Below are 54,836 nucleotides of genomic sequence, written 5' to 3' on the forward strand. Positions count from 1 at the left end.
CGGCTCACCTTCCGGGGCGGCCGGCGAAGCGCCGCTCTGCGGACAGGGCTCGAACATCTGGCGGTGATGTCGGCCCGTCGGGCCAGCGGGCCCTACTGCCCCAGCCCTGACGGCCGGTGGCAGTAGGGCAACGCCACTGTGACGACAACGGTGATCCTCTGTGGCCCTGGCACTGGTATTGATCCAGACCTCTTTCGGAGACCACCGACAACAGGGCGGGGCGGGACCGAAACCGAAGCGTCAGCCACCGTGTCGCTTCCCGACTCCACTCAGGTCAGGTCGGCCCAGAAGTTCTTGTTGCTGCTCTCGGACGGCACCGTGAAGTCGCGGGAGACGAGGTATCCGAATGTGCAGTCCGGGCTGGAGAAGGTGATCAGCTTCACCTTTGCGCCCAGGATGAGATCCTGACGTCCGTCCTTCCAGCCTGAGCCCGCGCTCAGCGGCCGGCAGATCGTGAGGGGCTCGCCGAACCGTGTCGAGGTGCTGACGTAGACCGAGCGGCCGTCAGTCTTCACCATGAGGTGGGCGAGGCCGTTGGTGGCGGCTGAGGCGGGAACCACGGTCGTGCTCAGAGCCAGCCCCGCCGCGGCAAGGGCGGTGCCGGCGGAGAGGCCGTAGCGGATCTTCATCGGGGAACCTTTCGGCAGGTCTCGAAACATCAGGATGTCCTTACTTTAAGTATGCGAAACCGGGCGTAAGTGCGGAGGAGAGGGTGATCATCCTCATGCCGATCACGCCATCGGTAGCTGCCGGGAGGCCGCCCACTCCGCGTCCGCCACGTCTGTCGTACGGCGGCGCCGCAGCTCGGGCCGGTCAGGCGGGTTGCCTCGCGTGGGAGTTAGCGACAGAGCAGCGGAGTCGGACGGCACGGCTGGCGCAACGGCACGTATGAAGCCTTCACTGGGTCGCGGGCGTCAGCCTTCGCCCTGGCCCTGGGGGAGCCGTGCATTGTCGGTTCCCCTCGCAGCGTGGAGACGATCTATGCGGCCAGTCCCTCGGTGAGGGTGGCTCGGCGGCGAAGGCATGTGGCGGACAAGGGGGCCACCTCATACCCGTCGTGCTCGCCCGCAACCCATGCCCACTCGCACGGACCTGGGCCCACTCACGCCTGATGCCCGGCCGCGCTGTGCGCAGCACAGCCGGGCATCCGTGACGCGATCGGCCCGGACCTGCCGACCCCCGTAATTGTCGGCCTGCCTTCACCACACCGTCGGGCGAGGTACTGACCGCCCTACTTCGCCTACGGCAGCGGGATGACGAACTTCGTGCCCGCCTTGTGGGCGACGGTCGCCTTCTTCGTGGTCTTCTTCGCCGCCTTCCCCCTGGTGGCCTTCTTCGCTGCCTTCTTTGCTGCCTTTGCCTTGGCCTTCTTCTTCGCCGCCCGCTCCTTGGCAGCCTTCTTCTTCGCCGCCCGTTCCTTGGCCGCCTTCTCCTTCGCGGTCTCCTTCTTCTTCCCCTGGTCCTTCGCGCCGCCGGAGGACGCAGCGACATCACCCGCGATGAAGTTGACCTTGCTGTCGTAGGTCGTGGCCAGCGGGCCGGTGACCGACGACGGCGCCGACGTGGTCACGTCCACCACGTCCGTGAGGGGGTTGTAGACCGCGCTGGAGCTGTACCCGGCGGTCTGTATCTGCGTCATCACGTCGCTCTCGATCGAGTCGACCTCGTCGTTGGTGGCGAACTGGCTGTACTCGCCGGTGAGCACGATGTCGGGGTCGGAGAAGCCGGTGAACCCGTCCGGGTACGTCCAGGTGTCGGGAACCTTTCCGCCCGTGAACACCAGCGTGACCTGGCCGTCGGTGTCGACGTACGAGGTGAGGGCGCCGTTGGCCTCGGCGATCTCGTCGATCAGCGCCCAGTCCGCCGAGCTGATCCCGGGGCTGCCGGCCACGATGTTGATCTTGCTGTCGTAGGTGGAGACCAGCGGGTCGGTGACCGACGTCGGCGCCTTGGTGACGACGTCCACCTTGTCCGTGTCCGCGTTGTACTCGGCGATGGCGTTGTAGCCGCCGGCCTTGATCTTGTCAATCGCGTCCCCCTTGATCGAGTCGACCTCATCGTTGGTGGCGAACTGGCTGTACTCGCCGGTGAGCACGATGTCGGGGTTGGCGAATCCCGTGAATCCGTCGGGGTAGACCCAGGTGTCGGGAACCTTTCCGCCCGTGAAGACCAGGGTGACCTGGCTGTTGTCGTCGACGTATTCCAGGAGGGCGTTGTTGAGTTCGCCGATCTCTGTGACCAGCTGCCAGTCGTCGTTGCTGATGCCCGCGTCGAAGGGGGCGATCTGCGCGTAGGACGGGGCGGCGGCGCCCAGCATGAGCGAGGCGGACAGGACGGCGCCCAGGAGGAGCTTCCGGGGCATTCTTCTTCGCATTTTCCATACCTTTTTTGGTCGGCCGTGCGCCCGTATGCGATTTCACCTGGCGCTTGGACGGGGCGCAGGGGATTTCTGGAGCGATCTGACGTGACTGCACTTCACCCCGAGCGCAGGGTCTTTCCTGCGTCGAGTCGCGCTCGCGGATTCCGGGGAATGCCAAGGACCGGGCGAACGGGTCTTCTGGGCCGTCGCGGGATGCGGGGTGGCGGGTGCCGGTGAGGGCTTCGCGTGGGCTGTCACCGAGAAGGGTTCGTCGCCCGGTCGACGTCCTCTGGCGAGGCGTCGCGAAGGTGAAGCCGTGGGTCGGGTGAGCGGTGTCCCGGCCCGGGGCCGTCGCTGTGGCGGGCCGGTTCCGCCTCGGTGCGCGTCATGGCAGCAATCGTCGAGGTGGGGACTCCGTCGGCGCCATGGGCGTTTTTACGCATTCGCACGCGGTGGGTACCAAGGGTTCGTTGAATTGTGTATCAATGATGGACGTCGTACGTCGGCGACCACCCCACCGAGCAGGCCCTGAATTCAACGGTCCCGCCCTTGTTCGCACAGGTGGCGAGGGGTTCGTGGTCGACGGGCGGTGGGCCGGTCGCCCTGGTGCCGCAGGGCGCCTCGGGCGGGTAGGGCTGCCCCCCGGTGCGGCGCGGAGCAGGGTGACACCATGTCGGCCGGACGGGCTTTCGGCCCCGGGCACCCGGTCTCACCTGCGTGTTGTCGTTCCGCGGGGGTCGGCGAACCGCAAATACGCAAAAACACCCATGTTCCCGGGCCGCTCCCCGCGCCCATGCTTGCTTCCGCATACCCCGGACCGCGCCGGGCGTCTACGAACGCTTGCGACCCGCCGCGTCTCCGCGACTGCCCGCCCAGGTGGGGAAGGCCGTCGCCGGAGCGTGTCGGACTGCGCTCCGTGCGGGTCACGGACGTCGCCTCTGGCATGGGCACGCACCTGACCTGCGCGGACGAATCTCCCCTCCGGACGACACCGCGGCGCATCCGGTTCGGTCCACCTCGCAGCAGACAGAAAGAAGCGAAATGAGATCAGTATCGAGACGCGCGCGACTGGCCGGGGTGGTGGCGGCGAGTGCCGGCATCCTGGCCGGGACGCTGGCGATCCCCGCCACCTCGGCGGTCGCCGCGACCGTCGCCCCGCAGGCGGGTTCCTCCGTCTCCTCGTCCGCCACCGTCCGGACGGTGCCGACGCAGGGCCAGTGGAAGCGCATCAACCAGGTCTCGGAGAAGTACTCCGCACTCGGGATCTCCACGGACTCTAAGGGGGCCGACCCCGTTCTGCGACTCCCGGCCGGCACCTCCGCCGCGGAGAAGGCCAAGGTCGAGGCGGCGCTTCCCGACAACGTCGATGTCCCGGTGAAGACGAGCCGGCTGACGCAGAAGGCGATGACCGCGATCGACAAGACGGTGACGGACCGCAAGTGGGCCAGCAAGGCCCACACATACAGCGTCAGCACCAGCTACGACGCCGACTCGGACAAGATGATCGTCCGGACCGATGCTCCCCTGTCCGCTGTCAAGGGACTGCGCGCCAAGTACGGGAACTCGGTCACGATCAAGCAGTCCCGTTTCGAGCCCCAGAGCCGCTTCACCGGCTTCGGGACCTGGGGTGGGACCGCCATCGTCGGATCCAACAACAAGGGTTGTACCTCCGGTTTCGCCGTGCAGCACGCAGTGACTGCCGACATGCTCACGCTGACATCAGCGCACTGCTACAACGTCCTGTCCAGGGTCTGGGTACGCTCGTCCTCCTGGCAGGCCGGGGCGTTGCTGGGGAAAATCGATGGACGCTACACCAACTACGACACGGAAATCATCGCCCCCACCGCGAACCAGAACTACCAGTCGTGGCTGTGGGACGGTGGGACAGAGACCAGCAGCAGCTCGCTGTTCGTCCACGGTGAGGACACCGCCACCAAGGGCAAGAAGGTGTGCGTGAGCGGCGCCAGGACGTTCAACCACTGCGGCCACCCCATCCAGAACACCAACTTCAGTACCTGCTACGGCGGCACAGACGTCTGCATTACCATGTCACGCGCTTTCACCTTCGTCCGAGGTGGAAACAACTGGCCCTACTACAACAACGGCAGGATCACCCAGCCTGGTGACTCCGGCGCCCCTGTCTACACGACGGACAAGACCGGTGCCGCCGCCTTCATCGTCGGCCTGAACTCGGGCGGCGTCGGTGATATGTGCTGCGATGACTTCCAGATGATCGCCGTGAAGTGGACTGCGATCCGTGACGGGCTGCACCTCCGTCTCAAGACGAGATAACCACGACCGTTGACGGCGTTCGCGCCTGGCGGAGCCCGGCGGACGCCGCCGGGCTCCGGCCCCACGGTCGCGTTCCGGGCGACCGGCATCGCCCCCGTGGCGGACGCCCCGCCGCGCAACGGACTCCCGCGTGCCGGCCCCGCCCCGCCGCGTCGACAAGTCCGGACGGCGGCATCCGCCCCGGCACCCCTCGCACAGACCTCACAGCAGCGGCCCCGAACATCACGGAGCCGTGTCGCGCAACCGCCCTGGAGCCCCGCAATGTCCCCATCCCGTACCAGCGCCGGCTACCCGGCCACGCCCATGAACCAGGGCGGAGCCCAGGGCCGACACATCGGCGTCAGGCTCGGCGCCTGGCTGGCGTCCAGCGTCCCGTACTTCGGTCCTGTCGTCGGGGTGGCGGCCCTGCTGTTCGGCCTTGCCCTCGCCGTCGTCGGTCCCGGCGTCACCGACGACGTCACACAGGCACTGAACTCCGGTGACTGGTTCGCATTCTCGACCTGGGGCGCGCTGAGCCTCCAGGCCGGTTCCACCACCCTGTCGGGCCTTCCCGTGGCCGTGGCCGGCTACCTCGCCTACGGCATCGCGGGACGGCAGGGAGTGGCTCCCGCCGTCATCGGCGGCATCGCTGTCATCGTGACCCAGGGCGGCATTCCCCTCGGCCTCGTCGCCGGAGCGGTCGCGGGTGCGGTCACCGTCCTGCTGCGACGCGTCCCGGCTCCGCCGAAGCTGCCCGGCCTCACCCGCTCCGTACTCTCTCCTGTGCTGGCGGGCGCGGCTTCCGCGGCCGTGGCCGTCGCCGTGTGCGGAACGCTCTTCAACATGCTGCTCGGGGCCATGGAGCACCCGATGATCGTCCTGCAGTTCAAGTACCCCTTGCTGCTCGGCCTGGTGCTCGGGCTGATGGTCTGCTCCGACTTCGGCGGGCCGCTGAGCAAGGCGGCCGTCTCCTTCGCCATGACAGGCGTGGGCGGTAACACCCCGGCGAACTTCAGCGAGCTCAACATGTCCATCATGGCGGCGGTGATGGCGGCCGGCGCGGTCCCCGCCCTGGGCCTCTCGCTCGCCGGTCTCGTGCGCGGCAAGGTGTTCACTCAGGCGGAACGCGACTACGGCAAATGCTCCTGGCTGTTCGGCCTGGTCTCCCTCCCCGAGGGGGCGATCCCCTTCGTCCTCGCCGACCCCCTGCGGATGATCCCCGCCTCCATGCTGGGCGGTGGCGTCGCCGGATCCCTGGTCATGCAGTTCTCCACGACGGTCTCCGTGCCGTTCGGCGGGTTCCTCTCCGTCGGCCACATGGGCAAGCCGTTCTTGTTCGCCGTCGCCGTCGCCGCGGGCGTCCTGACCACGGCCGCCGTCGCCATCGGCCTCAAGAGCCTCCGGCGTACCGTCGCCGCACCGGCCGAGGCCGTGAAGAAGACCGTCCGCGGCCGGAAGCCGGTACCGGCCGCCGCGAGTTGAGGACCGAGGACCAAGGGTTGAGGGTTGAGGACATCCGGCTCCCGGTCCGCGCCGACAGCGCGGGCCGGGAGCCGGATGTCCCCGTGCCTGGGCAAAAACACGACCCGAAAAGGTCAACAAGCCCTCAGGCTTGGCGATTTGCGTACCGTGGACATGGATTGGCCGGTAGTGCGCGAGGCAGAATCCGGTACGGAAAGCCCCTGATGATCCGTGTCACCGGCTGATCGGACCGGGTGCCTGACGAGTAGCCCGGCGAGCTGCCCGACGACTCGTCCGGGGCCGGTCGGAGGCCGTGGTGACACCGAGCCGGAAGCGAGACCGACGTGACGGACGCATCTATCGCCGCGGACGAACACCAGGCCGACATCCCCGCGTACCCGATGGTCCGGGCGGCGGCCTGTCCTCTCGACCCCGCCCCGGTCCTGCGGGCGAAGCAGCAGGAGGGGCCCCTCACCAGAATCCGGCTGTGGAACGGCAACGTCGCGTGGATGGTGACCAGATATGCCGAGATCCGCTCCCTCCTGGTCGATCCGCGAGTGAGCGCGGACGTCACACGTCCCGGTTTCCCGGCGCCGGTCCCCACCAACGGCAAGCGCACCGCGGGCTTCGCGCAGATGGACGACCCCGAACACGCCCGGCTGCGGCGGATGGTGCAGGCGCCGTTCACCGCCAGGCGGATGGAGATGCGGCGGCCGGTCATCCAGAGGCTCGTCGACGGCCTGATCGACGACATGCTGGCCGGGCCCAACCCGGCCGACCTGGTGGAGACCCTCGCGCGACCCCTGCCCTCGCTGGTGATCTGCGAACTGCTCGGCGTGCCGTACGACGAACACGTCGAGTTCCAGCGCAACGGCAGCCTCATCCTCGGCAGGAACACCCCGCTGGAGGAACGCGTCGCGGCCATGGGCCGACTGCATGCCTACCTCGACGCCCTGGTGGGCCGCAAGATGACTGAGCCCGCCGACGATCTGCTGTCCGGGCTCGTCGGACCCATCCAGGCCGGGGAGTTGACCCGTGCCGAGGCGGCCGAGATGGGCGCGCTCCTGCTGTTCGCGGGCTTCGACACCACCGCCAACATGGTCGCGCTCGGCATCCTCGCCCTGCTGCAACATCCGGACCAGCTCGCCCTGTTGCGCCAGTCCGACGATCCGGGAACAACGGCCGCGGCCGTGGAGGAACTCCTGCGGTACCTCAGCATCATCCAGACCGGGATCCTCCGAGTGGCATCGGAAAACATCGAGTTGGCCGGTGAGGTCGTACGGGCGGGGGAGGGCATCGTCCTGGCCATCGACATCGCCGACCGCGACCCCGAATCCCACACCGGTGACCTCGACGGCATCGACATCCGGCGCGCGAGCCATCGCCACCTGGCCTTCGGTTACGGCGCCCACCAGTGCATCGGCCAGCCGCTGGCCCGTATGGAGTTGCGGGTCCTCTTCGAGACGCTCTTCCGCCGTGTACCCACCCTGCGCCTCGCCACCGCCCCGGAGACACTGCCGTTCAAGACCGACGCGGTCATCTACGGTCTCCACGAACTGCCCGTCACCTGGTGAGGTCACGTTCACGCGAGTGGCTCCCGAGCAGAAGGGGACGGGGCCGGGGCGGCTCTCCGCGCGTTGGGGGACGTCCGTGCGGCGGCGCTCGCGTACATGGAACACGTACTCCTGCCAACATGCCCCTGGCATCTGTGTCCGTTTCCCCGCGGGCATGACCACACCGGGTGTGACCGTGCGGATGCCGCACAACGTCAAATCTTCGCGCCTCCGTAGCCTCTCGCGGAAACAATCCCGCACCCCTCGGCGTTGATGATCTCTGAGCCGAGGAGGGGAAGGTGTCGGGCCTGAAGCTGTTCCGCACGGATATAATGAAGGGCGGGGTGACCGAGGTTACGCCGCGGCTTGCTGAGGTCGAGGCAGATGTGCAGGGTCTCGTCGAAGCGCACATGGAGACGCTGCTGGGGGTGCGGTTCCTGGCGAGCGAGTACGGCACGGGGCCGGTTCACGGGGGTCGGGTCGATTCGCTCGGGCTGGACGAGAACGGTTCGCCGGTCATCGTTGAGTACAAACGTGCGACTGATGCAGGGGTGATCCACCAGGGCTTGTTCTACCTGGCGTGGCTGATGGACCATCGCGCTGAGTTCGAGCACCTGGTCCGCGACCGGCTCGGGGTGAAGGCCGCGGCCCAGGTCCTGTGGAGCGGACCGCGGCTGATCTGTATCGCCGGCGACTTCACGCGTTATGACGTGCATGCCGTGCGTGAGCACCGGCGGTCGATCGACCTGGTCCGCTACCGTCTTTTCGGCAGCGACCTGCTCGGGCTTGAGACCGTGGCGTCTGTGAGCGGCGGCATGCAGGTGGGCCGCTGGGCGCGTCACCCGGCGGTTGCCCGGGCGGCGGCCGACGTCCAGGGCGCGTCGATGGTGGAGTTGGCGGGCGTGGTCGACGAGGTCCTGCTCGGGCTCGGGGACGGTGTGAACCGTGTCGAGCGTAAGCAGTACCGGGCGTATCAGCGGCTGCGTAACTTTGCTTGCCTCTGCCCGCCGCAGCGCAGCAAGCTGCTGGTCTACCTGAAGGCTGATCCGAAGAACGTCGACCTCATTCCGGGCTTCACCCGTGACGTGTCCGGTCTCGGTCACCACGGTACGGGTGATCTGGAGGTGCAGCTGCGTACGCCGAAGGACGTGGAGCGGGCGCAGGATCTGTTCCGGGCCAGCTACGCGGCGGCGTGATCGCCTGCCGGCCTCTGGCTGCTCTGTGGTCGTGGGGTGGTGCCTTTCGACGTGCGGGCAGGGCGTGGCGGTGGACTACCAATGATGCGCGGGATCGCCGGTTTGGCTAACCGGCGATCCCGCGCTATGTTGCCCCGCTCGTGTGGGCCGATGGTCAGCGTGAACGGCCGGCGGGACGGCTGGCGGCGACCGCTGGAGTCGCCGGTGCACTGGCGGCGAGGCGGGTCTTGGGTTCGCGGCCCGGCTGGGGTTGGCGTGTGCCGGTCTCGTGGGCGAGGGCTTCGGAGAAACCGGCCAGCAGCGAACTCGGGACGTGGGGAGACGCTGTGGCAGTCCAGGTGGGCTTGTCGGGTCTGGGGCCGGCCCAGATGGTCCAGGTGGCCAGGTTCTGACTCGGATGCTGTGCGGCGAAGGCGTCGAAGCGGACGCCCGCGTCTCCTTCGGGGGACGTCCAGCGGATCCATCGCGCGTCCGCGGTGTGCTTCCATCCGGCGTCGGAGAGCGGCTGGGTTGCGGCGGTGACCATCTTCTCGTCCACCGGGGTGCCGACGCGGGTGTCCCAGCCGTCGCCGTCGGCGAGGTGGATCAGGAGGCCCTGTAGCACCGCGGTGGGGGTGGCGCCGGTCGCGGTGAGATGCCATATGCGGTCGGAGACGGGTGTCTCGTAGGCGGCTATGGTCCAGGCGGTCTCGTGGGCGGGGGTTTCGTGGACGCGTTCGATGCGCAGGGTCTGCGACTCGTGGATGGCGTGGGTCGTGTTGTCGGACCAGGTCCGCCACTTCTCGAACTCGCTGTGTGTGTCGAGGAAGGTGTCGAGGAGCGCGTCGTGGTCGCCGGCATCGGCCAGGTAGACGGGGACTGTCTCCGGCTTCGGGCGGGAGGGTTCGGACCGGGCTGTGGTGACGTCGAAGACGGAGGGCGCTGCGATGGCGTCGCGTTCGGTGTCGGTCAGGGGCGCCGGTCCGGGGCGCATATCGGCCGCGTGGACACGTTCGAAGGCGAGCAGTGCCTGCGCGGGTGAGCCGAAGGTGTCTGCGACCTGACGCAGGTGGTTCTCGCCGTGGAGGTAGACGGACTTGCCGCCTTGGTGCAGGTAGGTGCCGACCGCGACGGTGGTGTGGCCGTCGTGGGCATGGGCGTGGATGAGGAGGTGGCCGTGGCGGATGTCGTCGTGGATCTTCTGTGCCTGGTTGGAGATCTCGCGGATTTCGCTGCGGGTACACCACGGCATGGGGTAGTTCGGCCAGGTCCATCCCTCGTTGATGGCTTCCTGGAGCCGAGGTGTGATCTCGACGGTGATGCCTTGGGCGGTCAGCTGCTTGGCTGCGTTGTCGGCCCAGTGGGGCTCTTCGTGATCGATGCGGGCCAGGACCAGGACGTGGGTGGCGGCGACGCTCCAGTCGGCGGCTTCCAGGGCCGTGTGGGCGATGTGGGCCTGTGTGCCGGTCAGAATGGCCTGTACGGCGCTTGGGTGGGTGGGGTGGGTGTCGAGGCGGGCGTGGGCGTCGATGGCGGCAGTCATGTGGGGGTCTCGTCTGTTCTGCCGGTGTCCGGGCTATCGGGCCCGGCCACCGGCGTACTCGGGGGCTAGCGGGTTGCGGGTGTGGACCGGGCGGCGTGCGCGGCCCTGGTGGTCGGCGGTCCGGCCCGGGTGGTGGGTGCGGGCCGCCGCCGCTGGGGCGGGGTGGCTCCGGTGGCGTGCTGCCAGCGGGTGCGGACGGCGGAGAGGTCGGCGAGGGCGCGGCGGCTGCCGGTGATGAGCTGGTGGGGGGTGTTGGCGGGGTCGTCGGTGTAGGCGGTGATCGTGGCGGCGGCCGTGTGGGAGCGTGAGAGGAGGGCGCGTCGGAGGACGCGCTCGCCCCAGTACTCGGGGGATCCCGCTGTGTTGGAGACGATGGCCATGAGGTCGCGTGGGGTGAGGGAGTCGGTGATCAGGCCGTGGTGCTGGGCCTCGCCGAGGACGGTGACCGGGTCGACCATGTCCCCGCGGTGGACGAGGGCGGTGACGCATCGCCAGAGCGTGGCGTGCAGCGGCAGGACGAAGTCGGCTGGGGTCAGCCACCGCATCTGCCGTACCTCCTGGGGCATGGCGGTGGCCGAGGCGAGCAGGTCGCGTTCTTCGCCGAGGTCGTCCCCGCTCACCCGCCGGGCGGGGGCGGTTGGTTGTGGGGTGCGGGGGAGTGGGCCGGGGTGCGGGGCGAACTGCCCGGAGAGGTCGTCGAGCAGGCGGGCGAGTGCATCGGCCCGGGCCAGGACGGTGTCTGCGGGATGGGGCAGGGTGGGGTCGGTCGCGGCGGTCGCCAGGTGTTCGGCGTGGCCGCGTAGGGTCCGGCGGGCGTGGTCGGCGCGGATCAACCGGGTGTAGGCGGCGGCGTGTTGGAGGCGCGGACAGAACTGGATCAGTGCGTGGAGGTAGGAGGCGCTCAGGCCGGGGGCGTGGGGCCGGGCGGATTCCAGGACCTTGTTGATCCAGGTGGTGTGCTGGGCGTGCTGTTCGGGGGAGGGCGGTGGGAGTGTGCGGATCGCGGTGAACAGCGCTGCGTGGGTGTGGCTTTCGAAGTGGCCGGCCTCCAGGGTGCCGGTGTCGGCCAGGCGCTGTGGTTGGAAGAGGAGGGCGCCGAGGAGGGCCTGTTCGGCGTAGTGCACCGGCTTCGGGGCGGGCACGTCGTCGAGGTTGTCGTCCTCGGTGGGGGCGGGTTCGGGGGTACGGGGCATCAGGCGGCGAGGGTGAAGTCGTCGGGGTCGAAGGGCTTGTTCAGATGCGGGGCGAGGAGGTGGGCGGCGAGGAGTGGGGGGACGGCGTTGCCGATCTGGGAGAACCGCTGGCCTTTGTTGCCCTGCCAGGGGTAGCCGGCGGGAAAGCTCTGCAGTACGCCCGCTTCCTCGGCGGTGATCCTGATCGGGCCGGGCACCGGCTCGGGGACGCTGTCGGCAGGGCTGCCGGTGGGTGTGGTGATCCAGACGCATTCGTTGGCCCGGTGGCCGAAGAACAGCGTCCCGGCGGGTTCGTCGGCACGGCGCACGGTGGCCTTGGCCTGGTTGTTGTTGCGCAGCGCCCACGTCCACCGGGCCGCCTCGCCGTTGACGAACGGTGCCGTAGAGGTGGCGTGCGCGTTGTCGCGGGCACCCTGGTCTGCCGTTGCATCCGGTTCCTGTGACGGTGGTCGGAGGATGACGGCGTTCGTGGTGGTGGGGTGGCGCCAGGTGCCGCGGTCACGGGCGTCGACCAGTGTCTTGCGGGAGCCGGAGGGGAAGGGTTCGGGACCGCCTCCGGGTCCGCCGCCGGCGCACACGGTGGGGACGGGGCGGTCGGTGGCGCCCCAGCCGAGGGCCTGGGCCATGGACACCCATCGGGCGCGGCCCGGACCGAACAGCGACTCGGGCTCGGCGACTTGGGCGTGCGTCGGGGGCGGCGGCTGGGCGGAGCGGACACGGGAAGCGAGCAGGATCGCCCGCTTCCGGGTTTGGGGGACGCCGTAGTCGGCGGCGTTGAGGATGCCCGTCCACACCGAGAAACCCCAGCTGCGGAGGATGGCGGCGTACTGCCGCCACAGGGGGAGCACGTCGGGTACCTCCTCCATGACCACCCACTCAGGCTCGCCCATCGTGTTGAGGGCGTGCAGGTAGCGCATCGGCTCGGCCGCGAGGAGGGAGCGTTCGTCCGCGCACGCGCTGAGCAGCTGCTCGCGGGTGTCGCGGCCGGCGGCGAGGTCGGCGACGGCCTGGTGGACGAGCGGCTGGTCGACCAGGCCGAGGCGTTTGCCTGCCATGCTCCATGCCTGACATGGCGGGGAGGCGATCAGCCCGAGGACCCGGCCGGAGAAGATCCACGCCGGGTAGGCTGCGACGTCGGTGCGGAGCGTCAACTGCCCGGCCGTCGCACGGGTCTTGCAGGCCCACTCGTCCCACTCCAGACCGACATCCCGTGCGCCGAGGACGGTGAGGGCGTGGCTCCAGCCACCCGGGCCGGCGAACAGGTCGAGGATGATCCGCCTCAAGAAGCCAGCCCGAAGTCGTCCCGCACCGGCTCGGCTTCGCTGCGGCAGGCCCGGGGGGAGCAGTCGTCGGCCACGCCGAGCTCCAACTCATCGACCGCGGTGGGCCGGTTATCGAGTTCCTGCTGGCGCGCGGCCCACTCGGCTGCCGTCACGTGATCGATTGGGGCCTCGCTGAGCGGTACGCGGGATCTGTGCAGGTACGCCTGGTCCAGCAGGGAGTTGGCGGAGGCGTTCGCGCGGGCATTGGCCTGGCGGATGGCCGTGTCGAACGCGACCACGGCCTGCCAGTCGTCCGGGCTTGTGACCTGGATATTTCTCCACTGCCCGTTTTTGTGGAAGGGGCAAGCTATTGAGAATCGAGACAGGTTCATGTCCTTGCGCTGGGGGTGAAAGCGGCATATCGGTATGGCCGTTGGGATGCCTGAACGGGTGTTGAGGTACACGGCCGTGGTGTGTGTGCCGGGTCCTGGCACGAGGTGGGGATGACCGCACGGTCGTGATGGTGAGGGCCGGGGCCTGTGTGATCCACGCAGCTGGCGTGTGTGGCCGGTCGTGCTGTTGTGCCGGACGCGGTGACGGGCCGTCGGTGCTATCGGCCGGTTCGGCGGGGCGGTGTGGCTGTGGCGTGCGCGGGCTGCTGAATGCGGCCGGTGTCTGGAGCGCGTGGTGCTGCAGAAGGGGCGGTGACGGGCCGGCGGACGGTGAAGAACTGTCCGCCGTCGGCGGCGTGGTCCGTACCGAGGACGTGGTCTCCAGGTCGGAGCTCTGCGGCGCTGACGTGCAGGAGGTTGAGCTCGGTCGGCGTGTTCGTCTGGGGTGTCCAGCCCAGGCTGGAGAGCGCGCTCTCCAGCGGTAGTTCGTAATAGGTCATCTGGTGGCGAAGGGTGTCGGCCGGGATCTGTGTGTGGCGTCCCCAGTCCTCCAGCCCCATGCACATCCCGAAGGCACGGTGGGGGACTCCGGTGCCCAGGGTGGAGCGGTTCTGTGGTTCTTCGGTGATGGCCTGCTCAGGGTCCCAGCCCTGGGCCAGGCGCCGTCGCATGGTGCTGAGGGCACAGCCCGCCCGGGGGTCGACCGCCCAGTGGAGGAGAGTCTTTGTTTCCCCGAATGCCGATACCGGCAGGGCGAAGTCAGCTCCTTCCGCTCCCTTTTCCAGGGCTTCGGTGAAACTCATGCCTGATTTCATGATGCGGTTGTAGAGGGTGTGGTATTTGATTCCGCTCTGGTCGGCCCACCCGCGGAGCGTCAGCGTTCGCTCGTTGTAGGTGAACGTCATGTCCGGCTTGGTGTGACGGGACTTGGTGATGGCGTCCGCCGGGTTCCATCCCAGGGCGAGTCGGGTGCGGAGTGCTTCTCGGCTGACTGCGCACCGCTCGTCGGCTGCCCAGGCGGCGAGGGACTTCGATTCACCGAAGGCGGGAATCGGTCCGCGGGCGAGTTCCCAGTTGTAGCGGTCCACGCGCCGGTTCTCGGGGTGGCGGTGCCGTCTGTTGCGGCCGTGGGCTGCAGGGTCGGTCACGGTGTGGCGCCTCTCGGAGTCCACCCAGGCTCGCCGGCGTGCAGAGAGCGCAGACGCTCCGCAGCGAGCGGAGAGCGTTCGTCTCGGCAGGAAGTCCGCAGCCGTCCGCGTCTCGCGCGCCGAGCAGTCAGTGCGTGTGAGCAATCCGCCGGGGAGGCGAACGGGTTGAGGGTGATCTGCCTCATGTGGCCAGCCCGAAGTCGTCCTGCACAAACTCGGCTTCACCGCGGCAGGACCACGGGGAGCAGCCGTCGACCACACCCTGCTCCAACGTCTGCACCATCGCGGGCTGGTCGTCGAGTTCCTGCTGGCGCGCGGCCCACTCGGCTGCTGTCACGTGGTCGATCGGGGCCTCACTGAGCGGAACCCGGGATCTGTGCAGGTAGGCCTGGCCCAGCAGGGGGTTTCCAGAGGCGTTCGCGCGGGCGTTACCCTGGCGGATGGCCGCGTCGAACGCGACCACGTCCTGCCATTCCTCCGGACTCGTATCCCGGATATTTCTCCACTGCGCGTTTCCGTGAAATGGACAACCCAAACAACTCGATTTTGGAGTGTTTTCCAGGCCGATGGACTTCAGGTAGCGGGCGCAGTCCGTGCGCGACCAATTGAGGTCGATGAGGGGGTGCCGGTTGCGCATGTAGCGGACGTCGGAATCTTTGGCCCGATGAAATTCATCGGTCGAGATGCCGACCCACTGCTCGACGAAGACGTCCTTCGGGATGCGCTGTGGGTAGGGGTATCCGAGGAGTTCCCGGACCTGCTTCTTGATCGGCTTTACTTTATATTCCCCGGTGCACTGGCGCCGGGTCATTCCTTGCTTTCCGTCCTGGTTGAGGATGTAGAGGGGCATGGAGGCGAAGCGGTGTTCGGGGTCGAGGGCGTCATCGCGAATGTTTCCCGAGGTGACCCGAAGGACCGGTATTCCTGCGGGCGTGGCGATTTTCCTTTCGAGGAGGTCGAGATGTTCGTAGACCGCTCGCGGTTCCCAGCCGGTGTCGGCGAAGATGGCGTAATCGGCCTTCGGGAGGATTCCCTCGGCGGAGAGGGCGAGCATGGCGCTGGACTGGATTCCGGCACCGAGAGAAATGCATATGAGGGCGGGGGAGGCGGAGATGACGGGGTCCTTGCGTGGGGCGGGGAGGAGGACGGCGGTCAGAGCCGGACGCGGGTCCTGTGGGCCGGGGCAGGGACCGGTGGGGCCGCTGCCGTGAGTAGGGCCGGGGGCTGGGCGAGGAGCGCGCTGAGGGCGGTGATGCCGTCGGTGGTGCGGCGTATGCGGGAGTGCGGGATGCCGCCGAAGTAGGAGGGTGGCGCGGTCCTGGGTTCGCTGGTGGTCAGTCCGCGGGCGGCCAGGGTGCGCACCACGCTGATCGGCACGGTCACGTCGTGGCCCCGGACGCACTGGCGGCCGAGGTCTTCGGTGGCCGAGATGTGGCCGCGGGCGACTTAGAGGAGAGCGCAGTGAAACCGAGACAGCCGGCCGAAGGGATGGATCAGGGGCCCGAGCGCGCCACCGGTGCCGCCCTTGGCAGCGGCGGAGGCGGTGCCAGTGGGGATGCCGCTGTCGGAGGCCGGTCGGCTGTGTGGTGGGCGAGGGCCCGCAGCCCGTTCGGAGTGACGCTGATGAGTCGCCCCTGCCGCCGGACAGGAACGGAGACGGGGGTGTCCACCGTGCGTACGAGGCCGCGCCATTGCAGAGCCCGGAACGTGGCGATGTTGATCCTGGCACCGCTGGTGTTCAGCTCAGCCCGGAGCCTTTCGCGCCGGCCCATGACGTAGAGGGTGCCGCCCCCCTCCGACAGCGCCCGGAGAGCTGCGTACTGCGAGGCCGTGATCATCTCCACGGGCGCGGCCAGCTCGGGGTGCCCCGCGATGTTCGCGGTGATGCCGGTGATGGCGTGGGCCAGGGCGGTGCGGCACCGGACGAGGCCCTGGGCGGCGCTGGCCACGCGCTCGGCGAGGATCGTAGTAGCTGCCCGGCTCCGTGCCTCACCGGCGGCCTCCTCGCCCACGGTAGGGCCGAGGGCGGCGGGGAAGCCGTCGTTCACCGCGGAGGCCAGGTCACTTGCGGCGTGGGAGGCGTGGGCTGCGGCGGCGGCCAGCGCGGTGAGGGTGGGCCGGCTGCCGGGGAGGGGGTGGTAGTGGCTGCTGTCGAGGATGGTCAGCCGTTCCAGGGTCTGGGCGACCAGTCGGTGGATCGCACGGATCCGGGGTGCGATCCGGTGCAGCGCGTCGCTTCCCGGGCTCGCGTCGAGGTCGTGCAGTTCGGCGTGGAGAAGGTCGAAGTCGGCGGCGAGCCGGGTGAGGTGGGTGGTCTCGGCGGAGAGGTCGATCAGGGGCAAGACGCTCCAAGTGAACGGGGTGGTCAGCGGGAGCGGCGTGGAGCGCGGTCGGCAGGCGGTGGGACGGGTGTGGCACGGTTCGGGTGCGACGCCAGGGGGATGTCCTGGACGGTGGCGATGCCGAGCTCGACGCGTACGCCGACGCCGTCGGCGTGCAGGTGGGCCTCGGCGCGGACGACAGCGCTCAGCCGGTCGCGCTCGCCCAGGTGGCCGGGCAGTTTGTACGTCTGCGGTGCGCCGGTTGGTGTGAAGCCGTGCTGGGCGAGGACGGCGCCGGCCCTGTCGGTGGCCGCGGTCGCGGAGACGGTCTGGTCGGTGAAGCGGATGGTCGCCTCGGACGTGGGCGTGGGGTGCGGCTGGCGTGTCGTCCAGGCGAGGTCGACGAGGTCCATGGTGTGCGCCATGAGGCCGTAGGCCGCGGTGCCGGCGAGGTCGTGGGCCTCGGGGGCCGTCTCGGGCGGCAGGAGGAAGAGGGTGCGGCCCTGGTGGGAGCGGGCGGTGAAGCCGGCGCCGGTCAGGATGCGGGTGGCGTTGGGGATCGGGCGGTTGAGGACGACGAAGGTCCAGCCGTCGTCGGTCGAGCCGAAGAAGATGTCGTGGTGATCTGTGGCAGCCATGAAGTTCCGGGGCAGGGGGCGGGTTGCGGCGAGGACGGGGTCAGCTGGTGGGGCCGAAGTCGTGCTGGTGGGGGGTGTGTTTGGCGACGGCGCGGGTGGTGATGGCCTGGGAGGCGCGGGCGGAGGCGGCGGCGAGGGTGCTCGCGTCGGGTTCGGTGTACCAGGGGCGCAGAGTGAGGGTGGCGGCGCGCAGGCCGGTGGCGAAGAGCAGGGCGGTGCCCTTGGGCAGGGCGCGGATCGCGTCGGCGGGCAGGATCCTCTCCTGCCGCATCGACACGGAGGTCGACTTGCCCGAGTCGGAGGTGGAGGTCGAGGTGGTTTCGACGTCGTGGTCGCCGATGAGGCGGGAGAGTTTGTCGGCGAAGTCGGGGTCGTCGATGCCGGAGCCGATCACTTTAATCGTGCTCGCGGACCACATGGCGTCCATGCCCGCGTCGCCCCACACCTTCTGGCCCTGCCGGTAGGACTGCAGGATCGTGATCGGGATGATCCCCCGCGAGCCCAAGTGGGAGTACAGGTCGGGGAGATCGCTGATCTTGCACACGTTGGCGGCCTCGTCGAGGATCGCGAGCATCGGCGGGTCCAGCCGCCCGCCGGCACGCTCCGCTTGTGTGGTCGCGGCGCGCATCACGGAGTCCGCGCACGCCGCGATCAGCGCCGAGGCGCCTCCGCCGCCGTCCTTCGACAACAGGTACAGGGTGTCGGTGGAGGTGACGAAGTCTGAGGGGGTGAATTCCTGTATGCCGGGCTGGGGTGTGACCCAGGCGGCGATCTCGGTGTTGAGGAGGGCGGCGGCGTACTGGCGAGCGGTCTCGTAGATGCCGTCCCGGGTTTCCGGCGGGCCTTCGACGGTGCCCTTGAGCTGGGCGGCGACCGCGCTGAAGCCGTGGTCGCGCAGGATGTCGAGCGGGGTGCGGTCGGCAGGAAAGGCCAGCCACTGCATGACGTCGGTGATGGGCCGCTCGTCCAGGGCTGCGGCCAGGAACAACTGGCTCAGGATGTTGGACCCGGCCTTGGACCAGAAGTCGCCCTGCTGGGAGGCGTCCACGGAGGCGGCGAGGAAGTGACCGGCCAGGCGCCCCGCGCCGTCGAGGGTCTTGGCGTCGGCGAGCGGGTTCCACCACATGTCTCGCTCGGCGTGGGCGATCTGCTGCGGGTCCATCGACCACGTCCGGCCCGCCGCCGCCCGGGCGTCGAGGGTGGCGGTGTAGGCGTCGCCGGCGGCCTTGTTGGAGGTGATCATGACCGGGCCGGGGGCATTCAGGATGGAGGGGATCGCGAGCGAGGTGGTCTTGCCCGAGCGCGGCGCCATGATGGCCACGGCGACGTCCTCGTACCCCATGCGGACTTCGTGCCGGGTGCCCTGGAGGTTGCCGAGGAGGACGCCGGTGTCGGCGGCGTCGATGTGCTTGGCGTTCTTCAGACTCGGGCGCAGGGAGCGGGCCTTGGCGGTGATCGCCTTGGTCATCAAGGGCTCGATGTCCCTCGCCCTGGCCATCCCCACGATCCTCTTCCGGCCGCCGCCGGTGTTCTTACGCCGGACCCAGACGATGGCGACGGTCACGGCGAGGGCGGCCAGCACGGTGACGGGGACGATACGAGTCCCGAGAAGCAGGGCTGTTTCTCCGGCGGACGGCCAGAGCTGCTCGGGGCGGAGCAGGGCGTCGACCGGCCGGTACGCCGCCCAGGGACCGGAGTTGGTGATCCAGGCGGTGAGATTTCCGGTCAGCCAGGCGAGGTTGGACAGCGGGACGGCGACGGCGAGGATGCCGAGGAGTGCTTTGAAGGCGACGTCGTAGCCGTCGCCGCTGGTGGAGCGGAGTGAGGGATTCGGCAAGGGGGAGGGATCTCTCGACGGGGGTATGTCGGGTCAGCGTGTCCGGCGCCGTGGCGGCTCCGGCCTCGGCAGTGGTGGTGGCGTCGTTGTACGTCGGCGTCGTACGGCGAGGTCCTGGATGCGTTGCTCCAGCGGATCGAGTACGCCCTCACTCGGCCGCGCCGGCGCGGGAGCTGTGTGGAGGTGGGGCTGGGTTCGAAGGGGAAGGCTGAGAGGGTCACGGCGCAGGGGCGTCGAATCGGCGAGGGCGCGGGTGAAGGCGGTGACCAGGCGGAGCGGTGTGGTGTCGCTGACGTGGGCGCGCCAGATCACCGTCTCCGGATCGCCGGGAAGAGAGGCGGTGATGAACCAGCTGCCTCGACCTTGGTGGGCCCGCTCGATGCGGACGGGCGCGTCGGGGGAGGAGACCGAGAAGGCGGAGCGCTCCATCCAGCCTGCGGTGTGGAGGACTTCGAAAGGATCGCCCGGCGCCGATGCGGGTGCTGGGAGGATGAGGGCGTCGGTGAACGCGGAGAGGATCTCGACCGGGGTGCGGGCCCCGAACCGCGCGTACCAGGCGGGGTGTTCGGCGGTGGGGGTGTGAAGGATCGTCCACCACGGCTCGTCCGGATCCGGGTACAGACTCAGTTCCGCCTGCTGATCGGGACGGACCAGATGGACGACCGGGGCGAGCGGGATGTGGTCGTAGCGCCATCCGCCGGCCTGGTGGAGAGCGGCTGTGATCCAACGTGGGTCCCCGCCGCCTGCCAGACACGGAGGGCTCACGAGGATATCGTCGGCCCCGTCATCGGGCTGGACGAGCATCCAGTTCATCGTCGGGACCGCCGGGGCTCGTCCTGGGCTGGGGCCGGTGACGGAACGGGAGGCAGGGCTCCATCCTTCGCCTGCGGCATGTAGCGCTCGAAGTGTTCGTGCACGTGCGAGATCGCCGATGCGTGCAGAGACAACTTCCGTACCACGTGCCACGCCTTGGCATTGCGGGCGTCGATCAGGGCGTCGTACTCCGGCGTGCCGGCCGCAGCGGCTGCAGGGAGCTTGGCGAGGCGGATGCGGTAGTCCTCTTCGAGGGTGTCGAACGCGTCGAGGGCCTCTGCGCTCTTCTTCACCGCGGAGCCCCAGAGGCATACACGGGCACTGTGGTAGCCCAGGGCCTGCTCCAGTTGCCGCCGTTGTGCTTCCGCGATGGAGATCATCTCGCGGGTGAAGGCCCGAAGAGGGGCGACGGTGTTCCACACTGCGGCGTCACGCAGGCGGAGACGTCGTTCGTGGTGCTGATCGTCCTCGGGCGTATCCCTGGGGGCGTCGGGCAGCTCGTCGTAGTCGCTCCAAGCGGCTAGGCAGACCTCTCTGGTGAAGAGGGCCTTGCAGAGTTGATCAAGGCGCTGCCCGTGGGAAGCGAGCGGCTGCGGAGGTGTGCTCGGCTGTGTCACATTCCGTGGATCTCGTGTCACGGTGGTTCCGGGGGGCGTGTGATTGGGGGATTTCGGGTCCTGGACGGTGTGTGGGGGTGTTCGGCGGGCAGGGGTCGAACATGGGACCTCGCCCGCGCAAGCTTCGCCGTGCTCGTGTTGAGACGGCCAGATCATCTCTGCCGTGCGAGACCCCTTCGTCGGAGGGCGCGGACGGGGGTGAGCGGGCGTTTGGTGCCGCTGCCGGGCTGGTGCGGGAGAACGAGCAGCTCCACCATGCGATAGAGAGCCGGCCGGTCATCGATATGGCCCGAGGGGTACTGATGGCGACCCTTGTCTGCCGGCCGGAGGATGCGTGGGAGATCCTGGTGACCGTCTCGCAGCATGCGAATGTGAAGCTGCGGCTGGTCGCCGAGGCCGTCACGGAGATGGCGGCCGGGAAGCCGGTCCCGCCGGACCTTGAGCCTCATCTGACGGCTGCGGTGCGGGACTGGCAAACCAGGCGTGAGTAGGCGTTCTCGGGGTAGCCGGGCGGTGTGTGCCCGGGGAAGGGCCGCTCGTGCCTGGGGAGGTCGTCGCGGTCCTTCCCCGCACCCCTCCCGGCCCCGGTCGCGGCCGGTGCACGAGACCTGAATGGCCCCTCGGATCCCGCCGTCCTGCTGGTGGTGGCACGTCGGCGGAGCAGGAGAGGGCTATCGCTGGGCCGGCCGGGAGTGGCGGTGGCAGCCGGTGCCGGGGCCGAAGGCGCGGGGCTGGTCAGTGGGTGCGGTGGTGAGGCAGCGGCCTGGAGAAAGACGGTCGAGCGGCGGGCGATCCGTGGGCGGAGCGTCGGGCCCGGGCCGCGGCGATGCGTGTTTCGAGGAGAGCCTGCTCGTCGTCGTAGCTGTGGGAGGTCGGGTTGATGCGGGTGTGGGGCGCGCATCCGTACAGCGGGATTCCGATGGCCATCCGGGGCAGCGGGGCGGCGGAGGCGAGGCTGCGGGTGAAGGCTGCGACGACATCGGGCGGGGTGTCGGCGCTGAACGCGGCCGTCCACCAGCTGTACCCGTCGACTTCGCAGGCAGCACGCCACCGCACGTAGCCGGGTCCGGCCGCGGGATCGTCGGTGACCCGGACCAGGCCGTCCGGAGACACAACGGCGAAGGGATCACTCTCCGGCGTGGTCCATCCAGCCTCGCGCAACGGGCCGAGGGGATCGGGAGCGCGGGCGGAGGCCGGGCGCAGCATGGCTTCGACGACCGAGGTGACGTACTCGACCGGCAGATGCTCCCCGAGCACGGCTGCGCCTCCGGCCCGGCCGAGGGCGGACGTGGCGCACAGGCTCCAGGTCCAGGCACCGCCGCGGACGAGGGCGGCAAATGATCGGCCGTCGGGGCTGGTCAGAACGGTGTGCTGGTCGATCGGGGACGTGTCCCGCCAGCCATGGCCGTGTTGCAGCCATTGGGTCAGCTGCTCGAAGTCGCCGCCTCCCGCGAGGTAGCCGGGTGCTGTCAGGACGTAGGGGACGGTGGTGTCGGGCATGGGCTCCTGAAAGTGCTGGTGGCTGAATATCCAGGTGGATGTTCATTTCCGTGCCGGGATCCGCCGGACGGCTGCGGGTATCGGTATCGGTGCCAGTGGCGAACGGGCCTTGCGGGCAGTGGAGTTGATTTCCAGGAGTGCTGTGCCGTGGGTGGCCCAGTCGTCGAGGCAGCTCCACGATTCGGCGTGGTGCTTGGCTCGGGCGTCGTCGAAGTCGGCGGTGCCGGGCCTGGCGGTGGTGAGGAGCGCGTCTCGGGTGGTGAGCCACCGCTCGTTGAGTGCGTCGAGTTGGTCGAGGGCGTCGCCCAGGACGCCCAACTGGTAGACCCAGCGGCTCTGCACGGTGTTCTCCGGCAGCTGGGTCAGCTGTATCTCGGCGGTGTCCAGCAGGTGACGGGCGCCGGGGCGGAGTGGCTCGAACGCCTCGGCGGTGTCGGCGTCGCGCCGGCTGGCGCGCATGCCGTAGGCGTGGTCGTCGTAGGGCCAGCCGTCGAGGTCGGTGTGCTCGTCGGAGTAGGCGTCCCAGGCGTCGAGGATCTTCTTGCTGTCGCTCAGATAGTCGTCGAGGTGGCGGAGGAAGCCGCGGTGTGCGTGGTGGTCGGCGGAGATGAGGAGGAGTCCTGTCGGTTCAGCGGCGGGCGGCCGGCTGGGCCTTGGCCGGGCTCGTCACGGGTTTCGTCTGCTGTCGGCGGGCGGAGCGTGCACGTGCGCGGAGGGAGTCGATCCGGGCCGTGTGCGCGTCGACCACCTGTTGCGGGCGCAGCGCACTGGGCTCCTGCACGGCGCTGTAGTGGCCGGTTGGGTCGAACGTGCCGCGCTGGAGGGGGCTGCGGTCGGCCAGCGCGGTGAGGAACGAGCCGACCAGATGGGCGGGGGTGTGCTCGTCGAGGTAGGCGTGCCAGATGCGCGGGCCGTGGAACTTCTCGCGGCCCGGCTCGCGGACCTCGACGTGCCAGGAAGGCCCGGCGCTGAATTCGCTCAACGGGCGCAGTTCGACGTGACACATGGAGTCCGGCGAATGTGCCGTGCCTCCTGAGTCGCGGTGCCAGCCCGCCACTGTCAACGACTGCCACGGGTCCGCCTCCTGCGGTGGCGGGGCGATGAGGGCGTCCGTGAAGCCGGCGAGGACCTCCGCGGGCACGAGTGCGCCGAATCTGGCGTACCAGGCGGGCTCGGTGTCGGTCGGTTCGGCATGGAGGTGCCACCATGCGGAGGTGGCGGGCTTCGGGGCGAACTGGAGGTGGTGGCGCAGGTCGGGGCTGCGCAGGACGATCTCGGCACTCAACGGGTCGGAGACGGCGCTCCATCCGGCGGCGGCCAGGCCGTGGGTGACGTGGCGGGCGTCACCGGGGCCGGCGAGGTGGCGGGGGCTGGTGTCGAAGGGGATCTGCCAGGCGTGCTTGTCGGCGAACTGGGCGAGTTGCCGCTCGCTCACCGGCATCGGCTGCCCTTCGGCATGTCCGAGGTGTTCGCGAGCAGGGTGCGCAGGTCGTCCAGGGTGTAGTGGAGGGTGTGTTGGTCGGACTGTTCCCACGCGGCGGTGCGCAACTCGTCGACCAAGCGGCGCAGATCGGGGGTGCGGGGGATGTCGGGGTGTTCCTGGACGGCCCGGGCCAGGGCGCGCAGGGTGTCGCCGAGCTGGACGGGAATGCCTGTGTACTCGTCCAGCAGCGGTTCGACCAGAGCGAGCGCCACGTTCGGGTCGGGGGCATCGCGCAGGTACTCGGTAAGCCGGGACAAGGTCTCGCAGGAGGCGTGGAGGTCGTCCGGGGTCAGATCGGGCACAAGGCTCCTTGGGGGAGGCGAGAGGGGGGTGGTCAACGGCGGGCGCGCGTACCGGGGTTGGCGTAGGGGCGGGCCGAAGTGCGGGGGCGGCCGGCCGTCTGGGATCCGTGGGCCCAGGTGGCGGCGCGGGCGGCGTGGACGCGGGCCTGCTGCCAGGCGCTGAGCTGGGCGGGGAGCACGGAGACGGAGGTGGTGCGGATCCGCGCGCTGTACGGGACGCGCCCGCGGGGCCGCATGACGGGTTCAGGGCTGGCGAGGGCTTCGGAGAACGCTTGGACCAGGTGCATGGGGGTGGACGCGGTGAACGTTGCGGTCCAGCCGTTGCCCTGCTCGTCCCGTGCCCCGGACCACCAAAGGGCCTGACCCTTGTGGTCGTGGCGGAACTGCATCCATGCCGCCCCGTCGGGGCTCGTGGCGCTGACCTGCCCGTCGAGGCGGCTGGTCTTCCAGCGCTGCTCCTGCAGTGGGGCCCAGACGTTGGGGGCGTGCGCGGCGCGGGGGCGGGTGAGGGCGTCGGTGAGTCCGGCGACGATCTCCACCGGGGTCTGCCGGCCCAGCGACACCGTCCATGCCTCCCGGTGCGCGGTGGCCTTGCTGTGGATCGTCCAACCACCGGGCAGAACATGGGGGTTGTAGCCGATGCGGACCGTGCGGTCGGGGCTGTCGAGGACGAGCTGTCCGTTGCGCCGGGACCTGTCCTGCCAGCCGCCGGCACGCAGGAACTCCGCAACGTGCCGCAGGTCACCGCCGCCCGCCAGGGCACGGGGCTCAACCAGGTAGTGCTGCTCGGCCTGCTCGCCGGGCCCCCACCCTTGCCTGTGCTGTCGCTTCACCGGTGGCGCCGTACGACGAGCGGTGCAGCGGTCGGGGGCCCGGCCGGTGTGGCGGCGGGGCGGGTGTGGAGGCGCTGGAGGGTGTCGGTGTGCTCGTCGAGATCCAGGCCGATGTCATGGAGTTCGTTGGCGGCCCGGCCCAGGGCAAGCCACACCTCCGCGGGCAGTGAACCTTCTTCGGCCTGGGACTTGGCGAAGTAGCTGCCGGTGATCACGAGGTGGGTGAAGCGGCCGAGGACTCCGTCTTCGGGATCGAGGACGCGGGCGATGACCTTCGTGGCCTCACGGGCAGGCAGCGCTGCGAGGCGGTCGGAGAGCTGGCCGAGCCGATGAGCGATCTCGTCGGCCAGCCGGTCCGGGTTCGGGGCGGGGTGGGGCATGGCCCTCCTGGGCGGGGTTGAGGATCAGTGGTGGTGGCGGTGGCCGATTCGCCCGGCCGCGTCAAGACCAGCCTCGGGGTGTTCACCGGTCGGAGGGACGATCCGGTGGGGGCCGGTGGGGATGCAGACGCGCAGATAGCGGCGGAACAGGGCGGTGGCGAGGCGGGGTGTGAGGTTGCGGGAGATCGGCGGGGGCGTGTGCGGTGCTACGGGTCCTCCGGTTCGGTGATGAAGTGCGGAGGCGGACGCAGCGGGCTGCCGGGGGCGGCGACCACGCGAGCAGCCCGGCTCCGGGGCTCAACTCTGGGAATGCGGCGGGCAGAAACGTGCACGGGGACAGCCGCCGACGGTGGGCATTGCCCGCTCCCTGGACCGATCAGACTTCCTTGTCTCCGGCCCAGGCTCCGCTCATCGAGTGATGCGATCGCGCGGGCTGCCACCCTGCGGCAACCGGCGGTTCGCATGCGCCAAGATCCCCAAGCGAACGCGAGGAAGGAGACGCCACCATGCTCAGCAAGCACACCCCGATCACCGGTACGCCCCGAAGACATCTGGGTGCCGCCCTGCGGCGGGCATACGACCGGGGTGCCCCGATCCGGCTTCTGGCACAGATCTGCGGCAGAAGCTACGGCTTCGTCCACCGACTGCTCATCGAGGCCGAAGCGGTGATGTCCCCGCGCGGCGGCAGCAACCTGAACCAGTCCGGTGGATCCGCTTGGCAGATCGCCGCTGCCGCTTGCGCCTTCGAACGAGAACTCGCGGTTCTCCGCGGGAAGGACAGCGACGGCTTCGACTGAAGGCCCAACACTGCCGCACGAATCGGGGAAGGTACCGCTGCGCACATGTGTAGGTTCTCGCTGCTCGTGTCCTACGGCGCCCCCGTGACCTGCGGCTTCTCGCGGTCTCTCACGCTGTGTCCAGCCGCTCATTCTCACGGCCGTGTCCAAATCCTCGGGATCGTTGGTCGAGGCCAGGTCTCTGACCTGTGCAGTCTCGACCGGGGCCGCCGAGCGGCCACGGTTCGTGGGAAAAGGACACGGTGGCTGGGAAGCTACAACATGACCTGCCGGACAGGCTCTAGCCGGCGAGTTGGAGCAGCATGTCCTTGCGGATCCAGCCGTACGTGCCGGCCTTCAGGCCGCTCCTGGAGCGGCTGGTGAGCTTCGTGTAGTACCAGGAGCCGTTGCCGCAGTAGACCCGGAGGTCATCACTGTCGTACAGCAGGCCCTTGCTCGTGTAGGCGGTGCTCGGCCCGGTGCGGTAGTTGATGCCGTTTCCGTCGACGGTGGCGTTGTGGTCGGCGAGGTTGTACGTGCAGGAGGCTGTGGCAGCTGACGCGGTCGGCGCTAGTGCGGCCGTGCCGCCGAGGAGGGTGACCGACAGGGCGACGGTGGCGAGGCGGTGTGGGGCAGTCATCGGGATGTGTGTCTTCTCCGGGGGTGTTGGGGGCGCTTCGCAGGTGAGGGGCGCCCGGTGTGGTGTGTGCATGCCTGGGGTCAGCGGCGGCGGGATACCGGGGGCTGGAGACCGCTCGGCGGAGCGGCGGTGCCCGTCGGGTGTGGTGTGCGGGCGGAGTGATCGCGGGCGTCGAGGATGACGTCGGTGGCCCGGCTCATGGCCTCGGCGCACTTCCTCAGCCGTGCGAGGGGTTCGGGTACCTCGCCGGAGGCCGTCCCCTGCAGGTCGGTACCGGTGATCCAGGCACAGACGACCACGTGCCTGACGAGTGGCAGCAGTCCGTGGACAGGGGAGGCGGTCTCGGTGAGGACCTCGGCGACCTCATCACTGGTCTCGGCGTCGGCGGCCCGCTCGGCGAGGCGGTGGAGATAGCGCACGGCCGCGTCGCGTTCGCCGTCCGGCGTGGCCAGCGCGTTCAGGGCGGGGTCGAGGTGGACGCTGTGACCGGCGGCGAGCAGGGAGTGCGAGGCGGTGGTCGCCTTGAGGCGCTGCTGCTCGACGGGTAGGCCGTGGGGAAGCCGGTGGTAGTCCCCGCGTGGTCCGGCCGCCGGGAGGAAGCCGCCGTTTCGCTGAAGGATGTCCGCCGCCTCCAGGCTGCCGCCGATGGCGACGACCAGACCCGTGCGGGGGTCCTTGGTGATGGTGACGTACTCCAGCACCCAGAACTCGGGCTCCGGCTGCCTCATCGCGCCCTGGTAGCCGAGGTACGGCGGCCGACCGGGGCCTGCGGCACGGCGGCCGGAGCGGAGGTGGGTGCGGTCCGGCCCGCGGCGTGCTGGAGGGCGGTGCCGATGCCGAGCGCGTCCAGCTGCGGGCCGATCTCCCGCAGGGCACGCGCCTGCACCGTGGTGTCGTCGCCGGTGAGGCGGAAGATGCCGTTGTGCGGGTCCTGGACGAAGCCGTGGGCGAGGAGGATCGCCCGGGCACGGTCGTCGGCGGGTGCGGTGGCGATGCTGCCGTCGGGCTGCCAGGTCAGCACGACCCGGTCCGGCTGGGAGGGCTGGTTTCCGCCCAGGGACTTGTGCCGGACCTGGGCGAGCGCGCTGTCATAGCGGGCGAGCAGGTCGCCGGCTATCTGCTCCGCGCTCAGGAACGGGTCGTCCGCCAGGGCGATGCCGTTGGGCTCGCGGACGGCGCGGTACGCCTCGTCCGGCAGGGAGCGGGGGGCGACGGCGGCGATGAGGAAGCCGCCGTGTGCGTCGTGCCGGTCCACAAGGACGAGCTGGGCGCCGTCGGTCCGGCTCAGGACGGCCGCCTGCCGAAGCGGGTGCTCGGCGAGGGACGCGGCGGTCAGGTCCAGGTCCCAGATGCGGTCGGCCAGTTCGGCGAGATCGTCCTTGGCCTCCGGCAGCAGGTGCGTACTGGTCCAGGTGCCAGGGAGTTCGCCGGCGAGGACGTCGGCGTAGGAAGCGAGGCGCTCGGAGGTGTCGTGGTTGTGCATGGTGTCCTTGGGCGAAGTAGGGTCAGCGGCGCGGTCCGGCGGCCACCGCGGGCGGCGGGGCCGGGAGCGTGCGCGGCGGGGGCGGGCAGGCGCACCCGGCGGAGCGTTCGCGTTCGGTGGTGGGAACACCTCCGGTGCAGGTGCTGCGGCCGGGGTGCGGGGCGTGCCGGTCGGCGAGGGCGTTGCGGGTGTGGGCGAGGCCGGTGCGGATGACGTGCAGGTGCTCGTCGGCGAGGTGGCGCAGCCGCCGGGCGGTGTAGGGGTCGGCCGGTCGGCCGAGACCGTCGTGGAAGTCGGCGGTGGCGGTGAGCACTCCCTCCAGCGCGGTCAGGATGCCGTCGTGGGCGGCGGTCAGCTCGGTCAGCGCGTCGGCCGCCTCGTCCGTGGTGGTGGCGTTGCGAAGGCGCTCGGCGAGGTGGGCGATAGAAGCGCCAGTGGCAGGTCACGGGCCGGTCGGGCGTCGGTGTCGAAGTCCGAGGCGCAGTCCACGTGGTATCCGGCGGCCCGCAGGCGTGCGACGGCGTCGGTGGCGAGACGGGACTCCTCGTCTTCGGCGAGGCCGGTGGGAGTGCGGTGGTAGGTCTCGTGGAGGCGGACGACGGCGACGAACCCCGCGCGCTGGAGGATGCCGTGTGCCTGGGAGTCACCGCCGCGGGCGAGGAGTTCGTCGGAATGCGGGTCGCGGCGGATGTCCAGGAAGCGGTCGGTACGGGGCAAGGAGACGTTTCTCCTAGGGCGATCGGTGGGCGGGGTGCCGGGTGGTGGGCGGTGCGGCGCCCCTGGGCTGGACCAGACGCGCGGCGATGCGGTCCAGGTCCTGCTGGATGGCGTGGAGGCGGCGGGCGATCAGCTCCAGGTGATGGGCCGTGTCGGTGCCGGCGGTGCCGGGCTGGCGGGCGATGCGGTGTGCGGTGTGCTCGACGAGTCCGCGGACCGTTGCCAGGGGGCCGGCCTGCTCGTCGGCGAGCTGGGTGAGGACGCTCGCGAGCTGGGCCGATGCCGTGGGCGCGGTACGGACGGAGGGCCGCGTCGTGGGCCCGCTGCGGAGGGGGATCAAGTGGAGGTCCTGCTCGATGCAGCGCGCCTCGGCCGACAGGCGCCGCAGGATGTCTGCGGGCGGGGCGTGCCACGCGCCGTCGAGGTGGATCAGGTTGGCGATCAGGTCGAGGCGTGCGGGCTGGGCCTGGACGGCGATCCACCGGCAGCCGTGCGCCTTGCCGGGAACCTCGATACCGGCAACGCGGGCGAGCCGGTGAGCGACCTCGGCCCACTCGGGGCCGGTCAGCTCCCGGTCGTCCGGATGGAGCCGGACGTCGAGGTGGAGAATCGCCCGCCGGTCGTCGTCCGGGCTGGCGGCGAACGGGTGCTCCAGGTAAGGGTCTTCGAGGTGCTCGGCCCACTGGAGGGATGTCCAGGTCTTCTGTTCGTCGTCCGGGGTGCAGTAATCCAGGCCCGGCCAGTGGGCGACGACCGTGTACTCCGTCAGGCCCTCGTCCGACGAGACCGGCCGCCGCAGTGCCCCGGCGAGTGGGTCGTGCGGAGTGTGGGTCCGCTGGTTGAGGCGGGGGATCACCGTCCGCTCCGGATGTCGGCGATGTGCACGAGCTGGCCCAGGGCGGTGGTGGTGTACCAGCCGCAGTCGATCAGCTCGTCACGGTCTGCGAACCGCGCGAGGAGGGCGTCCTCCATGGCCCGCAGGTAGATCAGGCAGTCCGGGCAGCGGCGCGAGAGGTGCACGAGGTAGCGGGGGTGGCCGGTGACGTAGGACTGGGCTCCACCGGTCGCATCGCGCAGCCGCCAGCCGTCCTCGTGGGTCGGGGTGTGCCAGGACGGGGCGACGACGCGCATCGCGTCGCCCCACAGTTCCCCGCCGGCCACCCCCTTCAGGACGACGACGGTGTCACCGGTCTGGAAGTGCTCGTGTGTGATGTCCCGGTCGGGAGTGAGTGGGTCGGGCGTGGGCGCGAAGGCCGAGGTGGGCGGGGGCTGGGACATGAGTTCCTTCCACGCGATCGGTGGCGGGGTGGGAGGAACAATGGTCCGCAGCAACGCCGGTTTGGCTAACCGGCGTTTCCCGGTTATGTTCCGCTGCGATCAGTGGAACGGGTTCTCCGTGCTGCGGTCCGCCCCAGTGGGTGTGTCGAGGAGTTTGACCGTCACTGCTCGACACCTGACAGCCGTCCGAGGATGAAGGCGGGGCTGCGGCCGGAGGCTCAACTCGCCGGACAACCACGCGATTTGGGCCATGGTCTGGTCGAACGCCTCCCGCCATCGGGCAGGATCCACGCTTTGCGCCGCGGCCACCGCACGTCTTCGTTTGTCGACACCGACCGACGATCACGCGGTGGCCGTACCCGTTCCCAGGCGGGTAGGGCCACAAGATCACAATGGTGCGGGCCGGCGGTGGATTTCGGGGACGGTTGCATCTTCCTGACGGGTCCGCAGCCATCGACGGGAAGACCTACGACTCCAAGGCGTCACCACTGGTGGACCCCGTACTGGGCGTAGGCTTCGAGGACTTCTCGTTCACTCAGGACATGCCCTCCCTCGACCCCGCCGACGCGGTCACAACTACGGCAACATGGCCCCCGCCTACGCCATGCACGGCATCGTCCTCAAGTGGGCGGTCAACTCGTACGTGCGCGGCGTCCGCGCCGACATGGTCGGCTCCCACCCGATCGTCACCGAGGAGGCCGCGCAGCTCAGCATCATCAACAACCAGCTCAACGGCTCCTGGAACAAAGGCAAGGGCGGCAACGGCTACTTCCGCGGGTCACGCGTCTGGGACTCGGTCTTTGCCGGGAACACCACCCGCAACCTTCGCCACTTCACCCTGCAGTGGTCCTCTTCCGGGAATGTGGTCATCGGGAACAGTTTCGACTCCGACCTGAACCTGCACGGCGGCTGGGAACGCAACAACCTCTTCGAACTGAACCGTGTCGCAGTCCCCTTCGCCCACCGGTCCGGGAACTGCCTCAGCAACTGCGGCGATGAAACCGGAGCCGACCCTGACGATGCGACATGGTTCCCCATCTGGTGGGGAGCCGGGAAGAAAGCCGTGAAGTGGTCCGGATCGTCGGGGCCACAGAACGTGTCAACAATGAACTACTCAAAGAGGTCAACCCCGACACGGACGTCTGGTGGACTACTACCCAGTGCGATGGAAGGTCTACCAGTTCGGCTGGAATGGATCAGGGTGGCAGCACCTACCTGCCGGGCAGCCACCGATCCATGACTGGCAGGGCAACGAGTTGCGCTCCTATAGTCCGAGTTTCGGAGTGGACGGCACTATGGACGACGACCAGCAGTCCCTGTTCCTGAACACTGTCCCGACTAACTAGCCCATGGCAGCGCATCGCACTTGAGTAGCCTGCAGACGGCCCCCACGCGACCAGCGGCGGGGGCCGTCTTGCAGGTGCCAGGAGTAGGGCAGAAGGCAAGCATGGACCCTGTCACTTCGGTAGACCATACTGTCGGGCATGAAATGGAGAACAGGCCATCTGAATGTGGAGTACAGCCAGTACTACCTCTGCGAATGGGGAATCCTCCCCGACCCTGAAGAGATTCCGAGGATTCCAAGAGGAAACACGCTCGCAGGAGCCGGGAGCGGCTATCTGACCATTAAGTCGGGCACACATAGCGGCTACATCGCGCTGACCGTCGAGTGCCGGGAAAATGAGCCGCCCCAGAATTTCGAAGCGTGGGAATCGGTTGTGGACGTCAGCTATCACAGTGAGAAAGGAATCATATTCCCTGTCCTCTGGGCAGGAGATACTCTGCGCGAAGCCAGAAATCTCGCTCACAAGGGGCCCGGCTGGTACCGCATCCGAATTCACACCCGTGGACGGGACCAAGGACGACAGCTCAGCACGGTGCCTGAACTTCCTGACCACCCCGTTGAAGAACACCTAATCACCATCTGGCCCGCGCCCCCGAAGCACGAGAAGGTCCACAAGATTGAGGACTCCTATGGGCTGAAGTCCTGGGACCCATCAAGATCGCCAGCTCCGCCTGTCTACCCCAGTTGAGGATTTGAGCAGGAGCGAGGCAAGACGGTCTGTATCCCCCTGCTGTAGCCCGTCTGTTGGTCTCGTTCGCGAACGTGAGAGGCCATGCCGTGTCATCGATTCGGGGGGCGCAAAGGCGGCGGAGGGAGGGCTGTTGTGGGGTCCGTCGAACGGCACTACCGGCAAGGCCGAGGTGCCAACTGCGCACGCGACGGTGACCCGGGCGAAGTACTCAGCCCGCCGCGCGCGTTCCTGGGCACTGGTATCAGTCCGTGATCCTCTGTGCATACGTTCCTATTGGAACGGGTTCTCCGTGCCGCGGTTGTTCTCGATGGTGGCGGCGCTCAGCAGTTCGGGCAGGTCGGTGCCCTCGGCGTCCCGCTGGTCGATCCACCATCCGGCCCGTGTGATGGTGCGGATCGTCTCCTCCAGGAAGGTCCAGTCGCTCTCGTTCCAGGTGCCTTCGGTGACCAGGGCGGTGTAGGCGCGGGTGGTGAGCTGGTGGCGGGAGCGCTCGCCCCAGTCCAGGGCACGCTCGGCACCTTCCAGCGGGGGCATCTCGAACTGGGAGGCCCAGTCAGCGGCGGCCTGCCGTTCTTCGGCCCGCCGGGCGGCGAGCCATTCCTCCTTGCTGGTGGTGTCGGCGTCGCGAGCTGCCTGCCAGCAGGGGGTGCAGTCCCGGCCTGCGAGCCAGCGGGCGAAACCGGCCCGCTTGTCGGCAGGTCGGTTGGACAAATCATGCATCACCTCGTGGGAGCAGGAGTGCTCCACAGTCCACTGTGTACGGATTGCCACGTGGTTGTTCCTTCTTTCTGTCTTCTGCGTCGTCTCAGCGTGTCCTGCGGATGGCGTCTGTGGCCGCGGTGGCGATGGCGGCGGGAGCGCTGGAGGGCTGGGGCAGGTGCAGCAAGGTGGCCCCCGGCAAGTGGTGGGACTTGGCGGTGAGGGTGAGTTGGAGTACGGCGCAGCCGGCGGTCGTGAGCTGCTTGACGCGGGTGACGGCAGAAGCGGTTTCGTCCCTGCCGTACCGGGCGTCGGTGACGATCACGAGGAGGCGGCCGGCGCCGGGGCGGCTGAGTTCGAGGCCGTGGGCGAGTGCGTCGATGGCGTCGCCGAGGTTGTGGTGGCCGCCTTTGGCATCGAACGTCGTCACGCGCTCTGGTGCTCGGTGGGTGGGTCGGGTCAATGCGGTCAGGTGCCTGTCATAGGCGATGGTGGCGGTGAGGGAGTCGGGGTCGGTCAGGGCTGCTGCGCGTGCCACGATCCAGGCAGCGGACGCGACGGGCGCGCAGGCGGCTCGCATGGAGCCGGAGACGTCGACGGCGATACCCACGCGCAGCGGTGGGGTGGGGGTGTTCCGGCGGCGGGTGTGGGTGAACGGTTCGGCGGTGGGGACGGACCCGGCGGCGCGCTGGGCGTCGCGGGCGAGGGCTGCGCGCATGTTGAGGCGGCCGGGCGGGGTGGGGCTGGTGGTCCGCTCCTCGGTCCGCTCGCGGTAGGCGGCGGCACGCAGGGCGCGGCTCAGGCGCGCGGCGGCACGCTGCTCGGCGGCGGTGGGCCTGCGGGTGCCGGTGACCGGGTTGCCGTGGGGCGCCAATGTGCCGTCGGGGGTGACGGTGGTGCCGCGGGCGTTGAAGACCGACTTGGCGGTGGCGGCGGCTTTGCGTCGCTGGCCGGCCCGCTGGGCGCGGTCCTGAGCCTGCGTCTTGGACTGCGCGGCCATGGCGTTGGTCGCTGCGGCCTGTGCCGCGAGGTCGGCGGCGTCGGTGGCTGCCGCGTGGTCCATGACGACCCCCACGGCGCCGGACAGCAGATCGGTGAGGTTCTCCGGCGCGGGCAGGGCGGGGGCCGCGGTGTCCAGAGCGTCGCACCATTCTTTCGCGTGCGCGAGCATGGTCGTGGCGTCGTGGTCGGCGCACTGGTGGGCTGCGGTCCAGATGCGGGTGAGTGTGGCCAGCAGGTCTGCGCTCAGCACCTTTTCGCACAGATCGGCGACGGCCCGGGTCTCGCCGCCGTCCAGGATGCCGACGTCACGGCGGCCGAGGACCAGGGCCGCCACGGCGGCGGCGTGCTCGATGCCCTTCAGGGTGGGGTGGGCGATGTCGGGCATGACCAGGGTTCGGGCACTGGTGCGCAGGTACGTGCGGTCCGTGGGCCGCGTGATCAGGTGGGCGCCTTCGATGCGGCTCTCCTCCAGCAGGAGCGCGGCCTCGACGACACGGGGGTTCGCTCCGGCAGGCTGCGTCCAGAGGGAGTGGGCCGCGTGCGCTGCCTCGTGGACGAACACTCCCCAGGCGGCGGGATACCTCTCCTCGTCGCCCACGATCCGCGGATGGATCTCGTGGGGCTTGAGCGGGGCGAACAGGCCGGCGTCGAACTCGACCTCGCCCAGCGTGGGGAAGAACGCGGCCGGTGCGCCGCTGCGCGTGCCGGGGCGGCAGGTGACGAGGAGGTCTGGGCGGCCGGAGAGGGCGACCAGCCGGTCGCCGAGTTCGGCTCCCACGCGCAGCCACGCGTTGGGGGAGGAACGGGGTTGTGCGGGCGGGGCGCCGTCGTCGTCCCATCGCGCGAGGGCGGCGTCGTCGTCCGGCGTGGTGGCGGGGGACTGGACGTGGTGGTGGGCGCTCATCGCGAGCGGCCCCGGTGTGCGGAGCCGGTGCTGCCCGGGGGCTGCCGGACGGCTGAGGCGGGGAGCTGCTTGCCGAGGGTGAGGGGAGCGATCTTCTTGACGCCGGCTGCCTTGATGACGGCGTCGGCGACGGCGTCGCGATCCTCCGCAGGAGCGATGCCGACGAGGTTCGCGAGCGCGGCTTTGGTGCCGAGGACGGCCTCGGTCTTCTGGTAGCTGAGCAGTTCCCGCAGTTGGGGGGCCCAGCCCAGCTCGCCGAGTTCGACCTGGTGGGCGAGGTGTCGGGCGACCCGGACCACCCGGGCATCGATCCTCAAGGCCAGGGCAAGGTCATAGTCCGTACCGATCTGGATTTGCACGCTGAACCGGCTCGCGAGCGCCTCCGTCAACACCGCCCCGTGGACGCCGGGATTGTGGCCCGCCACCACGTAGAAGCCCGGCTCGGCCTTGATGGTCTCGCCCTTGTGGGCCTTGACCTGGATCTGCCTGCGCCCGTCCATCGCGGGATACAGCGCCGCCAGGACCTTCGGTGAGATCAAGGTGGCATCGTCGATCAGCAGGGCGCGGCCCTCGGTCATCGCGGTGACCAGCGGACCGTACTGGAAGACGTAGGCTCCCGCGTCGTCCTGTGTGTACTCGCCGATCAAGTCGCCGACCGTGGTGTCGCCGTCACCGGCGACGGTGAGCAGGTCCGGGAACGCCGCCTCGACCAGACTCGTCTTGCCGGTGCCCGGAGGGCCGTAGAGCAGCACCGGCACGTCGGCGTCGCGCAAGCGGTTCAACGCCTCGACATCGGGCAGATCGGCCAGCTCCCGGGGGTGGTAGATCTGGCCCCCCGCGCGACGGATCGGGCCGGTCTGCCTGGGCGCGGCTGCTACGGGAACGGTCCTGCGGGCCGTGGCCGCCTGGGCGCGGGGAGAGTGGGTGCCCGGCGGGCTGATCACAGCCCTCTGCGCGGCTGCGGCGGTTTTCGCGTTCGCCCGGAACTCCGGTTGCCCGGTTCCGCCTTGGTCGGCCTCGCCGCGTCGCACCAGAGTGAGGACGGCATTGCGGACGGCGCCGTGGGAGTGGCCCAGCTGCCTGGCCATGTCCCCGATGGTGAGCGTTTCCCCCGGCCGGTCGGCCAGCAGTCGGGCCACCTTGGCCCGTAGTTCGCCGCCCTTGGTGCGCGCTGGACTGGCAGGCGGTGCGGGTGTGGTCAAAACGAGGCCCCTTCAACAGGTACGGGTGCGGGCGGGGTTGGCGATGCGCTGGAGAGGCCGGCCGCTCTCGGAGCGGATCACGGACTTTGCCGACATCGGCGACCGGGCCAACCCGGGCGTACCGTCGGCGCTCACCGGCCGACCGAGGGCTCGGTCCAGGTGCACCAGATGGCCGGCGACGAGCAGCTCGCCGGCTGCCGGGCAGGCCCGTGCGTCCGCTCCGTATCGGGTTCCGTCGCTCGGCAGGAGCAGACTGGCGTCTCTTCGAAGCCGGCCTGGAGCAGGATCCGCCGGGCGGCGGCGTTGTAGCCGGTGGTGGTGATCTCGCCGGTGATGGTGTGCCGGATCGTCATGAACGGCTCTGCTGGTGCTTCGGGCAAGGCGGGTCTCCTATCGGTGGTGACGGGCGGGTACGGGACTGCGGGCGGGAGCCGCTGGGAGAGTGGTGTCCAGAGCCGGGCCCGGCCTGGTTCGTGGGCGTGGGGTGCGGTGGGGCGGCAGGACGGCGACAGTGGCGTCGAGGTCGTCGGCCGCCTCGCGCACTTCGCGGGTGAGGAAGTCGACCTGCCGGGCGAGGGCGGCGAGCCGGGCGGCGATCTGGCGGCCCCGCACGGTCTCCAGGGCGTGGGCGAACTGGCCTGCGGTCTCCAGCAGTTCCTGGAGCCGGATCAGCGACCCCGCGCTGTAGCCGTGCTGGGTGGCGGCGAACAGGACGTCGGCGACGTCACCTGCCGCTTGTGCCTCGGTGACGTCCCGGATCAGCTCCTGCAGGCCCACCTCGGGCGCGGTCTCCGGGCGGTTGAGCCGGGAGCCGTCCGCTCGCAGCACGCCGGGAGGGACCGCGGAGGGAAGTGCCTGCCCGGCGACGGACTCGTTGGCGTAATGCCCGATCACCTGCCAGTCCGGCGCGTCTGGGTCGCCGGCCAGAGCGACCACGACCGAGGAGTCGTCGTCGTTGATCAGGTGGGCCAGCGTGATGAGCCGTCCGTCGGCGGCGTACCACGACTCGGTCAGATTCAGCGCACCCCGCCGCTGGGCCGCGCGGGCCATGTCGGTCCACAGTTGCCGTTCCTCGGCGGTCAGCGGGATCTCGCGCTGCTCGCGTCGACCGGCGAGTTCGGTGGCGAGGTGGCTGTGCTCTGCCCAGAAGGCGAGGTGCGGCCACACGGCCGCGTGCTGCGCGCCTGCGGCTTCGGAGCCGGGTTCGGCGGGCGAGTCGAGGGCCTTCGTGATCTCCGTGTGGGAGGCGGAGAGGTGGTCGAGCACGGTCCGCCACCCGTCGGTGTGCCGGGCAGGCGGCAACGCGTCGAGAGCGGGCCGGGCGGCGGAAAGCAGTTCGGCGGCGTGGGGGGCGAGCTGGGTGGCGTATGCCTGGAGGGCCGCCAGATTTCGGTGGGTGCGGGCTGCGTCGTCGGCGGGGCGGTGGACGCTCCGGCCTCGGCGATCGCGGGCAGTATCGAGCGCGGTCTCGGCCGCCTGGGCGATGACCGCCATACGCATCCGGAAGTCCCGTGCCCGGCGCGCGAGTTCTGAGTTGGGCAGCGGGGGGTGTTCGGGGATCGGGTCCTCCCTGGCTCTCGGTCAGCGGCGTGCCGGGCGGCCGGGCGGCGGGGCCTGCGCGGCTGTTGATGGCCGTCGTACGGCCGGTCCGGGGCGGTCGGCGCGCAGGTCGGGGTCGAGGTGGACGGGGTAGCGGGCGGCGGCCAGCATCTGCGCGGCCCAGGCGGCGTGTTCGTTCTCCCAGTCGCGTCCGAGGTCGAAGGGCAGCCGCACCCATTGCCCGCGCAGAGTCGGGAAGGTGAGGAATCCGGCTCGGGCGAGGATGTCCGCGGCGAACCGGTCGTAGTGTCCTTCGACTTCGACCTCGCCGCCTGGGCCGCGGTTGATGCGGATCGGCTCGGCCATACTCACCTCCCGCGCCCGCGCTGCCGGACGACTGCGGCGATACCGGCCCCCGTGGGCCGTGGCGCGGGGCGGACGCGGGCCAGGGCGGTGATGCGGGAGGGGAGCCGAGCGGCGGCCCGCGCGATACGGGAGCGGCGTTCCCACCGGTCGTTGGCGGCCGTCGGCGCAGTGGGAGCCGGTGCGGGGGCGGTATCGAGTCCGCTGTCGGCTCGTACTTCGTAGCCGAGGCGCCGCAGATCGTGGACGGCCTGGCGGGTGCGGCGCAGCCCGTCGCGGTCGGGCTCGGTCAGCCGGTACAGGCCCGGGGAGAAGGGGACGGGCTCGAACTGCTCGCGGACGAGGAACCATTCGGCCAGGTGCGGGGTGAAGCTCGGGTCGGCGGCGGCGACGAAACCGTGCTCGGGGTCGGGGCGGAAACGGAAGTGGTGAAACAGAAGCAGATCCTTGATCTACGGGTCACCGGCGTGAAGCCGGACGTTGGTGGGGGCGTCGTAGGGCGGGCCGGGGGAGCGGGGCTGGCGGCAGATGCCTGGGCTGGCCCGAGGGGCGCGGCGTCGGTAGGGGATTTGGGGAGGTGCCGGGGTTCATCGGCGGCTCGGCTGCCGGACGGGCGCACCGGCAGCCGGCCGGGTGCCGGGGCCGGCCGCGCGTGGGGTGGTGGGCCCGGCAGGTGCGGATGCCTCACGCAGCGCGGCGGCGGTGTCACGGAGCCTGAAACGGGCGGTGACGCAGTACTCGGCCGCCATGGTCCGCAGCACCTCGGGGTCGTTGCGCAACGGGGAGTGGGCGAGGTCCGTCACGGCTTCGCGCTGGAAACCGGTGGTGGTGTAGGCCAGGGCCTCGGTGAGGGTGCCTAGGACGTGGGCGATGCCGGTGGCGGCGGTGGCGAGCTGGACGAGCGTGCCGCGCTCGGGCGGGTGGACCGTCTCGGGCGCGGTGAACCGGTCCTGGGCGCATTTGAGGGCGTGCTGCAGGTGGTGGGCGAGCATGCTGATGTCGTCGGTGAGCGTGATGAGATCGACGGCCTCGGGACGGGACGGGAGCTGATCGGCCAGCCCGCCCAGTCGCCGGGCCAGTACGTCGAGTGTGCCGTGGGAGACGGACGAGGGCATCTGCTCACCCCGGTCGGCTCATCGCTCGCCCGCCAGTATCTGGGGACGACGACGGTGATCTTGGCGGTGGGGGAGGGCAGGACGATCTCCACGGAAGTCGGGACGGAGGGTTCAGCGGTGGGGGCCGGTCCGTGGCGCGGTGGTGGGCGCCGCCGGGCCGCTGGCCGGCCGGGTGACGGTGGGGGTGCGGGGCGACTGCGTGACGGGGATCGGATGCCCGGGGCGCCAGTGATAGGTGCTGTTGCTGAAGGGCATTCGGGGGTCGGTGTTCCACGGGATGAGGGGACCGCGGTCGTCCGCGTGCAGGGCGATGATCTCGATGCCGTGCGGGTGCAGGACGTATCCCCATTGCAGGTCCCCGCGGGACGCCTCGGTGACAGCCCACCCCTCAGGCTCCGGCTCGGTGTCGGTTTCGGTGTCGCCGACGGTGATGACCCAGACGTTGTCGTTTTTGGTGCTGGGGTGTTCGTCGCCGTCGGTGAGTTCGGTACGCAGAGGGTCGGGGGTGTCGTCGAGGAGGTCGGTGCCCAGGTCGAACCAGCCGTCCGGTGCCTCGTCGATCAGGTGCCGGCACAGGGCGTCGAGGTCGCCAGCGAAGCGGTACCGGTGGGCGGCGAGCAGCAGGGGGAGTTGATGGCTGGGGTAGCCGTCGTGGAGGACCCCGACGCCGGCGTACCCGGTGTCGGTGGGGCGGGCGATAAAGGAGCGGGTGGCCAGAGGATTCTCCAAGGACGTCCAAGGACGTACAGGCGGTGGGTGGTTGGCCCCTGGGTTCAGGGGTGGCGGCGACCGTGGTGGGTTCCGCCGTTCCCGGTGGCCCGGCGATGCTGCTCGCTGACCACGGGCAACGGGGAGTACGCCGGGGTGGGCTGAGCGTTGGTGACGGGGCGGGTGACGGCGTCGAGGGCGCGCTGGAGGCTGCGCTGCGCGGCGGCGTGGCCAAGGGTGATGTTCAGTCGGCTCTCGGCCGGTGTGGTGGTGCCGGGCCGGTGAGTATGCCGGTGGAGGGTGGCGAGGCCGGCCACGGCCGTGCTCAGGTGGGTGGCCGCCCGGTTGGTGTGAGCGAGGGCGGTGCCCAGTTGAGTCAGGTACCCGCGTCCCGTATCGGTTTGTGCGAGTGCACTGTCGGCGGACTGCCGCAGGTCCGCGACGAGGCCGGTGGACAGGTTGTAGACGGCGACCAGCTGGTCGAGCAGGGGGACGAATGCCGCTTGCGTGGTGCCGGTCTGCGGCAGGTCCAGGCCGGTGGTGGTCTCGGTGATACGGCGCTGCCAGAGGACCAGGCGGGCGTGGACGAACACGTCGTGGCGGCTCTGGCTCACCGGGTCATCCCCTTGCGTGGGGTGACCCGGGGAAGGGGCGGGTGGGAGCGCGGTCCTTCGGCGGAGTGCACGACGATGTGGAAGTCCCGGTGGCGCAGGTGCTGCAGGACGGTGATCAGCTGATACCGGGTCCGCGTGGGATTGAGGGTGTCGGGGAGGTGGCATTCGCCGGTGGCCGGGTCGAGCAGGAAACCACCGCGGAGCAGAGCACTGTTGACACCGATGTAGCCGGAGCGGATCCGCGGACGCCGGTCGGCGTCGAAGGCGACGTGGACCTGGAGGTGGCCGGGGCTGCTGCGCCGGATCGAGGTCGGGGAGGTGAATCGGTAGTCGTGCAGCAGTCGGCGCTTCAGCAGGGCCGTGGCCCGGACGGGGTCGGCCGGGATGGCGATGCCGCGCGGCGCCCTCAGGCCCTGGACGTGCTGGTGGCCGGTGTTGGCGGGCAGCATCGGCAGCACCAGGTACTCGCCCGGCCGGTGCGGGCGGGGCATGACGTACAGCTGCAGCCCCCAGTGGTGGGTGAGCACGCTGCGCTGGACATCGGTGGTCTCAAATGCGGCATACGGCAGGGGGCCGCTGTCCCAGATCCGGTTGGCGGCCGGGTCGTCGGCGATGGCTACCGCGGTGGGGGAGGGGCGCCAGCCGGGCAGCCGTTCGGCGAGCGCGTCGGTGAACTCGGTTATGGGCAGGGAGGGTTCCTGTGCGGTGCGGGGGTTCCGGGCAGTGAGGGTCATGAGGCGGTGGTCATGCCGTGGGCGTCGGTCCTGCGGCACCGGTAGCCGAGCAGAGCCGATGTACCGGGTGAGGTGGGGACGACGGCGACATCGGAGCAAGTGAAGGTGTAGGTGAAGGACGGGCTGGAGGCGGTGCCGAGCCAGGCACGGTCTTCCTTGTCCGGCACGATCTCCAGCCCGGAGCGGGTGACGGCGTCGTGCTGGGTGTGGGAGTGCGCGAACACGACCAGGGCGGCTTGGCCGTCGGCGGTCTTGAGGGCGTAGCTGTCGGTGTACTGCGGGCGGGCCGCGGAGAACACGGTGGAGCCGCGGGTGCCGAACTTGCCGACGGCGCGGTCGTGCGCTTTGATCTGCCGGGCGGATGCCTTCGAGGGGGCGAACACCTTCGAGGCGGTGGTGTCGCCGCCGGTGGTGAAGTTGTCGCCGACCGCCGCTCGCAGCACGCCGACCGGGGCGGCGACGTTCGTGGTGGAGGTGGCGTCGAGGGCGGTGGCGTAACCGTCCGCGTCCAGCGCGATGGTCGGGAACTGCGACGGGTCGTCGAGGTCGACCGCGGCGACCATCTCCCACCGCCGGGTGCCGGGCTGCTCGGCCATGACCAGGACGCGGGCGTAGCGATTGTCCCTGCCGCTGTAGGTGAGGGCGGCGAACCACTTCTTCTGGCCGGCGGTGAAACGGGGGATGTAGACGGTCGTGGAGGCAAGGTCGTACGACCAGGGCCTGTATGCCGGGCGGTCGGCTTCGGGCAGGCCCTCGTCCTGACGGTAGTCCGAGAGCGACATCGCGTGGAGCGGGCCGTCCTCGATCGTGTCCAGGAGCCGGCGGTCGTGGCTGGCGTTGGCCCGGTTGTTGATCTCGGAGTAGTGGGCGATGCGGGCCAGCGCCTGGTTCTTCGTCAGGGCCGGTTCGGCGGTCGGCGCGGGCGCCGTGGTGCGGGAGGCCCTGTCCGTGATGTCGCTGGGGGTACGGCTCGCGGTGGTACAGGAGGACACGGTGATCGTGGCCGCCACGACGACAGTGAGCCACAGGGCGGGGCGGCGGGCGGGGGAGTGCAGGGGCATGAGGTGCTCCGGGGTGGGTCGGGTCAGCGGCGGCGCGCGGTGGAGGGGGCCGCAGGCCGAACAAGCGCGGTCGGAACGCCGGGCGTGCGGTTGTCGGCGGCGACTCGCAGCTGCTTCGAGGCCCGGGCCAGCTCGGCACGGGCCGCGACCATGCGGTCCACGAGCGCCTGGTGCGCGGTGGCGGTCGCCCGGGCTTGGGCACGGCTGGGAGCCTGGTGGGTGAGGTCGGCGAGATGACCGAGGTGGCGGACGGCGGCGCCGAGGGCGGCGAGCGCAGCTGCTGTCGGCTCGGCGGCACACGCGAGCGCGAGGGCGGTACGGCGGCTGGCGACTGTGACCCGGTTCGGGTAGCGGGTGGCGGACCGGTGTCGGAAGGCGTGCTCACCGGCCAGCTCGCCGAGCAGGCGGGAGAGATGGCGGATCTCGTCGTCGAGGATCTCGCTCAACCCCGGATCAGGGGGCGGTGTGAACTGGTCGGGCAGCGGGAGATGGTCGGCGACGGTGTTGAGCCGGTCCGCCGTCGAGTGCAGCAGCAGCCGCTGGTCGAGATCGGACAGTGACACCTCCAGGAGATGGATGGGAACGGCGCGCTACCGCCGGGCCGTGGGCGGCGGGTTCGCGGGCGTCCGCGGCAGACCGGGGCGGGGCGTGAGCGGGGCCGCCCCCCCCCAGAGCCGGCCGGCCGCCGGCCACTGGTCTGCGAACGCGGGATACACGTGATCCTCGCCGCGCCAGGTGCCGGGCAGCCGCTCCGCCAGGGCGGCGGCGAAGCCGGACAGGCGCGGGTATGCGGGCATGGTGTTCCTGGGTGCCGTCAACGGGTGGGGCCGGTGGACGGTCCGGCGGGAGGGGCCGATGGTGCCGGCAGGCCGGGCGGGCGCTGCGCGACGTGCCGATGGACCACGGCTTCCTGCCGGGTCCGGTGCTGGAGCGGAGGCGGGTCGAGTGCTCGTATGCGGTCGACGGCGACGTGGAGCTGTTCGCCGAGAGCGCGGACGCAGGCAGCGGCATCCTGGAAGTCGTCGGACAGGTCGAACCCGTCGTCGGTCTCGGACTCCTTGGTCTTCTCGGCTGCCGCCTCGAAGAACTCGGCGAGGCGTTCGACGAGCCCGTCCGTCGGCTCCAGGACCTGATCGACGAGCTGGGCGGCTTCCTCGTACGATCTGGCGGCGTTGAGCCGGTCGGTCAGGTCGAGGACCTGGCGGCCGTATATGTAATGGCCCGCTGGATCGGTGGGCGTGGTGAGCTGAGTCATCGGTGGCACTTCGGTGTCGTGGCGGGTGGAATGGGGCGGCATCGGCTGCGCCGGCCGCGAGTCCGGGGACCGGACACGAGAGAAGCGGCCTGCGCTGCCGCGCAGTTGGCGGTGATGGGCGGACAGCCGCGTTCGAGGAGCAGCTGCTACCGCCGCCGTGGCGGCAGGGGCTGTTCAGCGGGTTCGGGTACCTGGAACTCGTGGCACCGCAATGGCGGGCACAGTGCGGTGTGCCCCGCTGGTCAGGGAGGGAGCGGAGCGTGCTGGCGCGGCCGGGGCGAAGGGGCCCATGTTGCCGCCGATCAAGGAGGGTCGGTCGTTGAGGTCATCGAGCCATCTCAGGAGCCGGGGCAGGTTCTTGTCGGGCCCGTAGGCCAGATATGTGCCGTCTGCGGTGTCGCAGCCGAACCACTCGGCGATGCCCAGGCGTATGCGGGAGTTGACGCGGCCCATGTGCACGCCCTTGCCGCGCGCCTTCGCCTCACGAGCCAGTCGCTCGGCGACCGGGCCGAGCTTCCACTCGGTCGATCCGGCCAGGAATAGGACGTCAAAGTCGTCCCAGGGCAGCAGCCCGGGGGCATCGCAGCCGTCCTGGGCCGCGTAAGCGGCGGGGACGCGCAGCTCACGGATGCGGGCCAGCCACGGCAGGGACTCCGTGAGGGTGGCGGCGGCGTCGAACGGCTGGTCCGGGGCGAGCGCCCACAGGCAGCGGTCGGGTCCGTACCGGTGGACGGTCCGGCTCAGCCAGTCGAACCACGCGTCGGCGCCGGGCCAGTAGCGGCCACGGCCGTCGCTGCCGAACTTGGAGTTGTCACACGCGTACAGGGCGCCGTCCGGGATCCGGGCGCCTTGCGCCGGGGTGGTCATGCAGCCGAGACGTCCGGCACTCATGGCCGCCCGTATCTCAGGGCCCGACGGGGTGCCGAGGTACAGCACGGCGTACTTCCCGGACAGCGGGGTGGGCCGTCAACGGGCCCGCCTTCGTGGGGCGGTCGAGCGAGGTGACCGGCAGGCCAGGGACGTGTTGGCGGTGTGGTGGTGGGTTCGTTGGCGTCGAGGCGTGCGGTACGCGGGGGTCACGGTCCAAGGGCTTCACCTGGGACGGCCTCGTCTTCGCTCCAGCCGAAGACGGTGCGTTCCAGGTCTCCGAGGTAGAGGACGTCGGTGTGGGTGCGGAAGGCGTCGAGGACGTCGTCGGTGTAGTCCTGGATCTCGTTGTCCGCGGAGTCGACGCGGGCCCGGTTCTTTCTGGAGAGTCGGCGCCACTCCAGTACGTCGGAGTCGGTGGCGCGGTCCATCCATACCCAGATGCCGTTGCCCAGCTTGATGACGTCCTGGGGGTGGAAGAGCCGCCCGGTTCGTCGGCGCCGTGGGTTGCGGTGTTCACCGAATCCGGTGACGAGACTCTGGGCCAGTTTGTCCAGCGCGGCGGCTCTGATGTGCGGGTCGAGGTCCTCGCGGGCGAGCTGTTCGCGTACCGCGTCGGTGAGGTGGCGCTTGTGGAAGCGGCCGGTTGTGTCGGTGAGGGCGACAGCGCTCTGTTCGACGATGTGCTGCAGGCGCAGTGCGGCGGTCGTTGTCACGGCAGGTCACGCTCCTGCCAGACCTGGTCCATTTCGGCCAGCGCGGTCATGGCGTGGGCGATGGTGGCGCGGGTGATGGGTGTGCCGCTGGCGTACTCGGGGTCGTAGCGGCTGAAGGTTCGGGTTCCGCGGGCCTGGGCGAGCGGCGGTATCACCTCGTCCAGCAGGCGGGTGGCCACCCGCCGCTGCCGCTTGTCCTCCTCGACGCGCTCGGTTCGTTCTGCCCAGGCGCCGGCCAGGGTCAGGTCGCCTTCGACGACCCGGTCGGCGAGGTCGGGGTCCTCCTTGCGGAGCCGGGCGAGCTGGGCTTCGGCAGAGTTGGCCTTGGCCTTGTTCTCCCGGGCGGTGGAGTACGCCTCGTCCAGGCCCATGGCGCCGTTGATGACGGCCTCGACCAGATCCGCAGCGTGCTGCAGCACCATGTTGGCCTGGCTGATACGCCCCAGGGAAAGCCCCGTCTGCTCAGCTACTGAACGGGTGGTCTGCTCAGAGCCTGAACGCGGCGGCTGCTCAGATTCTGAGCGCGCCTTGGCGGAGATCATCGCCGCCTGCCCCTTGCTGATGTTGCGGCGGCGGAGGTTCACCGAGAGGACGTATCCGCTGGGATCGCCTCCCGCGTACGTCACGAACTCCGGTTCCACGGAAGCGATTTCGCATGCCTTGAGCCTGCCGCGTCCGTCGAGGAGACGGCCCTGGGGATCGAGGACGATGGGGTGCAGCAGGCCGCGTTCCTGGACATCGTCGGCTAGAGCGCGTAGTTCGTCCTCGTCGAGCTGCGGAAAGAGTGAGGAGATGGGATGGGTCTCGATGAGGTACTCCTGATGGAGGGGGAGAAGCGGGAAGGGGATTGGTCGGTGGCGTGTGACGGAGGATTCCGCCCTGCCCGAACGGGGCATCACGGGTCCGGTAACCCGAGACGGCGGTAGCCTTTTCACCGGGCCACCACCCTCGGGTTCATGGGAATCAACGGCACAGAAACCGGGAACCCGTTGGAAACTCAGCGCATGCGGGCGTCTGTGTCGAACAACGCCAGTTCGCGGGGGTGGAGTTGATGTTGGACGATGAAAGATCGTCCGGCGACCCTCCAGAGTCCGCGTCCGCGGTTGAGGTGGGCGATTGCCTCGGTCTCCACACGGGTCAGGCCCAGCAGGGTGGCGGCGGCGTGGAGTTGGTCGGTTTCCTGGCGGTAGATGATGCGGGTGGAGCAGTCGGCGAGGAGGCCCTCGGCGAGTGCGCGGCCCTGTGAGCCGGCGTCGCCTGCGGTGAGCAGATCGGACAGCCGGTGGATGACCATCAGGTTCGCGATGCCCAGACCGCGGCTGAGCTTCCACTGGGACTGCATGCGCTGGAGGAGGCCGGGGTGGCGCATCAGCCGCCAGGCTTCGTCGTAGACGATCCACCGCCGGCCGCCGTTCGGGTCGGTGAGCGCGGACTCCATCCAGGCGCTCGCGCAGGTCATGGCGAGGACGAGGGCGGTGTCGTCGCCGGAGCCGCCGAGCCGGGAGAGGTCGATGGTGAGCATCGGTGAGCTGGGGTCGAAGGTGACGGTGGAGGGGGCGTCGAACATGCCGGCCAGGTCGCCGTGGACGAGGCGGCGCATGGCGTGGGCGAGGTCGCGAGCGGCCTCTCCGAGCCGGCCCGACATCATCCCGGCCGCCGCGTCGAGCTGCCCGGGATCGTTGAGGGTGGCCGCGATGTCCCCGAGGAGCGGCGTGCGCTGGTTGGCGGTGGCGTGGGTGACGACCGTGTCGAGGGCGACGTCGAGCGCGGTGTGCTCCATGGGCAGCAGGTCGCGGCCCAGGACGGTGCGGGCGAGGGAGCCGAGCAGGAGCAGACGCCGCTTGCGGATTTCCCCCGCCCAGTCGTTCTCTGGGACGCCGGCCGGTTGTGGGGCTGCGTCCAGGGGGTTGAGTTTGCCGGGCAGTCCGGGGCCGAGCGCGATGGAGGTGCCGCCGAGCGCGGCGGCGACCGGGGTCCATTCGCCCTTGGGATCGCAGGGCACGTACACCCGGTAGCCGTGGGCGATCGACCGCAGGGCGAAGGACTTGGCCAGCGCGGACTTGCCCTGGCCGATGACTCCGGCGAGCAGGACGTTGGGGTTGGTGAACCCTTCGAGGCGCCCGTACAGCGAGAACGGGTCGAACGTGAAGGACGCTTCGGCGTGGACGTCGCGGCCGATGTAGATGCCGTCGGCGCCGAGGCCGCCTTCGGCGAGGAACGGGTACGCCCCTGCGGCGACCGCGGTGGTCATGCGGTGCTGGGGCAGCTTCAGCCGTCCGCTCCGGGCCGAGGCGGGGCCGGGGCGTCCCGATGGGGGATAGAGCGGGCCCGGCATCGGCTGTTCGGACGGTTGGCCGCCGCCGGTGGGCAAGTTGGCGTCGGCGCGGGCTTTCGCGGTGGCCTCGGCGAGTCGCCGGCGGGCGGCCCGGCGGGCGGAGCGATCGGTGGTGTGGGGGGTGAACAGGGCAGAGGCCGTCGCGCGTCGGGCGGACCGGTGGTTCATCGGCGGGACTCGTTTCGGCGGCGCGCGCTCACGTGGTGCACGAGGTGGCGTGAGTGGTTGGCGGGGTGTTGAGGTCGGTCGGGGTGGTCTTGCGGCGGATCGCGTGGGAGGCGGCCAGGTGCCGCTGGCAGATGGTCAGCACCAGCGGACCGTCCGGGAGACGCTCGGGCCGGCACTCCTGCACCGCGGCGCTTTCGGCGGCGGGCACGGTGTGGAAGGCGTCGTGGACGGCGGCGGTGGCCTGCCACAACCGGAGGTGGGCGGCGGCGAGATGACGGCCGGCGGCCGGGTGCGGGGGCCGGGTGGTCCCGGTGAGCTGGTCGAGTAGTTGGTGGGCGGCGGTGAGGTGGGCGTGCAGGGTGTCCAGGTGCAGCCGGTCGGCCGGTGCGCCGGAGCTCGTGTGGCCGCGGGTGTGGTGGCGCAGTCCGGCGGTGGCGGCGCGGAGGTAGGGGTGCGCGTCGGCGGAGGGGGAGGGGGACGGGGTCAACGGGGTCCTTGCTGCCGTGGTCCGGCGCACTCGGCGCCGGCCGGGGCTGAGCGGCCGAGTGGAAGGGGTGGTCACAGGGCGGTGCGGGCCAGGGGCAGCGCTGCGAGGGTGAAGGCGTCGGGCTGCTGGTAGTAGAGGCGTCGCAGGTCGACCTGGGCGGTGACGGCGGCTGTCTCGATCTGGGCGCACGCGGCGTCCAGCTCCGCGTCCGACGCGGCGGACACGCAGAGCAGTCCGGTCAGGGCGACGTCCGCGTGTCCGGCGATGAGCTGGCGCTCGCGCTGCTTGACGTCGGCGTACTCGACGGAGTCGGCCTCGGAGTCGACCTGCCCGCGGCGGGCCCGTTCGTTGGCGTCGGCGATGATCGCGGACTTCGTGCGCTGGACGTCGCGCAGAGCGGACTCCAGCCCCTGGGGCACGTAGACGAGGGAGAGGGTGCGGCGGACACCGGCGGTGAACATGAGCTGGTGGAGGAACCCGGCGCCGGTCTCGGTGCGGGGCCAGTTCTCGACCCAGTAGGTGGTGTGCCGGGCGGAGTCGGTGGCGAGGCGGTCGTACTCCTCGACCTGCACGACCGGTCCGGCCGCGTGCGGGTCGGCTTCGGCCCGCCCGGCCGGGGACCACTGCTGCAGGGCGGACAGGGAGCGCGGGTCGTAGGCGGTGCGCACGACTGCGGCGATCTCCCGGGCGTTCAGCCAGCCGGTGACCGTCAGTCCGGCGCTGCGGGCGGCCTGGGCGACGGAGGAGGTGGTCTGCTCCAGCACGGTGAAGGCGCCGGGCAGTCCGCCGCCGGCCTGGCTGATGAGGCGCTTGGCTGCCTTGAGGTCCAGGCTGATGACCAGGTACGTCTCGTGCGGGGCGGCGGCGGGGCCGGCGGAGGCGACCAGGTCGGCGTAGATCTGCCCGGCGACGGGAGTGTCGGGCCGGCCGTGCCGGGCCCAGTGCCGGGTCAGCGTGTCGCCGGAGTCGGGGACGGTACGTTCCAGGACCTGCACGGTGGCGACGTGTCCGGTGCGGGCGATGCCGGCCAGCGCCCGGCCCCAGCCCGCGACGTTCGAGTTCTGCGCGGCCGGATCCAGCAGCGCGAACGCGCGGGAGGAGACACGGGCGACGGCGGTCAGCCGCTGATGGTGCGGGTCATGGACCGCGGCGGCACCGTTCGCGGAGTCGCCGGGAGTAACGACCTTGAGCGAGGCAGTGCTGCCGGGGAGATGGAGCACCCCGTCGTGTCGGGGCCGGGAGAGGGGCCGGGCCAGCCACAGCGTCTGACCGGTGCCGTGGCGGTGGGCGAAGCGGGCGACGATCGGCGCCCAGTCGATCAGGGAGCGGCCACCACGGCGGACGAAGACCAGCGCGGTGACGACCGCCCACAGCGGGGCGAGCGCGAGGACGCCGAGCAGCCCGGTGGTCACCACTGTGATCAGCAGCAGCACGAACGCACAGGAGACGGACGTGAGTTGGGGCAGAGTGAGGCCGAGGAGGATGCCGCGCCGGGACCGGTGCGGGAATTTCACGGTGACCGGAGCGACGGAGAGATCAGACAAGGAGAGGTCCAGGGGAACGCGGGCGAAGGGGCGCCACGGGGCGGAAGCAGCGAACACGTCCCGCCCCGTGGGCCAGTTGGACGGGGCTGGCTACGGACCAGCTGCAGCGGGCCCGGAAGGCGCCGCGCTGCTCGACGCGGTCGTCGAGGGGGAGGGCGGCGGCGCGCCCTGAGGCGGCGGGGACGTGGTCGGAGGCGTGGCCTGCCACCCGCCGCCCTGACCCGCTGCGGCTCCCGCTCCCGAACTGCTCCGTCCGGGACCGCCCCCCACCTGTCCGCTGGTGTCGTCGCGGACATCGGTCGGCGGAGGCTGTACAGCCTTCTCCACCCCGCTTGTGATCCCCTGGCCTGCGGACGACGGCGCCGCGGAGTTGCCGCTGTCCTCGCTGCCGCTGTCCGGCGTGGGGCCGGCGGCGATGTCGCCGGGAAAGCCACCGGGCATGGAGTCCGGGCCCTGCGGAGCGGCGCTCGCTCCGGCCGCGGCACCACCCGTTGCGGCGGTCGCGGCTGCGGCGGCGGCCTTACGGCCGGCGCGTTCGGCGTGCTGGCGGGCGAGCTGGGCTCCGGCTCCGCCGGAGCGGTGCAGGCTCTCGCCGTCCGATCCTTCGGAGGCGGCCCAGTGCACGAACTTGAACGTCGCGTACGGGCACAGCAGCACGAGCGCCATGATGACGATGCCGGCCATGACATCGGCGAGAGCGGCGACGCCGTCCTTGGCCTCGGTCTTGCCCATCGCCGAGATACCGAGGACGAAGATCACGGTCATCAGGAGCTTGGAGACGACGAGGGTCGCGGTGGCCTCGATCCAGCCCCTGCGCCAGCGCCGGGTGGCTTCCCAGCCGCCGCCGGCTCCGGCGAACACGGCGAGGGTGACCATGACGAGGATGCCCACCTTGCGGACCATCATCACGCACCAGTACAGAAACGCCCCCAGCGCGGCACCGATGCCGGCGAAGACGGCGACCAGCCAGCCCATCGCCGACAGCCCGGGGATCATGGCGACCTTGACCAGACGGCGTACGGCGGAGTCGAGGGACAGGTTCGCCGCCTTGAACAGCCCTGCGGACAGGGCGTCGACCACTTCGATGGCGATGGTGGTGAAGGCGATCGCACTGAAGGCGAACAGCACGCCGGTGGCGGTGCCGGTGAACGCCTGGGCCAGGGCCTGGCCGTCGCGGCGGATCGCCGCTCGTACGAGTTGGGCGCAGAACGTGGCGACGAGGACGATCAGCCCGATGGGCAGGAGCATCTCGTAGTTGTCGCGGAACCAGACGGCATTCAGGTCGACCCTGGTGGTGGTGTCCACCGCCTCGGCGGCCAGGTCGGCCGCGGCGGCGGCGAGTTCGCCCGCGCTCTTGGCCATCCAGTTGCCGATCGCCGCACCGGGGTCGGAGGCGAAGGAGACCGCGTCGCCGACGGCACACAGCGTGTCGGTCAGGGGGAGGTCGCAGAAACCCACAGGGGAGTCAGCCCTCCTTTCTCAAATGGGGAGTTGCGGGCGGTCAGGGCACGACGCGCGGGGCGAGGGAGACCAGTGAACAGTCGGCGTCGGGACGGCACTGCACGGCGAGAGTGACCGCACGTTCCTCGGCACCGGCACCGCCCTGCTTCCAGACGATCTCCTGCTTGCCGGTCACGGTGACGGCGTAGATGTACGCCTCCGTGATCGCCGACGGATCCTCCGCCAGGGCCTGCTTGAACGCCGACGGATAGTGCGCCTCGTCCAGGGTCGCGGTGGCGTACTGGTCCTGATCGGCCATCCGCGACCACAGCACCGGATCCGGCACCTGCCCGGCGAGAGACGCCCAGTCCGCGTACTTTGCCTCGGCCGTCAGCCACTCCCGCATTCCGGCGAGCTGCTGCTCCCGGCTGGTGCTGCGGGTGTCGTACGACCACAGCATCACGGCGGCGGCACGGGCGAAGGCGACCGGATCGGCCACCGGCGGCGGCTTCGCCACCGAACCAGCCCCGGTCGACGGCCTCGGAGCGGAGGTGGCGGAGTCGGTGCCGCTCGTGGCAGACGGATCGTTCGTCCGGCTCGTGCCGGTTCCGGGGCGGCCCGTGAGCAGGGCGATGCCGGAGGTGGCAGCGAGCAGGACGGCGAGGCCGGCCACGATGACGGTGACGCGCTTGCGGGCCGACCAGTCGAGGCCGTAGCGGGACAGTGAGAAAGATCGTTTCGGTATCACTGGACCTGGGACCCCAGGGCGGAGAAGAACTCGACGATGCCGTTGGCGGCGCCGAGGCCGAGCGCGGCACCGGCCGAGACGAGCGCGCCCTTCTTGCCGTTCGCCTCGGCCTGGTGGCCGCCGGTGTGGTGGCCCCAGGCCCACACACCGAGCGAGACGGCGAGCGCGCCGACCACGGCGACGATCGCGAACATGTTGATGCTGCTGACGACGTTCTTCAGCACCGACAGACCGGGCAGGCCACCGCCCGACGGTGAGATGCCGGGGTCGTAGGCCAGAAACTGCACGGAGGAGAGCAGATGCACGAGGAGGCTCCTTGAGCGCGCCGAAGCCGACGCGCGGGAAAAGATGAAGGAAAGAAGGAAGGGCGGCGAACCGGATCACATGCCGTGGACGGCCGGTTCGCGACGAACCAAGCGACGCGGCGGGTGGAGAGGGGGCGCGCTTCGGCCGCGGGTCAGATGACGCGGCGGGCGGCGAGGATGTCCCAGTCCGCCAGGGGTGTGATCCGCACGGGCTTTCCGGTGCGGGGAGCTTCGATCGCGAGTCCCGAGCCGATGTACATGCCCACGTGCTCGGGGCGGGCGGCACTGCCGCGGGAGAAGATCAGGTCACCGGGCTTCAGCGCCCGAGCGGAAACAGGCTTGCCCTCGTTGATCTGGGTGTACGTGGTGCGGGTCAGCGTGACGCCGGCATGGGCGTACGCCTGCTGGGTCAGCGAGCTGCAGTCGCAGCGGCCCATCGGATCCGGGCCGTGCGGCGCGGTGCAGGTGCCGCCCCACTGGTACATCGTGCCGAGCTGCGCCATAGCCCAGGCGATCGCCTTGCGCGCCTTCGGAGCGGCGTCCTTGGGGATCGAGTAGCCCTCGGGCACGGCTCCTTCGGGGATCGTGCCGTACCCGGAGCCGTCCTCGGCCGCCGCACAGGACTCCGAGACGGCAGAGGAGTCCGTCTCCGTGGAGTCTTGGTCGGCGTTGGGGAAGGTGGCGGCGATCGCCTTCTGCAGGGCGGTCGCGAGGTTCTCCCACTGTGCGTAGGCGTCGGGGTAGGCGGAGCGCTGGACCTTCTGCGCGGCCTGGGTGACGGTCAGCTGTTCCCAGCCGTCCACCGCGAGCAGCGCCTTGTAGAACCGTTCGCTCGCGTAGACGGGGTCGCGGATCTGCGCGGCGGTTCCCCAGCCCTGGCTCGGCCGCTGCTGGAACAGCCCGAGGCTGTCGCGGTCACCGGAGTTGAGGTTGCGCAGCCGGGATTCCTGCATCGCGGTGGCGAGCGCGATGATCTGGCCCTTCTGCGGCACGTGGAGGCTGATGCCGGTGGCCACGATCGTGCGGGCGTGGGGGATCTGCTCCTCGGGCAGGCTCAATCCCTCGACGCGGACGTCCTGGGCGGACGCGCCGTCGAGGATTTTGGTGACCTGCTCGACGACGGCATCGGTGTCGGCGTCATCCACGCAGGTGAGGGGCGGAGAGGCGGTCTGTGCGGCTTCGCTGGAGACGGCCATCAGCATGGCCGTGCCGGCGAGGAGGAACGGGGAGAGGACGACGACGCCGATGCCGGCGGCGAGTGCCTTCAACCGGTGCGGCCCCCTCGTGCGTCGGGGCTCTGGGGCAGGGGCGGGTAACGAGGTGTCATGGGGTGTCCTTCGACGGGGTGGTCCGGCGTGCCGCGCAGTGCGGGGAGCGTTGTGGATGGGAACGCGGCGGCCGGTGGTGGGCGGGGGAGGCGGTCCGGCGTGGGCGAGTTGTTTCTCGCCTGCACGGGCCGGGGCCGTGGATCAGGTGTGCCGGGGCAGGGGACCCTCCGCGTGGCGCGGAAAAGGGGGATGCGTCAGCGGCGGGTGTGCGCCGGGCGGTTCAAAAACTGTAGGTCCGGATCGCCGGTCAGCCAAAAAATTGGTGTGAGGTGCCGAATTCCGGTACCTCGCCGCTGCACTTTTTGGCCGACCGGCGTTATGCATCTACAGTTTTTGGACTCCCCCTCTTTTCTGCTCTACCCCGGTCTGTGGCCTTGGGCTTTGCATGCCAGATTCCTGCCTGCGGGGTTCCGCTGAGCGAACAGGGGGTTCTCCAGCCCTCTCCCACCCGAATCGGGGTACCTCTTTGCCTTTTTCCCTGCACCAGGGCGATGCGCTGAGCGTTCTCGCCACACTGCCGGACGACTGTGTCGACTCGGTCATCACCGACCCGCCGTACAACTCCGGCGGGCGGACCGCGAAGGAGCGCACCTCCCGCAGCGCGAAGCAGAAGTACACCTCCGCCGATGCCGGACACGGTCTTGCCGACTTCACCGGCGAGAACATGGACCAGCGCTCCTACGGCTTCTGGCTGACCCAGATCATGACCGAGGCTCACCGGCTCACCCGTACCGGCGGCACCGCGCTGCTGTTCACCGACTGGCGTCAGCTCCCCACGACGACGGACGCGATCCAGGCGGCCGGGTGGCTGTGGCGTGGTGTCCTGGCCTGGCACAAGCCCCAGGCCAGGCCGCAGAAGGGCCGCTTCACACAGAACTGCGAGTTCGTCGTCTGGGCCTCCAAGGGCGCCATCGACGGCTCCCGCAATCCGGTGTACCTGCCCGGCCTCTACAGCGCTTCACAGCCGTCGGGCAAGGCCCGTCAGCACATCACGCAAAAGCCCGTCGAGGTGATGCGGGAGCTGGTCAAGATCGCCCCGCCGGGCGGAACGGTCCTCGACTTCTGCGCCGGGTCCGGCTCCACGGGCGTTGCCGCGCTGCTGGAAGGCCGCGAATTCATCGGCGTGGAGAAGACCAAGCACTACGCCTCGATCGCGCATGACCGGCTCACCGAGACGGTCCGCCAGACCCTCACCCAGGACGACGTCGAACTGACCGCCTGAAATCTGCACAACCGTTTCCCCGAAGGGCAGTTGAGTGCCCTCGTAGCGACTGCAGCCGGGCTACTTCCCCACGGGCCGTCCCCACAGCGTTGACGGCTCCTGGCTCTGTCCCGGCTTCAAGGAGGTCCGTTCCCTTTCATGCCCGAATCTGTAGACCCCTATGACGAGGGGGAGTTGGAGCCGGTCCGGATTCCGGATGCCCATCTCGAAGAAATCGAAGCCAGTGTCCGGAAGCTGATGGAGCAGTCCGCCGAGCAGGCCCAGCAGCTCGACCACCTCGCCGCCGGACCGATGCCGGGCCCGTCGCCGTTCGCCGCGTTCGGCATGCCGGGACTCGGCGGACCCGCACTGTCGGCTCCGCCCGAGCCGCGCCCGATTCTGGAGCTGGAGGGCGAGGAGTACGAGGACGAACTCGACGCGCTGGCGGACTGGGTCGACGACTTCCTGATGCCGGTGTACGGGGCCGAGG

The 54,836-nt window shown here is 70.2% G+C and carries 61 protein-coding genes (1 of these 61 running past the window's edge); 10 read left to right on the top strand and 51 right to left on the bottom strand.

The annotated features are described in order from the left end of the window. Window positions 1–269: 269 nt before the first annotated feature. The gene (locus ACZ7MG_RS00900) at window positions 270–629 is read right to left on the bottom strand and encodes a hypothetical protein (RefSeq protein WP_471386304.1); all 360 of its coding nucleotides are present in this window, start codon (window positions 627–629) and stop codon (window positions 270–272) included. Between the two features lie 611 nt (window positions 630–1,240). Beyond that, the gene (locus tag ACZ7MG_RS00905) at window positions 1,241–2,374 is read right to left on the bottom strand and encodes a hypothetical protein (RefSeq protein ID WP_471386302.1); all 1,134 of its coding nucleotides are present in this window, start codon (window positions 2,372–2,374) and stop codon (window positions 1,241–1,243) included. A gap of 1,026 nt (window positions 2,375–3,400) precedes the next feature. Between ACZ7MG_RS00905 and ACZ7MG_RS00910 the strand changes: the two genes are divergently transcribed. The 4 genes from ACZ7MG_RS00910 (at window position 3,401) to ACZ7MG_RS00925 (ending at window position 8,840) form a co-directional block, all read left to right on the top strand. Next, window positions 3,401–4,651: a chymotrypsin family serine protease gene (locus ACZ7MG_RS00910; RefSeq protein WP_471386300.1), complete on the top strand. Its 1,251-nt coding sequence runs from the start codon at window positions 3,401–3,403 to the stop codon at window positions 4,649–4,651. 261 nt (window positions 4,652–4,912) lie between these two features. Beyond that, window positions 4,913–6,112, top strand: a complete 1,200-nt coding sequence (locus ACZ7MG_RS00915) for a PTS fructose transporter subunit IIC (RefSeq protein ID WP_471386297.1) — start codon at window positions 4,913–4,915, stop codon at window positions 6,110–6,112. Between the two features lie 323 nt (window positions 6,113–6,435). Further along, window positions 6,436–7,665, top strand: a complete 1,230-nt coding sequence (locus ACZ7MG_RS00920; protein ID WP_471386294.1) for a cytochrome P450 — start codon at window positions 6,436–6,438, stop codon at window positions 7,663–7,665. A 278-nt stretch (window positions 7,666–7,943) separates the two neighbouring features. Next, window positions 7,944–8,840 carry a DUF5655 domain-containing protein gene (locus tag ACZ7MG_RS00925; RefSeq protein WP_471386291.1) on the top strand — a complete coding sequence of 299 codons (897 nt, stop codon included), beginning with the start codon at window positions 7,944–7,946 and terminating at the stop codon, window positions 8,838–8,840. 154 nt (window positions 8,841–8,994) lie between these two features. Here ACZ7MG_RS00925 and ACZ7MG_RS00930 read toward each other — a convergent pair whose 3' ends face one another. The 12 genes from ACZ7MG_RS00930 to ACZ7MG_RS00985 all read right to left on the bottom strand — a co-directional run bounded on the left by ACZ7MG_RS00930 (window position 8,995) and on the right by ACZ7MG_RS00985 (window position 20,583). Continuing rightward, window positions 8,995–10,362, bottom strand: coding sequence for an SPDY domain-containing protein (locus ACZ7MG_RS00930; RefSeq protein WP_471386289.1), 1,368 nt, complete (start codon window positions 10,360–10,362; stop codon window positions 8,995–8,997). 65 nt (window positions 10,363–10,427) lie between these two features. Then, the gene (locus tag ACZ7MG_RS00935; protein WP_471386286.1) at window positions 10,428–11,555 is read right to left on the bottom strand and encodes a DnaB-like helicase N-terminal domain-containing protein; all 1,128 of its coding nucleotides are present in this window, start codon (window positions 11,553–11,555) and stop codon (window positions 10,428–10,430) included. Then, on the bottom strand, window positions 11,555–12,829 hold the full coding sequence (locus tag ACZ7MG_RS00940) for a DNA cytosine methyltransferase (RefSeq protein ID WP_471386499.1): 1,275 nt from the start codon (window positions 12,827–12,829) through the stop codon (window positions 11,555–11,557). Before ACZ7MG_RS00940 ends, ACZ7MG_RS00935 begins: the two co-directional genes overlap by 1 nt. A 5-nt stretch (window positions 12,830–12,834) precedes the next feature. After that, complete coding sequence (locus ACZ7MG_RS00945) at window positions 12,835–13,281, bottom strand: hypothetical protein (protein WP_471386283.1); 447 nt, start codon at window positions 13,279–13,281, stop codon at window positions 12,835–12,837. A 146-nt stretch (window positions 13,282–13,427) separates the two neighbouring features. Continuing rightward, window positions 13,428–14,297 (bottom strand): hypothetical protein, encoded by an 870-nt coding sequence (locus ACZ7MG_RS00950; RefSeq protein WP_471386281.1) that lies wholly within the window; start codon window positions 14,295–14,297, stop codon window positions 13,428–13,430. Window positions 14,298–14,538: 241 nt separating this feature from the next. Beyond that, window positions 14,539–15,411 carry an adenine nucleotide alpha hydrolase family protein gene (locus ACZ7MG_RS00955; RefSeq protein WP_471386279.1) on the bottom strand — a complete coding sequence of 291 codons (873 nt, stop codon included), beginning with the start codon at window positions 15,409–15,411 and terminating at the stop codon, window positions 14,539–14,541. A gap of 98 nt (window positions 15,412–15,509) precedes the next feature. Continuing rightward, window positions 15,510–15,740, bottom strand: coding sequence for a hypothetical protein (locus ACZ7MG_RS00960; RefSeq protein WP_471386276.1), 231 nt, complete (start codon window positions 15,738–15,740; stop codon window positions 15,510–15,512). A gap of 110 nt (window positions 15,741–15,850) precedes the next feature. After that, on the bottom strand, window positions 15,851–16,699 hold the full coding sequence (locus tag ACZ7MG_RS00965) for a hypothetical protein (RefSeq protein ID WP_471386274.1): 849 nt from the start codon (window positions 16,697–16,699) through the stop codon (window positions 15,851–15,853). A 23-nt stretch (window positions 16,700–16,722) separates the two neighbouring features. After that, a complete protein-coding gene (locus tag ACZ7MG_RS00970; RefSeq protein ID WP_471386271.1) occupies window positions 16,723–17,316 on the bottom strand; it encodes a hypothetical protein in 594 nt (197 codons plus the stop codon). Window positions 17,317–17,356: 40 nt separating this feature from the next. After that, the gene (locus tag ACZ7MG_RS00975; protein WP_471386268.1) at window positions 17,357–19,153 is read right to left on the bottom strand and encodes a type IV secretory system conjugative DNA transfer family protein; all 1,797 of its coding nucleotides are present in this window, start codon (window positions 19,151–19,153) and stop codon (window positions 17,357–17,359) included. Between the two features lie 33 nt (window positions 19,154–19,186). After that, window positions 19,187–19,918 carry an SPDY domain-containing protein gene (locus ACZ7MG_RS00980; RefSeq protein ID WP_471386265.1) on the bottom strand — a complete coding sequence of 244 codons (732 nt, stop codon included), beginning with the start codon at window positions 19,916–19,918 and terminating at the stop codon, window positions 19,187–19,189. A gap of 44 nt (window positions 19,919–19,962) precedes the next feature. Continuing rightward, the gene (locus tag ACZ7MG_RS00985) at window positions 19,963–20,583 is read right to left on the bottom strand and encodes a hypothetical protein (protein WP_471386262.1); all 621 of its coding nucleotides are present in this window, start codon (window positions 20,581–20,583) and stop codon (window positions 19,963–19,965) included. Window positions 20,584–20,684: 101 nt separating this feature from the next. On the opposite strand from ACZ7MG_RS00985, the gene ACZ7MG_RS00990 reads away from it, so the two are divergent. Continuing rightward, window positions 20,685–21,074, top strand: coding sequence for an ANTAR domain-containing protein (locus ACZ7MG_RS00990; RefSeq protein ID WP_471386259.1), 390 nt, complete (start codon window positions 20,685–20,687; stop codon window positions 21,072–21,074). Between the two features lie 244 nt (window positions 21,075–21,318). On the opposite strand, the gene ACZ7MG_RS00995 is transcribed toward ACZ7MG_RS00990, so the two are convergent. From ACZ7MG_RS00995 to ACZ7MG_RS01020, 6 genes are all read right to left on the bottom strand, one after another. Beyond that, window positions 21,319–22,083, bottom strand: coding sequence for an SPDY domain-containing protein (locus ACZ7MG_RS00995; protein ID WP_471386257.1), 765 nt, complete (start codon window positions 22,081–22,083; stop codon window positions 21,319–21,321). Between the two features lie 42 nt (window positions 22,084–22,125). Beyond that, the gene (locus ACZ7MG_RS01000; protein WP_471386254.1) at window positions 22,126–22,542 is read right to left on the bottom strand and encodes a hypothetical protein; all 417 of its coding nucleotides are present in this window, start codon (window positions 22,540–22,542) and stop codon (window positions 22,126–22,128) included. 169 nt (window positions 22,543–22,711) lie between these two features. Continuing rightward, complete coding sequence (locus ACZ7MG_RS01005; RefSeq protein ID WP_471386252.1) at window positions 22,712–23,524, bottom strand: SPDY domain-containing protein; 813 nt, start codon at window positions 23,522–23,524, stop codon at window positions 22,712–22,714. Next, on the bottom strand, window positions 23,515–23,868 hold the full coding sequence (locus ACZ7MG_RS01010; protein WP_471386249.1) for a hypothetical protein: 354 nt from the start codon (window positions 23,866–23,868) through the stop codon (window positions 23,515–23,517). The genes ACZ7MG_RS01005 and ACZ7MG_RS01010 overlap by 10 nt, the downstream gene beginning before the upstream one ends. 32 nt (window positions 23,869–23,900) lie before the next feature. Then, a complete protein-coding gene (locus ACZ7MG_RS01015) occupies window positions 23,901–24,701 on the bottom strand; it encodes an SPDY domain-containing protein (protein WP_471386246.1) in 801 nt (266 codons plus the stop codon). Next, window positions 24,698–25,081 (bottom strand): hypothetical protein, encoded by a 384-nt coding sequence (locus ACZ7MG_RS01020; protein WP_471386243.1) that lies wholly within the window; start codon window positions 25,079–25,081, stop codon window positions 24,698–24,700. The genes ACZ7MG_RS01015 and ACZ7MG_RS01020 overlap by 4 nt, the downstream gene beginning before the upstream one ends. A gap of 506 nt (window positions 25,082–25,587) precedes the next feature. Here ACZ7MG_RS01020 and ACZ7MG_RS01025 point away from each other — a divergent pair. After that, window positions 25,588–25,878, top strand: a complete 291-nt coding sequence (locus tag ACZ7MG_RS01025) for a helix-turn-helix domain-containing protein (RefSeq protein WP_471386240.1) — start codon at window positions 25,588–25,590, stop codon at window positions 25,876–25,878. 280 nt (window positions 25,879–26,158) lie between these two features. Here the strand turns inward: ACZ7MG_RS01025 and ACZ7MG_RS01030 are convergent, their stop codons facing one another. From ACZ7MG_RS01030 to ACZ7MG_RS01060, 7 genes are all read right to left on the bottom strand, one after another. Then, window positions 26,159–26,497: an SH3 domain-containing protein gene (locus tag ACZ7MG_RS01030; protein WP_471386238.1), complete on the bottom strand. Its 339-nt coding sequence runs from the start codon at window positions 26,495–26,497 to the stop codon at window positions 26,159–26,161. An 80-nt stretch (window positions 26,498–26,577) separates the two neighbouring features. Further along, window positions 26,578–27,225, bottom strand: coding sequence for a hypothetical protein (locus ACZ7MG_RS01035; protein ID WP_471386235.1), 648 nt, complete (start codon window positions 27,223–27,225; stop codon window positions 26,578–26,580). Then, window positions 27,222–27,980, bottom strand: a complete 759-nt coding sequence (locus ACZ7MG_RS01040) for a hypothetical protein (RefSeq protein WP_471386232.1) — start codon at window positions 27,978–27,980, stop codon at window positions 27,222–27,224. The genes ACZ7MG_RS01035 and ACZ7MG_RS01040 overlap by 4 nt, the downstream gene beginning before the upstream one ends. 22 nt (window positions 27,981–28,002) lie before the next feature. Next, the gene (locus ACZ7MG_RS01045; RefSeq protein WP_471386231.1) at window positions 28,003–28,293 is read right to left on the bottom strand and encodes a hypothetical protein; all 291 of its coding nucleotides are present in this window, start codon (window positions 28,291–28,293) and stop codon (window positions 28,003–28,005) included. Between the two features lie 47 nt (window positions 28,294–28,340). Further along, complete coding sequence (locus ACZ7MG_RS01050; RefSeq protein ID WP_471386228.1) at window positions 28,341–28,697, bottom strand: hypothetical protein; 357 nt, start codon at window positions 28,695–28,697, stop codon at window positions 28,341–28,343. Window positions 28,698–28,710: 13 nt separating this feature from the next. Beyond that, entirely contained in the window at window positions 28,711–29,553 is an 843-nt protein-coding gene (locus tag ACZ7MG_RS01055; protein WP_471386226.1) for a relaxase/mobilization nuclease, read from the bottom strand. Next, the gene (locus ACZ7MG_RS01060; RefSeq protein WP_471386223.1) at window positions 29,550–29,975 is read right to left on the bottom strand and encodes a hypothetical protein; all 426 of its coding nucleotides are present in this window, start codon (window positions 29,973–29,975) and stop codon (window positions 29,550–29,552) included. The genes ACZ7MG_RS01055 and ACZ7MG_RS01060 overlap by 4 nt, the downstream gene beginning before the upstream one ends. A 586-nt stretch (window positions 29,976–30,561) precedes the next feature. Here ACZ7MG_RS01060 and ACZ7MG_RS01065 point away from each other — a divergent pair. Further along, complete coding sequence (locus ACZ7MG_RS01065) at window positions 30,562–31,215, top strand: hypothetical protein (RefSeq protein ID WP_471386221.1); 654 nt, start codon at window positions 30,562–30,564, stop codon at window positions 31,213–31,215. A 244-nt stretch (window positions 31,216–31,459) separates the two neighbouring features. Beyond that, window positions 31,460–32,008: a hypothetical protein gene (locus tag ACZ7MG_RS01070; protein ID WP_471386219.1), complete on the top strand. Its 549-nt coding sequence runs from the start codon at window positions 31,460–31,462 to the stop codon at window positions 32,006–32,008. Between the two features lie 273 nt (window positions 32,009–32,281). Here ACZ7MG_RS01070 and ACZ7MG_RS01075 read toward each other — a convergent pair whose 3' ends face one another. From ACZ7MG_RS01075 to ACZ7MG_RS01190, 24 genes are all read right to left on the bottom strand, one after another. Further along, window positions 32,282–32,731 carry a hypothetical protein gene (locus ACZ7MG_RS01075; protein WP_471386497.1) on the bottom strand — a complete coding sequence of 150 codons (450 nt, stop codon included), beginning with the start codon at window positions 32,729–32,731 and terminating at the stop codon, window positions 32,282–32,284. An 85-nt stretch (window positions 32,732–32,816) separates the two neighbouring features. Next, window positions 32,817–34,616, bottom strand: a complete 1,800-nt coding sequence (locus ACZ7MG_RS01080; protein WP_471386216.1) for a vWA domain-containing protein — start codon at window positions 34,614–34,616, stop codon at window positions 32,817–32,819. Next, on the bottom strand, window positions 34,613–35,755 hold the full coding sequence (locus tag ACZ7MG_RS01085) for an AAA family ATPase (protein ID WP_471386494.1): 1,143 nt from the start codon (window positions 35,753–35,755) through the stop codon (window positions 34,613–34,615). The genes ACZ7MG_RS01080 and ACZ7MG_RS01085 overlap by 4 nt, the downstream gene beginning before the upstream one ends. Window positions 35,756–35,949: 194 nt before the next feature. Next, window positions 35,950–36,171, bottom strand: a complete 222-nt coding sequence (locus ACZ7MG_RS01090; RefSeq protein ID WP_471386491.1) for a hypothetical protein — start codon at window positions 36,169–36,171, stop codon at window positions 35,950–35,952. Window positions 36,172–36,208: 37 nt separating this feature from the next. After that, complete coding sequence (locus tag ACZ7MG_RS01095; RefSeq protein ID WP_471386488.1) at window positions 36,209–37,312, bottom strand: hypothetical protein; 1,104 nt, start codon at window positions 37,310–37,312, stop codon at window positions 36,209–36,211. 87 nt (window positions 37,313–37,399) lie between these two features. Then, entirely contained in the window at window positions 37,400–37,723 is a 324-nt protein-coding gene (locus ACZ7MG_RS01100) for a hypothetical protein (RefSeq protein ID WP_471386214.1), read from the bottom strand. A 584-nt stretch (window positions 37,724–38,307) separates the two neighbouring features. Beyond that, a complete protein-coding gene (locus tag ACZ7MG_RS01105; RefSeq protein ID WP_471386211.1) occupies window positions 38,308–38,835 on the bottom strand; it encodes a hypothetical protein in 528 nt (175 codons plus the stop codon). A gap of 111 nt (window positions 38,836–38,946) precedes the next feature. Then, complete coding sequence (locus ACZ7MG_RS01110) at window positions 38,947–39,564, bottom strand: hypothetical protein (RefSeq protein ID WP_471386209.1); 618 nt, start codon at window positions 39,562–39,564, stop codon at window positions 38,947–38,949. A 44-nt stretch (window positions 39,565–39,608) separates the two neighbouring features. After that, a complete protein-coding gene (locus ACZ7MG_RS01115) occupies window positions 39,609–40,157 on the bottom strand; it encodes a hypothetical protein (RefSeq protein WP_471386206.1) in 549 nt (182 codons plus the stop codon). Then, window positions 40,154–40,891 carry a hypothetical protein gene (locus ACZ7MG_RS01120; protein ID WP_471386203.1) on the bottom strand — a complete coding sequence of 246 codons (738 nt, stop codon included), beginning with the start codon at window positions 40,889–40,891 and terminating at the stop codon, window positions 40,154–40,156. The genes ACZ7MG_RS01115 and ACZ7MG_RS01120 overlap by 4 nt, the downstream gene beginning before the upstream one ends. Continuing rightward, window positions 40,888–41,952 (bottom strand): DUF8094 domain-containing protein, encoded by a 1,065-nt coding sequence (locus ACZ7MG_RS01125; RefSeq protein WP_471386200.1) that lies wholly within the window; start codon window positions 41,950–41,952, stop codon window positions 40,888–40,890. Before ACZ7MG_RS01125 ends, ACZ7MG_RS01120 begins: the two co-directional genes overlap by 4 nt. 23 nt (window positions 41,953–41,975) lie before the next feature. After that, window positions 41,976–42,515, bottom strand: coding sequence for a hypothetical protein (locus ACZ7MG_RS01130; RefSeq protein ID WP_471386197.1), 540 nt, complete (start codon window positions 42,513–42,515; stop codon window positions 41,976–41,978). Window positions 42,516–42,542: 27 nt separating this feature from the next. Beyond that, the gene (locus ACZ7MG_RS01135; RefSeq protein ID WP_471386194.1) at window positions 42,543–42,749 is read right to left on the bottom strand and encodes a hypothetical protein; all 207 of its coding nucleotides are present in this window, start codon (window positions 42,747–42,749) and stop codon (window positions 42,543–42,545) included. A 17-nt stretch (window positions 42,750–42,766) separates the two neighbouring features. Then, window positions 42,767–43,207: a hypothetical protein gene (locus ACZ7MG_RS01140; protein ID WP_471386191.1), complete on the bottom strand. Its 441-nt coding sequence runs from the start codon at window positions 43,205–43,207 to the stop codon at window positions 42,767–42,769. A gap of 174 nt (window positions 43,208–43,381) precedes the next feature. Beyond that, window positions 43,382–44,098 carry a hypothetical protein gene (locus tag ACZ7MG_RS01145; RefSeq protein WP_471386188.1) on the bottom strand — a complete coding sequence of 239 codons (717 nt, stop codon included), beginning with the start codon at window positions 44,096–44,098 and terminating at the stop codon, window positions 43,382–43,384. 185 nt (window positions 44,099–44,283) lie between these two features. Beyond that, on the bottom strand, window positions 44,284–44,790 hold the full coding sequence (locus tag ACZ7MG_RS01150) for a hypothetical protein (protein WP_471386186.1): 507 nt from the start codon (window positions 44,788–44,790) through the stop codon (window positions 44,284–44,286). Beyond that, window positions 44,787–45,686: a plasmid replication/partition related protein gene (locus ACZ7MG_RS01155; RefSeq protein WP_471386183.1), complete on the bottom strand. Its 900-nt coding sequence runs from the start codon at window positions 45,684–45,686 to the stop codon at window positions 44,787–44,789. Before ACZ7MG_RS01155 ends, ACZ7MG_RS01150 begins: the two co-directional genes overlap by 4 nt. Before the next feature lie 101 nt (window positions 45,687–45,787). Next, the gene (locus ACZ7MG_RS01160; RefSeq protein ID WP_471386180.1) at window positions 45,788–47,293 is read right to left on the bottom strand and encodes a VirB4 family type IV secretion system protein; all 1,506 of its coding nucleotides are present in this window, start codon (window positions 47,291–47,293) and stop codon (window positions 45,788–45,790) included. Between the two features lie 28 nt (window positions 47,294–47,321). Next, window positions 47,322–47,780, bottom strand: a complete 459-nt coding sequence (locus ACZ7MG_RS01165) for a DUF6238 family protein (RefSeq protein WP_471386177.1) — start codon at window positions 47,778–47,780, stop codon at window positions 47,322–47,324. A 71-nt stretch (window positions 47,781–47,851) separates the two neighbouring features. Continuing rightward, window positions 47,852–49,324 carry an SCO6880 family protein gene (locus ACZ7MG_RS01170; protein ID WP_471386175.1) on the bottom strand — a complete coding sequence of 491 codons (1,473 nt, stop codon included), beginning with the start codon at window positions 49,322–49,324 and terminating at the stop codon, window positions 47,852–47,854. A 90-nt stretch (window positions 49,325–49,414) separates the two neighbouring features. Further along, window positions 49,415–50,782 carry an SCO6881 family protein gene (locus tag ACZ7MG_RS01175; protein ID WP_471386173.1) on the bottom strand — a complete coding sequence of 456 codons (1,368 nt, stop codon included), beginning with the start codon at window positions 50,780–50,782 and terminating at the stop codon, window positions 49,415–49,417. Window positions 50,783–50,825: 43 nt separating this feature from the next. After that, on the bottom strand, window positions 50,826–51,509 hold the full coding sequence (locus ACZ7MG_RS01180; RefSeq protein ID WP_471386485.1) for a hypothetical protein: 684 nt from the start codon (window positions 51,507–51,509) through the stop codon (window positions 50,826–50,828). Further along, entirely contained in the window at window positions 51,509–51,817 is a 309-nt protein-coding gene (locus ACZ7MG_RS01185; RefSeq protein WP_471386170.1) for a DUF6112 family protein, read from the bottom strand. Before ACZ7MG_RS01185 ends, ACZ7MG_RS01180 begins: the two co-directional genes overlap by 1 nt. A 152-nt stretch (window positions 51,818–51,969) precedes the next feature. Continuing rightward, a complete protein-coding gene (locus ACZ7MG_RS01190) occupies window positions 51,970–53,085 on the bottom strand; it encodes a C40 family peptidase (RefSeq protein ID WP_471386168.1) in 1,116 nt (371 codons plus the stop codon). Window positions 53,086–53,611: 526 nt separating this feature from the next. On the opposite strand from ACZ7MG_RS01190, the gene ACZ7MG_RS01195 reads away from it, so the two are divergent. Next, entirely contained in the window at window positions 53,612–54,367 is a 756-nt protein-coding gene (locus ACZ7MG_RS01195) for a DNA-methyltransferase (RefSeq protein ID WP_471386166.1), read from the top strand. Window positions 54,368–54,604: 237 nt separating this feature from the next. Continuing rightward, a protein-coding gene (locus ACZ7MG_RS01200; protein ID WP_471386482.1) for a DUF4913 domain-containing protein crosses the window boundary here: on the top strand, window positions 54,605–54,836 show its start. It continues 326 nt past the right edge of the window; only the first 232 of its 558 coding nucleotides appear in the window; its start codon is at window positions 54,605–54,607; its stop codon lies off the right edge, out of view.

The sequence above is a fragment of the Streptomyces sp. NPDC107538 genome (assembly GCF_055657445.1).

Bases quoted from the DNA above. Each gene is read 5' to 3' on its own strand.
- ACZ7MG_RS00900 (WP_471386304.1), bottom strand. From the start codon at position 629: ATGAAGATCCGCTACGGCCTCTCCGCCGGCACCGCCCTTGCCGCGGCG.
- ACZ7MG_RS00905 (WP_471386302.1), bottom strand. From the start codon at position 2,374: ATGCGAAGAAGAATGCCCCGGAAGCTCCTCCTGGGCGCCGTCCTGTCC.
- ACZ7MG_RS00910 (WP_471386300.1), top strand. From the start codon at position 3,401: ATGAGATCAGTATCGAGACGCGCGCGACTGGCCGGGGTGGTGGCGGCG.
- ACZ7MG_RS00915 (WP_471386297.1), top strand. From the start codon at position 4,913: ATGTCCCCATCCCGTACCAGCGCCGGCTACCCGGCCACGCCCATGAAC.
- ACZ7MG_RS00930 (WP_471386289.1), bottom strand. From the start codon at position 10,362: ATGACTGCCGCCATCGACGCCCACGCCCGCCTCGACACCCACCCCACC.
- ACZ7MG_RS00935 (WP_471386286.1), bottom strand. From the start codon at position 11,555: ATGCCCCGTACCCCCGAACCCGCCCCCACCGAGGACGACAACCTCGAC.
- ACZ7MG_RS00955 (WP_471386279.1), bottom strand. From the start codon at position 15,411: ATGCTCGCCCTCTCCGCCGAGGGAATCCTCCCGAAGGCCGATTACGCC.
- ACZ7MG_RS00970 (WP_471386271.1), bottom strand. From the start codon at position 17,316: ATGGCTGCCACAGATCACCACGACATCTTCTTCGGCTCGACCGACGAC.
- ACZ7MG_RS00990 (WP_471386259.1), top strand. From the start codon at position 20,685: ATGGGACCTCGCCCGCGCAAGCTTCGCCGTGCTCGTGTTGAGACGGCC.
- ACZ7MG_RS00995 (WP_471386257.1), bottom strand. From the start codon at position 22,083: ATGCCCGACACCACCGTCCCCTACGTCCTGACAGCACCCGGCTACCTC.
- ACZ7MG_RS01000 (WP_471386254.1), bottom strand. From the start codon at position 22,542: ATGCGCGCCAGCCGGCGCGACGCCGACACCGCCGAGGCGTTCGAGCCA.
- ACZ7MG_RS01005 (WP_471386252.1), bottom strand. From the start codon at position 23,524: ATGCCGGTGAGCGAGCGGCAACTCGCCCAGTTCGCCGACAAGCACGCC.
- ACZ7MG_RS01020 (WP_471386243.1), bottom strand. From the start codon at position 25,081: ATGCCCCACCCCGCCCCGAACCCGGACCGGCTGGCCGACGAGATCGCT.
- ACZ7MG_RS01025 (WP_471386240.1), top strand. From the start codon at position 25,588: ATGCTCAGCAAGCACACCCCGATCACCGGTACGCCCCGAAGACATCTG.
- ACZ7MG_RS01030 (WP_471386238.1), bottom strand. From the start codon at position 26,497: ATGACTGCCCCACACCGCCTCGCCACCGTCGCCCTGTCGGTCACCCTC.
- ACZ7MG_RS01035 (WP_471386235.1), bottom strand. From the start codon at position 27,225: ATGAGGCAGCCGGAGCCCGAGTTCTGGGTGCTGGAGTACGTCACCATC.
- ACZ7MG_RS01040 (WP_471386232.1), bottom strand. From the start codon at position 27,980: ATGCACAACCACGACACCTCCGAGCGCCTCGCTTCCTACGCCGACGTC.
- ACZ7MG_RS01060 (WP_471386223.1), bottom strand. From the start codon at position 29,975: ATGTCCCAGCCCCCGCCCACCTCGGCCTTCGCGCCCACGCCCGACCCA.
- ACZ7MG_RS01065 (WP_471386221.1), top strand. From the start codon at position 30,562: ATGGCCCCCGCCTACGCCATGCACGGCATCGTCCTCAAGTGGGCGGTC.
- ACZ7MG_RS01070 (WP_471386219.1), top strand. From the start codon at position 31,460: ATGAAATGGAGAACAGGCCATCTGAATGTGGAGTACAGCCAGTACTAC.
- ACZ7MG_RS01075 (WP_471386497.1), bottom strand. From the start codon at position 32,731: ATGCATGATTTGTCCAACCGACCTGCCGACAAGCGGGCCGGTTTCGCC.
- ACZ7MG_RS01080 (WP_471386216.1), bottom strand. From the start codon at position 34,616: ATGAGCGCCCACCACCACGTCCAGTCCCCCGCCACCACGCCGGACGAC.
- ACZ7MG_RS01090 (WP_471386491.1), bottom strand. From the start codon at position 36,171: ATGACGATCCGGCACACCATCACCGGCGAGATCACCACCACCGGCTAC.
- ACZ7MG_RS01095 (WP_471386488.1), bottom strand. From the start codon at position 37,312: ATGGCGGTCATCGCCCAGGCGGCCGAGACCGCGCTCGATACTGCCCGC.
- ACZ7MG_RS01100 (WP_471386214.1), bottom strand. From the start codon at position 37,723: ATGGCCGAGCCGATCCGCATCAACCGCGGCCCAGGCGGCGAGGTCGAA.
- ACZ7MG_RS01105 (WP_471386211.1), bottom strand. From the start codon at position 38,835: ATGCCCTCGTCCGTCTCCCACGGCACACTCGACGTACTGGCCCGGCGA.
- ACZ7MG_RS01120 (WP_471386203.1), bottom strand. From the start codon at position 40,891: ATGACCCTCACTGCCCGGAACCCCCGCACCGCACAGGAACCCTCCCTG.
- ACZ7MG_RS01125 (WP_471386200.1), bottom strand. From the start codon at position 41,952: ATGCCCCTGCACTCCCCCGCCCGCCGCCCCGCCCTGTGGCTCACTGTC.
- ACZ7MG_RS01135 (WP_471386194.1), bottom strand. From the start codon at position 42,749: ATGCCCGCATACCCGCGCCTGTCCGGCTTCGCCGCCGCCCTGGCGGAG.
- ACZ7MG_RS01140 (WP_471386191.1), bottom strand. From the start codon at position 43,207: ATGACTCAGCTCACCACGCCCACCGATCCAGCGGGCCATTACATATAC.
- ACZ7MG_RS01145 (WP_471386188.1), bottom strand. From the start codon at position 44,098: ATGAGTGCCGGACGTCTCGGCTGCATGACCACCCCGGCGCAAGGCGCC.
- ACZ7MG_RS01155 (WP_471386183.1), bottom strand. From the start codon at position 45,686: ATGCCCCGTTCGGGCAGGGCGGAATCCTCCGTCACACGCCACCGACCA.
- ACZ7MG_RS01160 (WP_471386180.1), bottom strand. From the start codon at position 47,293: ATGAACCACCGGTCCGCCCGACGCGCGACGGCCTCTGCCCTGTTCACC.